Source organism: Sphingobium sp. CR2-8, assembly GCF_035818615.1.
Lineage (GTDB): Bacteria > Pseudomonadota > Alphaproteobacteria > Sphingomonadales > Sphingomonadaceae > Sphingobium.
The window spans coordinates 7,501-63,768 of the sequence record NZ_JAYKZY010000001.1 but is presented as its reverse complement, the minus strand read 5'-3'; the positions used below and the strand labels follow the sequence as shown (position 1 = coordinate 63,768).

Annotated in this window: 54 protein-coding genes, 2 pseudogenes and 1 CRISPR repeat array (2 of these 57 cut by a window edge); of the genes and pseudogenes, 31 read left to right on the top strand and 25 right to left on the bottom strand. The window is 63.6% G+C overall.

The window, feature by feature from the left end; all coding sequences use genetic code 11:
* The 8 genes from U5A82_RS00305 to U5A82_RS00270 form a co-directional block, all read left to right on the top strand.
* On the top strand, positions 1-773 hold the 3' portion of the coding sequence (locus tag U5A82_RS00305) for an ABC transporter permease (protein WP_326287778.1). It extends 55 nt beyond the left edge of the window; 773 of the gene's 828 nt are visible here — the last part of the coding sequence; its start codon lies beyond the left edge, outside the window; the stop codon is at positions 771-773.
* Positions 770-2,578: an ABC transporter ATP-binding protein gene (locus U5A82_RS00300; RefSeq protein WP_326287776.1), complete on the top strand. Its 1,809-nt coding sequence runs from the start codon at positions 770-772 to the stop codon at positions 2,576-2,578. Before U5A82_RS00305 ends, U5A82_RS00300 begins: the two co-directional genes overlap by 4 nt.
* Positions 2,575-2,880 carry a (2Fe-2S)-binding protein gene (locus tag U5A82_RS00295; RefSeq protein WP_326287775.1) on the top strand — a complete coding sequence of 102 codons (306 nt, stop codon included), beginning with the start codon at positions 2,575-2,577 and terminating at the stop codon, positions 2,878-2,880. The genes U5A82_RS00300 and U5A82_RS00295 overlap by 4 nt, the downstream gene beginning before the upstream one ends.
* Positions 2,862-3,161 carry an NAD(P)-binding protein gene (locus U5A82_RS00290; protein WP_326287773.1) on the top strand — a complete coding sequence of 100 codons (300 nt, stop codon included), beginning with the start codon at positions 2,862-2,864 and terminating at the stop codon, positions 3,159-3,161. The genes U5A82_RS00295 and U5A82_RS00290 overlap by 19 nt, the downstream gene beginning before the upstream one ends.
* Positions 3,162-3,176: 15 nt before the next feature.
* Positions 3,177-4,235: an FAD/NAD(P)-dependent oxidoreductase gene (locus tag U5A82_RS00285; RefSeq protein ID WP_326288753.1), complete on the top strand. Its 1,059-nt coding sequence runs from the start codon at positions 3,177-3,179 to the stop codon at positions 4,233-4,235.
* Complete coding sequence (locus tag U5A82_RS00280) at positions 4,232-5,365, top strand: NAD(P)/FAD-dependent oxidoreductase (RefSeq protein ID WP_326287772.1); 1,134 nt, start codon at positions 4,232-4,234, stop codon at positions 5,363-5,365. The genes U5A82_RS00285 and U5A82_RS00280 overlap by 4 nt, the downstream gene beginning before the upstream one ends.
* A gap of 64 nt (positions 5,366-5,429) precedes the next feature.
* Positions 5,430-5,705 (top strand): type II toxin-antitoxin system ParD family antitoxin, encoded by a 276-nt coding sequence (locus U5A82_RS00275; protein ID WP_326287770.1) that lies wholly within the window; start codon positions 5,430-5,432, stop codon positions 5,703-5,705.
* Positions 5,702-6,007, top strand: coding sequence for a type II toxin-antitoxin system RelE/ParE family toxin (locus U5A82_RS00270; RefSeq protein WP_326287768.1), 306 nt, complete (start codon positions 5,702-5,704; stop codon positions 6,005-6,007). Before U5A82_RS00275 ends, U5A82_RS00270 begins: the two co-directional genes overlap by 4 nt.
* Here the strand turns inward: U5A82_RS00270 and U5A82_RS00265 are convergent.
* On the bottom strand, positions 6,004-7,476 hold the full coding sequence (locus U5A82_RS00265; RefSeq protein ID WP_326287767.1) for an aldehyde dehydrogenase family protein: 1,473 nt from the start codon (positions 7,474-7,476) through the stop codon (positions 6,004-6,006). The genes U5A82_RS00270 and U5A82_RS00265 overlap by 4 nt on opposite strands.
* A gap of 209 nt (positions 7,477-7,685) precedes the next feature.
* On the opposite strand from U5A82_RS00265, the gene U5A82_RS00260 reads away from it, so the two are divergent.
* From U5A82_RS00260 to U5A82_RS00235, 6 genes are all read left to right on the top strand, one after another.
* The gene (locus U5A82_RS00260) at positions 7,686-8,543 is read left to right on the top strand and encodes a GNAT family N-acetyltransferase (protein WP_326287765.1); all 858 of its coding nucleotides are present in this window, start codon (positions 7,686-7,688) and stop codon (positions 8,541-8,543) included.
* A complete protein-coding gene (locus tag U5A82_RS00255; RefSeq protein WP_326287764.1) occupies positions 8,540-10,003 on the top strand; it encodes an NAD-dependent succinate-semialdehyde dehydrogenase in 1,464 nt (487 codons plus the stop codon). Before U5A82_RS00260 ends, U5A82_RS00255 begins: the two co-directional genes overlap by 4 nt.
* A 97-nt stretch (positions 10,004-10,100) precedes the next feature.
* Positions 10,101-11,180, top strand: a complete 1,080-nt coding sequence (locus tag U5A82_RS00250) for a tartrate dehydrogenase (RefSeq protein ID WP_326287763.1) — start codon at positions 10,101-10,103, stop codon at positions 11,178-11,180.
* A gap of 410 nt (positions 11,181-11,590) precedes the next feature.
* Entirely contained in the window at positions 11,591-13,003 is a 1,413-nt protein-coding gene (locus U5A82_RS00245; RefSeq protein ID WP_442802141.1) for an aspartate aminotransferase family protein, read from the top strand.
* 19 nt (positions 13,004-13,022) lie between these two features.
* Complete coding sequence (locus U5A82_RS00240) at positions 13,023-13,517, top strand: Lrp/AsnC family transcriptional regulator (protein WP_066855158.1); 495 nt, start codon at positions 13,023-13,025, stop codon at positions 13,515-13,517.
* Between the two features lie 150 nt (positions 13,518-13,667).
* On the top strand, positions 13,668-14,813 hold the full coding sequence (locus U5A82_RS00235; protein ID WP_326287759.1) for a M20 aminoacylase family protein: 1,146 nt from the start codon (positions 13,668-13,670) through the stop codon (positions 14,811-14,813).
* A 126-nt stretch (positions 14,814-14,939) separates the two neighbouring features.
* Here the strand turns inward: U5A82_RS00235 and U5A82_RS00230 are convergent, their stop codons facing one another.
* The 5 genes from U5A82_RS00230 to U5A82_RS00210 are packed head-to-tail and all read right to left on the bottom strand — an operon-like array spanning position 14,940 to position 18,893.
* A complete protein-coding gene (locus U5A82_RS00230; protein WP_326287757.1) occupies positions 14,940-15,863 on the bottom strand; it encodes a copper resistance protein B in 924 nt (307 codons plus the stop codon).
* Positions 15,860-17,602, bottom strand: coding sequence for a copper resistance system multicopper oxidase (locus U5A82_RS00225; protein WP_326287756.1), 1,743 nt, complete (start codon positions 17,600-17,602; stop codon positions 15,860-15,862). Before U5A82_RS00225 ends, U5A82_RS00230 begins: the two co-directional genes overlap by 4 nt.
* 24 nt (positions 17,603-17,626) lie before the next feature.
* Positions 17,627-18,202 (bottom strand): RNA polymerase sigma factor, encoded by a 576-nt coding sequence (locus tag U5A82_RS00220; protein ID WP_326287755.1) that lies wholly within the window; start codon positions 18,200-18,202, stop codon positions 17,627-17,629.
* Entirely contained in the window at positions 18,199-18,636 is a 438-nt protein-coding gene (locus tag U5A82_RS00215; RefSeq protein WP_326287753.1) for a periplasmic heavy metal sensor, read from the bottom strand. The genes U5A82_RS00220 and U5A82_RS00215 overlap by 4 nt, the downstream gene beginning before the upstream one ends.
* Positions 18,633-18,893 (bottom strand): hypothetical protein, encoded by a 261-nt coding sequence (locus tag U5A82_RS00210; RefSeq protein WP_326287751.1) that lies wholly within the window; start codon positions 18,891-18,893, stop codon positions 18,633-18,635. Before U5A82_RS00210 ends, U5A82_RS00215 begins: the two co-directional genes overlap by 4 nt.
* A 141-nt stretch (positions 18,894-19,034) precedes the next feature.
* Here U5A82_RS00210 and copC point away from each other — a divergent pair, with 141 nt between their 5' ends.
* Positions 19,035-19,409: a copper homeostasis periplasmic binding protein CopC gene (gene copC / locus U5A82_RS00205; RefSeq protein ID WP_326287750.1), complete on the top strand. Its 375-nt coding sequence runs from the start codon at positions 19,035-19,037 to the stop codon at positions 19,407-19,409.
* A 6-nt stretch (positions 19,410-19,415) separates the two neighbouring features.
* On the top strand, positions 19,416-20,291 hold the full coding sequence (gene copD / locus U5A82_RS00200; protein WP_326287748.1) for a copper homeostasis membrane protein CopD: 876 nt from the start codon (positions 19,416-19,418) through the stop codon (positions 20,289-20,291).
* Positions 20,292-20,302: 11 nt separating this feature from the next.
* Here copD and U5A82_RS00195 read toward each other — a convergent pair whose 3' ends face one another.
* The 3 genes and pseudogenes from U5A82_RS00195 to U5A82_RS00185 all read right to left on the bottom strand — a co-directional run bounded on the left by U5A82_RS00195 (position 20,303) and on the right by U5A82_RS00185 (position 24,362).
* Entirely contained in the window at positions 20,303-21,028 is a 726-nt protein-coding gene (locus U5A82_RS00195; protein WP_326287747.1) for a cupin domain-containing protein, read from the bottom strand.
* 114 nt (positions 21,029-21,142) lie between these two features.
* Positions 21,143-23,664 (bottom strand): annotated as a pseudogene (locus tag U5A82_RS00190) (ABC transporter permease).
* Positions 23,661-24,362 (bottom strand): ABC transporter ATP-binding protein, encoded by a 702-nt coding sequence (locus U5A82_RS00185; RefSeq protein WP_326287745.1) that lies wholly within the window; start codon positions 24,360-24,362, stop codon positions 23,661-23,663. The pseudogene U5A82_RS00190 and the gene U5A82_RS00185 overlap by 4 nt, the downstream one beginning before the upstream one ends.
* Here U5A82_RS00185 and U5A82_RS00180 point away from each other — a divergent pair.
* From U5A82_RS00180 to U5A82_RS00155, 6 genes are all read left to right on the top strand, one after another.
* The gene (locus tag U5A82_RS00180; protein ID WP_326287743.1) at positions 24,361-25,083 is read left to right on the top strand and encodes an arylesterase; all 723 of its coding nucleotides are present in this window, start codon (positions 24,361-24,363) and stop codon (positions 25,081-25,083) included. The genes U5A82_RS00185 and U5A82_RS00180 overlap by 2 nt on opposite strands.
* Positions 25,080-26,126: an oxidoreductase gene (locus tag U5A82_RS00175; protein ID WP_326287741.1), complete on the top strand. Its 1,047-nt coding sequence runs from the start codon at positions 25,080-25,082 to the stop codon at positions 26,124-26,126. Before U5A82_RS00180 ends, U5A82_RS00175 begins: the two co-directional genes overlap by 4 nt.
* A 16-nt stretch (positions 26,127-26,142) precedes the next feature.
* Positions 26,143-27,537, top strand: a complete 1,395-nt coding sequence (locus U5A82_RS00170; protein ID WP_326287739.1) for a carboxylesterase/lipase family protein — start codon at positions 26,143-26,145, stop codon at positions 27,535-27,537.
* 449 nt (positions 27,538-27,986) lie between these two features.
* Positions 27,987-29,180, top strand: a complete 1,194-nt coding sequence (locus U5A82_RS00165; RefSeq protein ID WP_326287737.1) for an AAA family ATPase — start codon at positions 27,987-27,989, stop codon at positions 29,178-29,180.
* Positions 29,177-30,067 (top strand): ParB/RepB/Spo0J family partition protein, encoded by an 891-nt coding sequence (locus U5A82_RS00160; RefSeq protein WP_326287735.1) that lies wholly within the window; start codon positions 29,177-29,179, stop codon positions 30,065-30,067. The genes U5A82_RS00165 and U5A82_RS00160 overlap by 4 nt, the downstream gene beginning before the upstream one ends.
* 292 nt (positions 30,068-30,359) lie before the next feature.
* Complete coding sequence (locus U5A82_RS00155) at positions 30,360-31,553, top strand: replication initiator protein A (protein ID WP_442802140.1); 1,194 nt, start codon at positions 30,360-30,362, stop codon at positions 31,551-31,553.
* Positions 31,554-31,857: 304 nt separating this feature from the next.
* Here the strand turns inward: U5A82_RS00155 and U5A82_RS21620 are convergent, their stop codons facing one another.
* The 3 genes and pseudogenes from U5A82_RS21620 to U5A82_RS21610 form a co-directional block, all read right to left on the bottom strand.
* Positions 31,858-31,992 (bottom strand): transposase, encoded by a 135-nt coding sequence (locus U5A82_RS21620; protein ID WP_442802139.1) that lies wholly within the window; start codon positions 31,990-31,992, stop codon positions 31,858-31,860.
* A pseudogene (locus U5A82_RS21615) lies at positions 31,986-32,363 on the bottom strand (transposase); the annotation flags it as partial. The gene U5A82_RS21620 and the pseudogene U5A82_RS21615, both read right to left, overlap by 7 nt.
* Entirely contained in the window at positions 32,251-32,634 is a 384-nt protein-coding gene (locus U5A82_RS21610) for an IS5 family transposase (protein ID WP_442802121.1), read from the bottom strand. The pseudogene U5A82_RS21615 and the gene U5A82_RS21610, both read right to left, overlap by 113 nt.
* 100 nt (positions 32,635-32,734) lie before the next feature.
* On the opposite strand from U5A82_RS21610, the gene U5A82_RS00145 reads away from it, so the two are divergent.
* Positions 32,735-33,058: a hypothetical protein gene (locus tag U5A82_RS00145; protein ID WP_326287731.1), complete on the top strand. Its 324-nt coding sequence runs from the start codon at positions 32,735-32,737 to the stop codon at positions 33,056-33,058.
* A 277-nt stretch (positions 33,059-33,335) separates the two neighbouring features.
* On the opposite strand, the gene U5A82_RS00140 is transcribed toward U5A82_RS00145, so the two are convergent.
* The 8 genes from U5A82_RS00140 to ligK all read right to left on the bottom strand — a co-directional run bounded on the left by U5A82_RS00140 (position 33,336) and on the right by ligK (position 43,403).
* Positions 33,336-33,914 (bottom strand): hypothetical protein, encoded by a 579-nt coding sequence (locus U5A82_RS00140; RefSeq protein ID WP_326287729.1) that lies wholly within the window; start codon positions 33,912-33,914, stop codon positions 33,336-33,338.
* A gap of 14 nt (positions 33,915-33,928) precedes the next feature.
* Positions 33,929-34,354 carry a hypothetical protein gene (locus tag U5A82_RS00135; protein WP_326287727.1) on the bottom strand — a complete coding sequence of 142 codons (426 nt, stop codon included), beginning with the start codon at positions 34,352-34,354 and terminating at the stop codon, positions 33,929-33,931.
* A gap of 245 nt (positions 34,355-34,599) precedes the next feature.
* Positions 34,600-35,493: a CRISPR direct-repeat array (repeat unit 36 nt; unit sequence GTTGCCGCTGGACCACGATCTCTGAGTGGTTATGAT).
* A 72-nt stretch (positions 35,494-35,565) separates the two neighbouring features.
* The gene (cas2, locus tag U5A82_RS00130) at positions 35,566-35,904 is read right to left on the bottom strand and encodes a CRISPR-associated endonuclease Cas2 (RefSeq protein ID WP_326287725.1); all 339 of its coding nucleotides are present in this window, start codon (positions 35,902-35,904) and stop codon (positions 35,566-35,568) included.
* Positions 35,901-36,824, bottom strand: a complete 924-nt coding sequence (gene cas1, locus U5A82_RS00125) for a type II CRISPR-associated endonuclease Cas1 (RefSeq protein ID WP_326287724.1) — start codon at positions 36,822-36,824, stop codon at positions 35,901-35,903. Before cas1 ends, cas2 begins: the two co-directional genes overlap by 4 nt.
* Positions 36,825-36,868: 44 nt before the next feature.
* Complete coding sequence (gene cas9, locus U5A82_RS00120) at positions 36,869-40,138, bottom strand: type II CRISPR RNA-guided endonuclease Cas9 (protein WP_326287722.1); 3,270 nt, start codon at positions 40,136-40,138, stop codon at positions 36,869-36,871.
* 433 nt (positions 40,139-40,571) lie between these two features.
* The gene (locus tag U5A82_RS00115; RefSeq protein WP_326287720.1) at positions 40,572-41,450 is read right to left on the bottom strand and encodes an amidohydrolase family protein; all 879 of its coding nucleotides are present in this window, start codon (positions 41,448-41,450) and stop codon (positions 40,572-40,574) included.
* Between the two features lie 129 nt (positions 41,451-41,579).
* Positions 41,580-42,641 carry a 4-oxalomesaconate tautomerase gene (locus tag U5A82_RS00110; RefSeq protein WP_326287718.1) on the bottom strand — a complete coding sequence of 354 codons (1,062 nt, stop codon included), beginning with the start codon at positions 42,639-42,641 and terminating at the stop codon, positions 41,580-41,582.
* Positions 42,642-42,728: 87 nt separating this feature from the next.
* Complete coding sequence (gene ligK, locus U5A82_RS00105) at positions 42,729-43,403, bottom strand: 4-carboxy-4-hydroxy-2-oxoadipate aldolase/oxaloacetate decarboxylase (protein ID WP_326287717.1); 675 nt, start codon at positions 43,401-43,403, stop codon at positions 42,729-42,731.
* 85 nt (positions 43,404-43,488) lie between these two features.
* On the opposite strand from ligK, the gene U5A82_RS00100 reads away from it, so the two are divergent.
* The 6 genes from U5A82_RS00100 to U5A82_RS00075 all read left to right on the top strand — a co-directional run bounded on the left by U5A82_RS00100 (position 43,489) and on the right by U5A82_RS00075 (position 49,138).
* Positions 43,489-44,694, top strand: coding sequence for a LysR substrate-binding domain-containing protein (locus U5A82_RS00100; protein ID WP_473964815.1), 1,206 nt, complete (start codon positions 43,489-43,491; stop codon positions 44,692-44,694).
* An 84-nt stretch (positions 44,695-44,778) separates the two neighbouring features.
* A complete protein-coding gene (locus U5A82_RS00095; protein ID WP_326287715.1) occupies positions 44,779-45,666 on the top strand; it encodes an NAD(P)-dependent oxidoreductase in 888 nt (295 codons plus the stop codon).
* Positions 45,667-45,731: 65 nt separating this feature from the next.
* A complete protein-coding gene (locus tag U5A82_RS00090) occupies positions 45,732-46,757 on the top strand; it encodes an amidohydrolase family protein (RefSeq protein ID WP_326287714.1) in 1,026 nt (341 codons plus the stop codon).
* Positions 46,754-47,206 (top strand): protocatechuate 4,5-dioxygenase subunit alpha, encoded by a 453-nt coding sequence (ligA, locus tag U5A82_RS00085; RefSeq protein WP_326287713.1) that lies wholly within the window; start codon positions 46,754-46,756, stop codon positions 47,204-47,206. Before U5A82_RS00090 ends, ligA begins: the two co-directional genes overlap by 4 nt.
* Before the next feature lies 1 nt (position 47,207).
* Positions 47,208-48,104, top strand: coding sequence for a class III extradiol dioxygenase subunit beta (locus tag U5A82_RS00080; protein ID WP_326287711.1), 897 nt, complete (start codon positions 47,208-47,210; stop codon positions 48,102-48,104).
* Positions 48,105-48,196: 92 nt separating this feature from the next.
* A complete protein-coding gene (locus tag U5A82_RS00075) occupies positions 48,197-49,138 on the top strand; it encodes a Gfo/Idh/MocA family oxidoreductase (protein ID WP_326287709.1) in 942 nt (313 codons plus the stop codon).
* 108 nt (positions 49,139-49,246) lie between these two features.
* Here U5A82_RS00075 and U5A82_RS00070 read toward each other — a convergent pair whose 3' ends face one another.
* From U5A82_RS00070 to U5A82_RS00050, 5 genes are all read right to left on the bottom strand, one after another.
* On the bottom strand, positions 49,247-49,474 hold the full coding sequence (locus U5A82_RS00070) for a hypothetical protein (RefSeq protein ID WP_326287708.1): 228 nt from the start codon (positions 49,472-49,474) through the stop codon (positions 49,247-49,249).
* The gene (locus tag U5A82_RS00065; RefSeq protein WP_326287707.1) at positions 49,471-50,382 is read right to left on the bottom strand and encodes a helix-turn-helix domain-containing protein; all 912 of its coding nucleotides are present in this window, start codon (positions 50,380-50,382) and stop codon (positions 49,471-49,473) included. Before U5A82_RS00065 ends, U5A82_RS00070 begins: the two co-directional genes overlap by 4 nt.
* Positions 50,383-50,754: 372 nt before the next feature.
* Positions 50,755-51,312: a fasciclin domain-containing protein gene (locus U5A82_RS00060; RefSeq protein WP_326287706.1), complete on the bottom strand. Its 558-nt coding sequence runs from the start codon at positions 51,310-51,312 to the stop codon at positions 50,755-50,757.
* A gap of 76 nt (positions 51,313-51,388) precedes the next feature.
* The gene (locus U5A82_RS00055) at positions 51,389-52,108 is read right to left on the bottom strand and encodes an anti-sigma factor (RefSeq protein WP_326287705.1); all 720 of its coding nucleotides are present in this window, start codon (positions 52,106-52,108) and stop codon (positions 51,389-51,391) included.
* Positions 52,101-52,631 carry a sigma-70 family RNA polymerase sigma factor gene (locus tag U5A82_RS00050; RefSeq protein ID WP_326287703.1) on the bottom strand — a complete coding sequence of 177 codons (531 nt, stop codon included), beginning with the start codon at positions 52,629-52,631 and terminating at the stop codon, positions 52,101-52,103. The genes U5A82_RS00055 and U5A82_RS00050 overlap by 8 nt, the downstream gene beginning before the upstream one ends.
* 315 nt (positions 52,632-52,946) lie before the next feature.
* On the opposite strand from U5A82_RS00050, the gene U5A82_RS00045 reads away from it, so the two are divergent.
* Positions 52,947-55,367 (top strand): hypothetical protein, encoded by a 2,421-nt coding sequence (locus U5A82_RS00045; RefSeq protein ID WP_326288749.1) that lies wholly within the window; start codon positions 52,947-52,949, stop codon positions 55,365-55,367.
* 164 nt (positions 55,368-55,531) lie between these two features.
* A protein-coding gene (gene pobA, locus U5A82_RS00040) for a 4-hydroxybenzoate 3-monooxygenase (protein WP_326287702.1) crosses the window boundary here: on the top strand, positions 55,532-56,268 show its 5' portion. The gene runs 433 nt beyond the window's last position; 737 of the gene's 1,170 nt are visible here — the first part of the coding sequence; it begins with the start codon at positions 55,532-55,534; the stop codon falls past the right edge of the window.

Here is a 56,268-nt window from a genome sequence, read left to right as displayed (position 1 = left end):
GGCTGGCGCTGGTCCTCTTCTGGCTGGCTGTCGCGCTGGTCGGACCGATGCTGGCGCCCTATCCGGTGGGCGCGTTCGTGGCCTATGATGTGTTCGACGGGCAGTCGGCGGCGCACTGGCTGGGCAGCGACTATCTCGGCCGCGACGTGCTGAGCCGGTTGCTGTCGGGCGCGCGCTATACGGTGGGGCTGGCGGCGGCGGCGGCGATGCTGGCGAGTGCGACAGGAACCGCGCTGGCGCTGACGGCGGCCGTCGGCGGCGCGAAGGTGGACGAGCCGCTGTCGCGCTTCATGGACATGCTGATTTCCATCCCGTCCAAGATCTTCTCGCTGGTGCTGGTGGCCGCTTTCGGATCGTCGCTGCCGCTGTTGCTGTTGATCGCGGCGATCACCTATGTGCCGGGCAATTATCGCATCGCCCGCGCGCTGGCGGTGAATCTGGCGCAGATGGATTATGTGCAGGTGGCGCGGGCGCGGGGCGAAGGGCGATTGCATATCGCGATCGCCGAAATATTGCCCAACATGATCCACCCGCTGCTGGCCGATTTCGGCCTGCGCTTCGTGTTCATCGTCTTGCTGCTGTCGGGCCTGTCTTTCCTGGGGCTGGGCGTGCAGCCGCCCGACGCGGACCTGGGGTCGCTGGTGCGCGAGAATATTTCAGGGCTGGGCGAAGGCGCACTCGCGATCGTGGCGCCGGCGGTGGCGATCGCGACGCTGACGGTCGGCGTGAACCTGCTGATCGACGCGCTGCCGGGACGGGGGAAAGGCCGATGAGCAAGAGGCCCCATGTCGAAGTGAAGGACCTGGTCGTCACCGCGCGCAATGCGGCGGGGGCGGTCTTTCCGATCGTCAGCGGCATCGGCTTCGCGCTGAAACGCGGCGAGGTGCTGGCGCTGATCGGGGAAAGCGGGTCGGGCAAGACGACGATCGCGTTGACGCTGCTGGGCCATGCCCGGCCGGGCGCGCGCATCGCGGGCGGATCGATCCGCGTGGGCGACGCCGAGATCACGGCGCTGGATCGCACCGAGCTGGCGCAATTGCGCGGCAACCGCATCGCCTATATCGCGCAGAGCGCCGCGTCGGCATTCAACCCGTCACGCACGATCATGGACCAGGTGGTGGAGCCTGCGCTGATCCACGGTTTGATGCGGCGTGGCGACGCCGAGGCGAAGGCGGTGGAACTGTTCCGCGCGCTCGCCCTGCCCTTCCCCGACACGATCGGCGCGCGCTATCCGCATCAATTGTCGGGCGGGCAGTTGCAACGACTGATGGCGGCGATGGCGCTGATCACCGACCCCGAACTGGTGATATTGGACGAACCGACCACCGCGCTGGACGTCACGACGCAGATCGAAGTGCTGCGCGCGTTCAAGGCCGTGGTGCTGGAGCGCGGCGCGACCGCCATCTATGTATCCCATGATCTGGCGGTCGTGGCGCAGATGGCCGACCAGATCGTCGTGCTGAGCCAGGGGCGCATCCAGGAGGCGGGGACCGCCGCGCAGATACTACATGCGCCGGCAGATGATTACACAAGGACGTTGATGGCCGCCGCGCGGCCTGCGATCCGCCCGTCGCCGCCCAAGGCCGACCTGCCCGCCGCGCCGCTGCTGGAAATCCGGGGCATGACGGCGGGTTATGGCAAGATCGGCAAGGATGGCCGCCCGCGCATACCCGTGTTGCGCGACATCAACCTGACGATCGAACGCGGCGCGACTTTGGGCGTGATCGGCGAAAGCGGGTCGGGCAAGTCGACCATCGCGCGGGTCATCGCCGGGCTGTTGCCGCCCGCGAGAGGCCAGGTACTGCTGGACGGCGAGCCTCTGCCGCCCGGATTGCAAGGCCGCAGTCGCGAGCAGTTCCGCCGAGTCCAGCTGGTCTTCCAGAATGCCGACACCGCGCTCAATCCCGCGCACAGCGTGGGGCAGATATTGCAGCGGCCGCTGACTTTCTATCATGGGTTGAAGGGCAATGCCGCCCATTTGCGGGTGTTGGAACTGCTGGACCTCATTCGCCTGCCCGCGACGCTGATCGATCGACCGATCGGTGGCCTGTCGGGCGGGCAGAAGCAGCGCATCAACCTGGCCCGCGCACTGGCGGCCGATCCGCAGATCATATTGTGCGATGAAGTGACGTCGGCGCTGGATACGGTGGTGGGTGCGGCCATTTTGGATCTGATGGCGGAACTGCGCCGCGAACTGGGCATCGCGACGATGTTCATCAGCCATGATATCTCCACAGTGCGCGCCATTTGCGACGACATATTGGTGCTTTATTCAGGGACGATGGTCGAGACGGGACCGCGTACCGCGTTTGCCGCCGCACCGTTCCACCCCTATACCGACCTGCTGATCGGATCGGTGCCGGAGATGCGGGCGGGGTGGCTGGAGGAAAGCCATGCCGGTGCTATGCCGCCACCGATCGGACATGCGGGCGACCATCCCGACCTCTGCCGGTTTCTGCCGCGCTGCGCCGCGCGGATGGACGGCCTGTGCAACGTCACGCCACCGCCGCGCCGTCCGCTGGATAAGGGCAGCCGCATCCTGTGTCATTTGGGAGACGAAAGCTTGGTCGCGTCATGAGCCGCTTTGTACGTTTGGGCGAAACCGACCGCCCGCCTGTGATCCTGCATGTCGATGGTGCGCCCGTCGCCGCGCTGAAGGGCGACACGCTGATGGTCGCCATGCTGAGCGCGGGCGGCCGGTTGCGGCAGAGCGAGTTCGGCCCGGAGAAGCGCGCGGGTTTCTGCCTGATGGGCGCGTGCCAGGATTGCTGGGTATGGACCGAGAGTGGCGATCGCCTGCGCGCCTGCTCCACGCTGGCTGCACCAGGCCAGCGCATTCTCACCAGCCAGCCGGAGGCGTCATGGCCAGCCCACGGATAATCGTCATCGGCGCAGGACCATCGGGGACGCGCGCGGCGCAGGCCTGCGTGCAGGCGGGCATCCGCCCCATCGTCATCGACGAAGGGCGGCGCGATGGCGGGCAGATCTATCGCCGCCAACCCGACAATTTCAAGCGGCCCTATGCGAAGCTTTATGGCACCGAAGCCGGGCGGGCGCGGGCGTTGCATGAGACGTTCGATGGGCTGAAAGGCGCGATCGATTACCGGCCCGAAACGCTGGTCTGGAACATTGCGGGCGGGCAAGTGTGGACAGCGAGTTAGACAGTTCAGGACGCTATCCCGTTCGATGCGCTGTTGCTGTGCACCGGGGCGACCGATCGGCTGATGCCGGTCAAGGGCTGGCAATATGCGGGGGCCTATAGTCTGGGCGGGGCGCAGGTCGCGCTCAAGAGCCAGGCGGTGTCGATCGGACGCAGGGTCGTGTTTCTGGGATCCGGGCCGCTGCTCTACCTGGTCGCCAGCCAATATGCGGAGGCCGGGGCGGACGTGGCGGCGGTGCTGGATACCGTGCCGTTCAGCGCACGGGTCAGGGCTTTGCCCGACCTGCTGGCGATGCCGTCGGTGTTGTGGAACGGCGTGGCGCTGACGCGGACGCTGACGCGCGCGGGCGTGGCGGTGCATCATGGCGTGACGCCGATCGAGATCATGGGCGATGCCGACGCCGGGGTCGGCGGCATCCGGTTTCGCACGGGGTCGGGCAAGGTGGAGACGATTGCCTGCGACGCGGTGGCAATGGGGCATCATTTGCGGCCCGAAACCCAGCTGGCCGATCTGGCGCGCTGCGATTTCGCCTTCGATCCGGGCACGCGGCAATGGTTGCCGCAGCGCGACGGTGATGGGCGATCGAGCGTCGCTGGCATATATCTGGCGGGCGACGGCGCGAAGATATTGGGCGCGCGATCGGCCGAGGCAAGCGGACGGCTGGCGGCCTTGGCGGCTTTGGCTGATTTGGGACTGCCGATCGACAAGGGCGAGATGACGAGCCTGCGGGGCGATGTGGCGACCTATGCCAAATTCGCGCGGGGGCTGGCCACGGCTTTCCCCTGGCCCGCAGCGCAGGCGAGCGCCTTGCCCGACGACGCGATCCTGTGCCGGTGCGAGGGGGTGAGCGCGGGCGACCTGCGCGCGGTGATGCGCGAGACAGGTGCGAAGGAGGCGAACCGCGCCAAGGCATTCAGCCGGGTCGGCATGGGGCGGTGTCAGGGGCGTTATTGCGGGCTGGCCGCCGCCGAGCTGATCGCTGCGGAAAGTGGGGTGCCGGTCGAACAGGTCGGGCGCTTGCGCGGGCAGGCGCCGGTCAAGCCGTTGCCCATCGCGATCGGAGACGACCAATGAGCGCGGCCAGCGACGTCATCATCGTGGGCGGCGGATTGATGGGATCGTCCGCCGCGCTGTTCCTGCGCGGGCATGGGATTTCGGTCACTTTGCTGGAAACCGACCTGATCGGGCGGCAGGCGAGCGGCACCAATTTCGGCAACGTCCGGCGACAGGGTCGCGCGATCCACCAGTTGCCGCTGGCCAACCGCGCCATCGCCATCTGGCGCAAGTCGCGCGAACTGTTGGGCGCGGACGTCGAATATCTTCAGTCGGGGCACATCCGCGTTTGCTATCGCGAACGGCCCGAACTGGTCGGGTCGATGGAGGATTATGCAGCGCAGGCGCGCGAGGAAGGGCTGGACCTGGAATTGCTGAGCGGCAATGCGCTGCGCGACAAATTCCCCTTTTTCGGGGCGGATGTGCTGGCGGGTTCCTATTCCCCGACCGATGGGCATGCCAATCCGCGGCTTGCCGCCCCCGCCTTCGCTCGCGCGGCGCAGCGGATGGGCGCGGTAATCCACGAAAATACGAAGATCGTGGACGCGCAGAAGGTGGGCGAGGATTTCATCGTTACCGCAGCGGACGGGCGGACGTTTCGCGCGCCCACCTTGCTGGTGACGGCGGGGGCATGGGGCAATGCGCTGTCCAGCCAATTCGGCGAACCGGTGCCGATCGTGCCGCGCGGCCCCAATATGAGTGTCACCGAACCGGTGCCCTATGCCATCCTTCCCGCCGTCGGGGTGATGACGCCGATCGAGGAGGAGACGGTCTATTTCCGACAGGTCGCGCGCGGCAATATCGTGCTGGGCGGCAGTACGCGCGGGCCATCCTTTCCCGACCAGTATCGCGCCTATGTCGAGCCGCAAAATACGCTGAGCCAGTTGAAGCAGATCCGCAGGCTCGCGCCTTCGCTGGGCAGGCTCAACATCATCCGGGTCTGGTCGGGGATCGAGGGCTATATGCCCGACAGCCAGCCGGTGATGGGGCCGAGCGCGACGACCAGCGGGCTTTATTATGCCTTCGGCTTTTCGGGGTCGGGATTCCAGATCGGGCCGGGCGTGGGCGAGACGATGGCGGAGATCATCGCGACGGGCACGACGGATATTCCCATGACGCCCTATCGCATCGGGCGGTTTGCGGCGGGCTGACATGTCCGGCTGGTCTGGCATATCCTCATAAATATGATAAAGTATGATCGTGAGGAGAATGGCCATGTCAACGATCGAGCGAATGACGGTGACGATGCCCGCCGAAATGGCGGCGTTCGTCAAAAGCATCGTCGAGACGGGCGACTATGCGTCGACGAGTGAAGTGGTGCGGGAGGCGATCCGTGATCTTAAGGCCAAACGCAGCCAACAGGTCCAGCAATTGGAAGCGCTCCGGAACGATATAGCCAAGGGGCTGGCCGATATCGGTGCCGGTCGACTCGTGCCGTTTGACACCGATGCGATCGTTGCACGCGGGAGGGCGTTATTGGCCGATACTTGATCCGCCTGACCGAAACAGCGGAAGCCGATTTGGCGGACATCTGGTTGCACATCGCCATGGCGTCATCGGAAGAGCGGGCGACCCGCTACATTCGATCGGTGCAAACAGCATTGATGCGGTTGGAAGAATTCCCCTTGTCCGGCCCGCCTCGCGATCATCTGGCAGCGGGGCTGCGCACGCTGCTTCATGGTAGCTATGCTGCCTATTATCTGTTTTCCGGCGAGGACATCGTGGTCGTACGTGTCGTCCACGGCGCACGCGATCTGGATGCCCTGGCCGCCAGTGATGGGTTCGGATCTTAGAATTCGATCAAGGCGACCTTCGTCTTGAGGTTCGCCATATAGGCTTCGCGGCCCAGATCCTTGCCGATGCCCGATTGCTTGTAACCGCCGGTGGGCAGGATGAAGTCGTTGCTGCGGCCATAGCGGTTGACCCAGATGGTGCCGGCTTCGAGCGCACGGGTCGCACGCAGGGCGCGGCTGAGGTCGCCGGTATGAACGCCCGCGGCGAGGCCATAGTCGCTGTCATTGGCGAGCGCATAAGCCTCCTCCTCATCGGCGAAGGTCTGGACGGTCAGGACCGGGCCGAAGATTTCGCCCTGCACGGCTTCGCTTTTCTGGTCGACGTTGGCGAGCAGGGTCGGGGCGAAATAGCTGCCCTCCTGCGGTGCGGTGGCGCGGCCGCCGCCGGTCAGCGCCTGCGCGCCCGATGCGATCGCGCGCGCGACGATGCCGTCGATCCGGTCGAGCTGGCCGTCCGAGATGATCGGCCCCAGCGTCGTGTCCGCCGCCCAGGTCGGTCCTGCCTTATGCGCATCGAAGGCGGTGAGGAGGCGGTCGATTACCTGGTCGGCGACCTTGTCCTGCACCAGCAGGCGTGATCCGGCAACGCAGACCTGCCCGGCATTGAGCGTGATGGCGCGGGCGACCAGGGCCGACGCCTGGTCAAGCCCGGCGTCGGCGAAGATGATCTGCGGGCTTTTGCCGCCCAGTTCCAGCGTGACCGGCTTTGGCCCGGTTTGCGCGCAGGCCGCCATGATCGCGGCGCCGGTGCGGGTGGAGCCGGTGAAGGTAACCTTCGCCACTTCGGGACGACGGACCAACGGGTCGCCGACGCTGCGGCCATCGCCCTGCACGATGTTGAAGATGCCTGCGGGCAGCCCGGCCTGGATCGCCAGTTCGGCCAATCGCACGATGCTGAAGGGCGTTATTTCCGAGGGCTTGAGCACGATGCTGTTCCCCGCCGCGATGGCGGGCGCGATCTTCCATCCCGCCATCACCAGCGGCAGGTTCCAGGGTGCGATCGCCGCGACCACGCCATAGGGTTCGGTGATGGTGAGGCCCAGCTTGTCGGGCGTGGTCGCCGCGACTTCGCCGCCCACCTTGTCCACCCATTCGGCGAAGAAGCGGATGGTTTCGGCGGTATAGCTCAAGTCCCAGACGTTGATTTCCTTGAGCATCCGGGTGGACCCCAGCGCTTCGAGCGGGGCCAGCGTGGCGGCGTCCGCTTCGATCAGGTCGGCCCAGCGGCGCATCACCTTCATCCGGGCGCGCGGGTCGCTCTGCGCCCAGCCGCTGGTCTTGTAGGCCTGCTGCGCGTCTTCGACGGCCTGGGCGAGTTGGTCCGCATCGACGCTGTCGAGGTCCGCCTGGATACGGCCGTCGGACGGCCGCCGCACGACGATCGCCGGTCCCCGTCCGGCGACCCGGCGCCCGCCGATGAAATTATTCGCCTGCGGCAGGCTGATCTGATCGGGGTCGAAACCGTCCACGGCGCGTGTCTCCTTTTTCGGCAGTCGCCCGCCACAATAGGGGCGAGCGACGGCATGTGTTGCAGTTGCGCGGGAAAATCCGCGCGATAATCTTCCAAAATCAGGGTGAAGGCAGCAGCCAATGCTTAGGGCCGCCCGCTAATAGTCGATCATAGACGATTCCCATTGTAAGCAGGCGGGCGCCCCTTCCCCGCCGAGGAGCAAGATGCATGGCGACAGATATAGAGGCGATGGTGGACCTGCGGCGCATGACGCCGGACGATCTGGCCGCCGCCCATATGCTATCGAGCGAGCAGAAATGGCCGCACCGGATCGAGGATTGGGAGATGCTGTTCGGCCTGGGTTTCGGCTATGTCGTCGAGCGCGACGGCGTGGTGGTGGGCACCGCGATGGCGTGGCTATATGGGCAGGATGCCGCGACGCTTGGGATGGTCATCGTGTCGCCCCAGGCGCAGGGCATGGGCCTTGGCCGACGGTTGATGGACGCGGTGCTGGGCGATCTGGGGTCGCGGACGGTATTGCTGAACGCCACCGACGAGGGCGCGCCGCTTTATCGCAAGATGGGGTTTGAACCCATCGGCCCGGTGTTCCAGCATCAGGGCGCGGCCTTTGCCGTGCCGATGGCGGAGCTGATCCCCGACGAACGGGTCCGCCCGCTGGGCGTCAAGGATATGGCGACGCTGCGCGATCTGGCGCGACGGGCTACGGGGATGGATCGCGATGCGTTGCTCGATGCGTTGGTGCCGGGCGCGCAGGGCGTGGTGCTGACCCGGCACAACGAGCCGGTGGGCTTTGCGCTGTTTCGGCGATTTGGGCGCGGCTATGTCGTCGGGCCGACGATTGCGCCCGACACGGGTGGGGCCAAGGCGCTGATATCCCACTGGCTGGGGTCCAATAGCGGCATGTTCTGCCGCCTGGACGTGCCGGAGGAAAGCGGATTGGGCGGCTGGCTGGATGAGTTGGGCCTGCCGTGTGTCGGCCGGGTGATGCGCATGGTGCGCGGGCCTGCACCGGCCAGCGATCCCATGGTCACGACCTTTTCCCTTACCACGCAGGCGCTCGGATGACCCTTAGCCTCAACAATCCCACGCTGTTCATCGAACGCGCCTTCATCGGCGGAACCTGGGTCGGCGCGACTTCGGGTGCGAGCCTGCCGGTCGACAATCCCGCCACCGGCGCGATCATCGGCACCGTGCCCGATTGCGGGGAGGCCGATACGCAGGCCGCCATCGCGGCGGCCGAGGCGGCCTTCCCGGCCTGGAAGGCGCGGACCGCCGCCGATCGCGCCGCCGTCCTGGAACGCTGGCACGCGTTGGTGCTGGACAATGTCGGCGATCTGGGCCGCATCATGACCGCCGAACAGGGCAAGCCGATCGCCGAGGCGGAGGGCGAGATCCGCTATGCCGCCAGCTTCATCAAATGGTTCGCGGAAGAAGCGCGCCGGGTCGATGGCGGTATCATCCCCGCGCCCGAAGCCGATCGCCGCATATTGGTGATGAAGGAGCCGGTCGGCGTGTCGGCGGCGATCACGCCATGGAATTTCCCGGCGGCGATGATCACCCGCAAATGCGCGCCTGCCCTGGCGGCGGGTTGCCCGGTGGTGGTCAAGCCGTCCGAACTGACGCCCTTCACCGCGCTGGCGCTGGCGAAGCTGGCGGAGGAAGCGGGTTTCCCGGCGGGCGTGTTCAATGTGGTCACCGGCATGCCGACCGCGATCGGCGGAGCGCTGACGGCCAGCCCCGTCGTACGCAAATTGTCCTTTACAGGATCGACGCGGGTAGGCGCGTTGTTGATGCGGCAATGCGCCGACACGATCAAGCGGGTCAGTTTTGAACTGGGTGGCAATGCGCCGCTGATCGTGTTCGACGATGCTGATATCGATGTTGCCGTCGCCAGCGCGATGGTCAGCAAATTCCGCAATGCCGGGCAGACCTGCGTCTGCGCGAACCGCATATTGGTGCAGGACGGCGTGTACGAGCAGTTTGCGCAGAAGCTGGCCAAGGCAGTGTCGGACCTGCGGATCGCGCCGGGTGATGTGCCGGGCAGCACGATCGGGCCGCTGATCAACGTCGCGGCGGCCGACAAAGTGAAGGCGCATGTGGACGATGCGTTGGCGCACGGCGCGACCTTGTTTGCGCAGGCGCCGCAGGGGGCGACGGGCGATCGGTTCGCGACACCGGTCGTCCTGACCGGGGCGACGCGGGCCATGCGGCTGGCGGAGGAAGAGACGTTCGGGCCGGTCGCGCCGCTGTTCCGCTTCACCCATGAAGAGGAAGGCATCGAACTCGCCAACGCCACCAGCTACGGTCTGGCCGCCTATTTCTATACCGAGAATCTGCATCGCGCCTTCCGCGTGGCGGAGCGGCTGGAGGCGGGCATGGTGGCGCTGAACAGCGGGGCGATCGCGATGGAATGCGCGCCGTTCGGCGGGGTCAAGATGTCCGGCCTGGGCCGCGAAGGGGCGCATGCGGGGATCGAGGAATATCTGGAAACCAAGGCGTTCCATATTGCGGGGTTGAAGCTTTAAGAACCGCCTTTCCCCCGTTCGGGCTGAGCCTGTCGAAGCCCTCTACTTCTCAAGACAAAAAAGCCCTTCGACAGGCTCAGGGCGAACGGAGTATGTTATGTCCGCAAGCAACCGCACCTACGCCATTTCCGTGATCCCCGGCGACGGGATCGGCAAGGAAGTCATGCCCGAAGGCATTCGCGTGCTGGAGCAGGCGGCGAGCCTTTATGGGTTCAGCATTACCCAGAGTTGGCAGGATTTCGCCTGCTGCGACTATTATGCCAAGCACGGCCAGATGATGCCGGACGACTGGAAGGAACGGATCGGCAAGCCCGACGCCATATTCTTCGGCGCAGTGGGTTGGCCCGATACGGTGCCGGATCATGTGTCGCTGTGGGGATCGCTGCTCCAGTTCCGGCGCGAATATGACCAATATGTCAATCTGCGCCCGGTGCGGCTGATGCCCGGCGTCCCCTGCCCGCTGGTGGGCCGCGAGCCGGGCGACATCGATTTCTGGGTCGTGCGGGAGAATACCGAGGGCGAATATAGCTCCGTCGGCGGCAAGATGTTTCCCGGCACCGATCGCGAAATCGTGATCCAGGAAACGGTGATGACCCGGCATGGCACCGACCGGGTGCTGCGTTACGCCTTCGACCTGGCGGCGACGCGGGACCGCAAACATGTCACGTCGGCGACCAAGTCGAACGGCATAGCGATCACCATGCCGTGGTGGGACGAGCGGGTGGTAGAGATGGCGAAACATTATCCGACCGTCACCCATGACAAATATCATATCGACATTCTAACCGCGCAGTTCGTGCTGAACCCCGACCGGTTCGATGTGGTCGTGGCGTCCAACCTGTTCGGCGATATCTTGTCCGACCTTGGCCCCGCTTGCACCGGCACGATTGGGGTCGCGCCTTCGGGCAATATCAACCCGGACGGCACGCACCCTTCCCTGTTCGAGCCGGTCCATGGGTCCGCGCCCGACATCGCGGGCTTGGGAGTAGCCAATCCGGTAGGGCAGATCTGGTCGGCGGCGATGATGCTGGAGCATCTGGGCGAAGCGGAGGCCGCCGCCGCGATCATGCGGGCAGTGGAGACGGTGCTGGCGGAGCCGGGCCTGCGCACCGGCGACCTGAAGGGCACGGCCAATACCGAGCAGTGCGGCAAGGCGATTGCCGACGCGCTGAGCTGACAGACGATATCGGCGGGACGCTTAACTTCGCACATTTCCCGCCGATTTCGACATTTTGTTGCGCGCGGCTGATCCTATCAAAAAGCTGGTGGTGCCGCTGAGCTGGATGACAGCCAAGCCTCGTGTTCCACGGTGAGGCAGGAGTCCAGCCGGGAGCCTGGAACTGGACCCCGGCCTTCGCCGGGGCACTATCGCCTTGTCTATGAGCATCCATGTTTACATCCCCAATCTGGTCATGAGCAAATTCGTGAGGAACGTTCCCCACGATCAAACGGGATATGGTGGCATGGCAGGCATCCTGTAGGACAGCGGCATAATATGCTGCGGCACTTTGCGATTACGGAGAGCGATGGTGCCTGGTCCCACCATATCGGGCTATCGCCCCGCAGCATGGGGGATAGGCTGACCGCATAACCACCATGGCGAGCGACCCGACGATGCACCAATCCAACCGATCCCTGCTGGACATCGACCGCGATCATCTGATCCATTCGGTCACGTCCTTCCGCGCCCATGAAGCGCGCGGTGCGACCATGTTGCAAAGCGGCAAGGGCATGTGGTTGACGGACATGGACGGCCGCGAACTGCTGGACGCCTTTGCCGGGCTATGGTGCGTCAATGTCGGCTATGGTCAGGACAGCATCGTGGAGGCAGCGGCCGAGCAGATGCGCCGCCTGCCCTATGCGACGGGCTATTTCCATTTCGGCAGCGAACCCGCCGCGCGGCTGGCGCAGCGGCTGGTCGACCTGAGCCCCGAGGGGCTGGACCATGTCTATTTCACGCTGGGCGGGTCGGATGCGGTGGATTCCGCCGTCCGCTATATCACCCATTATTATAATGCGATCGGCAAGCCGGCGAAGAAGCAGTGCATCGCGCTGGAGCGTGGCTATCATGGATCGAGCAGCACCGGCGCGGGGCTGACGGCGCTGACCAATTTCCATCGCAATTTCGACCTGCCGCTGCGCTGGCAGCATCATATCGCATCGCCCTACCCCTATCGCAGCGACCTGGAAGGCGACGACGCCGCGATCATCGCCCGGTCGGTGCAGGAATTGAAGGACAAGGTCGCGGCACTGGGGGCCGACAATGTCGCCGCTTTCTTCTGCGAGCCGATCCAGGGATCGGGCGGGGTTATCGTGCCGCCGGTTGGCTGGCTCAAGGCCATGCGGCAGGCCTGCGACGAACTCGACATCCTTCTGGTCGCAGACGAGGTGATAACGGCGTTCGGCCGCACCGGCCCGATGTTCGCCTGCGAAGCGGAAGATGTGTCGCCTGACCTGATGACCGTCGCCAAGGGCCTCACCGCCGGTTACGTGCCGATGGGCGCGCTGCTGATGTCGGACAAAGTCTATCAGGGTATCGCCGATGGCGCGGCGCCCGATGTCGCGATCGGCCATGGCGCGACCTATTCGGGCCATCCGGTGAGCGCGGCGGTGGGGCTGGAAGTGCTGCGGCTCTATACCGATGGTGGCATATTAGCGAACGGGCAGAAGGTCGCCGCGCGCTTCGACGCGGGGCTGGCGGGGATCGCGGATCATCCGATGGTGGGCGACACGCGCGGGCGGGGCCTGCTGGGCGCGATCGAACTGGTCGCGGACAAGGGCGGCAAGACGCGCTTCGATCCCGCGCTGAAACTGGCCGACCGGCTGTTCGCCAAAGCCTATGACAATGGCGTCATCTTCCGCGCCTTTGCCGACAATATCATCGGGCTGGCCCCGGCGCTCTGCGCGTCGGATGGAGAGATGGACGAGATCTTCGCGCGTATCCGCAAAACGCTAGACGATATGCTGGAAGAAGCGGATATTCGCGCGGCGCTGGGATAAGAAACGGGGAGCAAGGCATATGTTGGGCGGACCCAGACTGGACAGGATCGACCTCAAGATCCTGACGCAGCTTCAGCAATCAGGCCGCATCACCAATGTCGAGCTGGCCGATGCGGTCGGCCTGTCGCCCAGCCCGTGCCTAACCCGCGTCAAGCGACTGGAGAAGGCGGGCTATATCACCGGCTATGGCGCGCATATCAACCTGCACAAGCTGGGCGAATATCTGACGGTCTTTACCGAAGTCACGCTGACGGAGCATCGCGCGGGCGACTTTTCGCGGTTCGAGACCCGCATCCGCAAGCTGGACGAGATCGTCGAATGTCATCTGGTGAGCGGCGGATACGACTATCTGCTGAAATTCGTGACGCGGGGCGTGGCGCATTATCAGTCGATCATCGAAGGGATGCTGGAAAGCGATTACGGGATCGAGAAATATTTCAGCTATGTCGTGATCAAGTCGCCCTTCATCAAACATCATTACCCGATCCAGCATCTGTTCGGTGAGCAGCGGTAGGGTCTATGCCGTGCGCCACATGGTAGCTGGCAGCAACTGCTTGTTCCCCGGCGAAGGCCGGAGTCCAGGTCGGATCGTGGGACTGGACCCCGGTCTTCGCCGGGGAACACTATGATGGCGAGATTCAATTTTCGTGATGGGCTTTTTTGCATGACCGACATTTCCGACCTGATCGAACCGCTGATCGCGTTCCGCCGCGACATTCATGCGCATCCCGAGCTTGGCTTTTGCGAGCATCGCACGGCAGGTCGCATCGCCGAGCAATTGCGCGCGCTGGGGCTGGAGGTGCATGAAGGGATCGGCAGGACCGGTGTGGTCGGCGTGTTGCGCCATGGGACGTCTTCGCGCAGCATCGGCCTGCGCGCGGACATGGATGCGCTGCCGATCCATGAACAGACCAACCTGCCCTATGCCAGCACGACGCCGGGCAGTTTCCATGGCTGTGGCCATGACGGGCATGTCGCCATGCTGCTGGGCGCGGCGCAGCATTTGGCGCGCAGTCGCCATTTCGATGGGACCATCAACTTCTTCTTCCAGCCCGCCGAGGAAGGCCAGGGCGGCGCGCGCGAGATGGTCAATGAAGGGCTGTTCGAACGATTCCCCTGCGACCGCGTGTTCGGGCTGCACAATTGGCCCGACCTGCCTGCCGGGACGATCGCGACGCGGCCCGGCCCGATCATGGGCGCAGCCGACAAGTTCGAGATCCGGCTGGAAGGGCGCGGCGGCCATGCGGCAATCCCGCAGGATACGCCCGACGCGATTTTTGCTGCAGCAGCATTGGTGCAGCAATTGAACGCGATCGTGTCGCGCCGCATTGCGCCCACGGCGTCGGCCGTGCTGTCCATCACGCAGATTCATGGCGGGCATACGCATAATGTGATCCCCGAGCTGGTGACGGTTTCCGGGACGGTGCGGACATTCGATCCGGTGGTCCAGGACCGGATCGAGGCGTCGATACGCGAGATTGCAGCCGGCGTCGCGCTGGCGGGGGAATTGTCCGCGACCGTCGATTATCAACGCTATTATCCCGCGACGATCAACGATGCAGAAGCGGCGCAGGAAGCGCTGGACGCCGCAGCGAGCGTGGGCGAAGCGCGGCTGGCGCCCGACCCGGCCTTCACGTCGGAGGATTTCGCCTTCATGCTGCAAGCGTGCAAGGGTGCCTATATCTGGTTGGGACAAGCCAAGCCCAAGGGGTCGATGCCGCTGCACAACCCGCATTATGATTTCAACGACGATGTGCTGGGGTTGGGCATCAAGTTGCATGTCGCGTTGGCGGAACGGCATTTGGGCTGATGCTGGGGTCCCGTCTTACGCTCAGAACTGGACCCCGGCCTTCGTTGGGGAACAACAGGCCGTAGTTTCCAATGAAGGTAAGTGGGTTTCAGCCCGCACGGCTTTTGCTGGCCCGCCCTGAAGATGTCAGAACCAGAATCGGATGCCCATGACGAGGCTGGTGGCGGACGCGCCCTCCCCCGCCGCACGGGCGTAGCGGGCGGTGTCGCCGATGCTGCGTTCCCAGTTAACCCCAATATAGGGCGCAAATTCGCGGGCGAATTCGTACCGCAGGCGCAGGCCGAGTTCGATGTTCGACAGGCCCGAACCGATGCCCAATTCCGGCACGTCCTGCGCCGCGATGTTCACTTCGGCGGCGGGTTGCAGGACCAGGCGCTGGGTGATGCGCTGGTCGTAGCTGCCCTCTATGCGCAGATGGGCGTCGCCCTTGTCGGACAGGAAAGCCTGGGCTTCGACCTCGAACCAATAGGGGGCGAGGCCTTCGATGCCGATGGTCGCGTAGGTGCGCTGGGGTTGCGGGCGGAAGTCCTGCCGGACGCCCGCGACGATGTTCCACCACGGGTCGATGGCGCGGCTGTAGAGCGCCTGGAGTTCGGCGCTTTCGAGGCGGCCGCCGACGTCCCCCTCCCCTTCCGACTTGATGGCGAGCCGGTTTATGTCGCCGCCGATCCAGCCTTCCCCTTCCCAGGCATAGCCGTCCGTGCCCTTTTGCGTGCGATATTCGAGGCGGTCTATCATCAGTTGCGAGAAGGTCATGCCGCCATTTTCCTTCGTCATGGCGGCGCGGGCGCGAGCCATGATGGCGGGGTCGTAGAGCGCGTCGGCGGCGTGGTCGGTCGGGACCGGGGGGGCGAAGCCCTTGGGGACGCTATCGTCCGGTGCGGGCATGGCATGTCCGGCATGAGGATTGGCCGGTTCGGCCGACACGGGCGCGGCCTCCGGTTGCGGCATTTGGTTCGCGCCATGATCCATCTGGCTGTGGTCCTGCGCAAGGGCGGGCGCGGCGGCGCTGGCGAGCAGCAGCGCGACCGGGGCGATCAGGCGCTTCATGCCGCGTCCTCCGTTGGGCGGACCGTGACGACGCGCATCATCCCTGCATGCATGTGCATCAGCATGTGGCAGTGGAAGGCCCAGTCGCCCAGCGCATCGGCGGTCAGATCGAAGCTGATCTTGCCGCCGGGCAGGACGTTCACCGTATGCTTGCGCGGATTATGGGTAGGATCGTCCCCGGTCAGCAGTTGGAAGAAATGGCCGTGGATATGGATGGGGTGCGGCATCATCGTGTCGTTGATGAGCGTGACGCGCACGCGTTCATTGTGGCGGAAGGCGATCGGTTCCGCGCCGTCCGACAGCTTCACGCCGTCGAAGGACCACATATAGCGTTCCATATTGGCGGTCAGATGAATGTCGAGCGTGCGGGTGGGCGTGCGGATATCCGTGTTCGGTTCGAGCGATCGCAGGTCGGCATAGGTGAGGACGCGATGATCGACATCCTCCAGCCCCGTGGGCCGATCGGCAGTGCGATCGGCGGGCATGGAGGAGAGGGTCGCGACGCCCGGCCCCATCGGCACGTCCGGCGCGACCGAGGGGTCGAGCATCTTCATGGCGTGGCCCGCCATGCTGTCGTTGGCGGGCTGGCTCAAGTCGATGACGCCCCCCTGCCCCATGTCCATGCCGGACATATCCATGCCCATATCCTTCATCGTCAGCAGCGGGCGTTGGCGAAGATCGGGAATCGGCGCGACCATGCCGAGTTGCGGCGCGAGCGTCGCACGCACCTGGCCGGAGCGGTCGATGGCTTCCGCGATCAGGGCGTAGGCTTTGGCGTCTGTCGGCTGGACGACGACGTCATAGGTTTCGGCGATACCGATCTGGAATTCGTCGGTGTCGACCGGCTGGACATGCTGGCCATCGCACTGGACCACGGTCATGGGGAGGCCAGGCAGGCGGACGTTGAAATTGGTCATGGCGGAGGCGTTGACGATGCGCAGACGGACGCGCTCACCCGGCGTGAACAGCCCGGTCCAATTTTCGGGCGTGCCATGGCCGTTGATGAGGAAACTGTAGGTGGAGCCGGTGACGTCGGAGATGTCGGTCGGGTCCATGCGCATCTTGCCCCAGTCGATGCGATCCTTGAGCGGCTGGTCCTTCCCCGCGAGCAGCCCGGCGAGGGTCTGGCGCTGAAAATTATGATAGCCGCCCATCTGCTTGAGGCGTTTCAGCAGCATATGCGGGTGGACCGGCGACCAGTCCGCCAGCACGATCACATGTTCGCGCGTAGCCTGTACCGGATCGACGCCTGCGGGATCGATGACGATCGGGCCGTAATGGCCCATGGCTTCCTGCATGCCCGAATGGCTGTGATACCAATAGGTGCCGGACTGACGGATCGGGAAGTCGTAGGTGAAGGTTTCGCCCGGACGGATGCCGGGGAAGCTGATGCCCGGAACGCCATCCATCTGGAAGGGCACGATCAGGCCGTGCCAGTGGATCGACGTGTCTTCCTTGAGATTGTTGGTGACGGCGAGCTGGACGCGCTGCCCTTCCTTCAGGCGGATGAGCGGCGCGGGGACGGTGCCGTTGATCGTGATCGCATGGGCGGATCGGCCGCCGGTGCCGAAATGGCTTTCGCCAACGGTGAGCGCAATGCGGTCGCCCGACAGGACCCCGGGCGCGGGGTGCAGGCCCGGCGTGCCGCTGCGCGCCCAGGCGGGGAAGGCGCCGACGAGGCTGAGCGCTGCCGCGCCTTTGATGAGGGTGCGGCGGTCGAGGGCGATGGGTGTCGTCATGCCCCTTCATACGCGAGCGGGACTTCAATCCCTCAAAATTTCGGTCAATTTCGCGCGGGCGCGGTAGAGCCGGGTTTCGACCGCCTTTTCGGTGACGCCCAGCACATCGGCCGCCTCCGCCTGGCTCATCCCCTCTATCGTGCGGAGCAGCACCACCTGCTTGAGATTGGTCGGGAGCGCAGCGATAGCGGCGTTGATGCGCGCGACTTCGCGATGCGAATGGGCGACTTCCTCCGGCGTGGCGTCGGGACTGGCGATGGCGAGCGCATCGTCGATGGGCCTAGCGAAGGTGAAGAGGCGGCGAACCGTGCGGCGGCGCGCCCAGTCGCGGCATTTGTTGAGCGCGATCCGGGCGATCCAGACGCGAAACGGACGCACCCCGTCATAGCGCGCGAGCGCGGCGAAGGCGGCCACGAATGTTTCCTGCGTGATGTCGAGCGCTTCGTCGCCGTTACCCACATGTCCGCGGGCAAGGCGATAGACCGCGTCGCGATGCCGCCGCATCAAGGCGCCATAAGCGGGTTGATGCCCGGCGAGCGCGCGAGCCGCCAGTTCCCGATCGTCCGGTTCGGAATCGGGATCGGGGTTGCGGGCCGTCACCGGGCGGGCTGGGTCAGCGCCTTGACGATGGCGGCGTCGAACTGCGCCGCCTGATCGGGGCGCAACACGCCGCGCATCGCGAAGATGTGCTGGAGCGTTTCCTTTTGCAGTTGCCCCATCACATGGTGGGAGCGATCGACCGCCTCCGCCACCTTCGGACCATAGCCATGTTCGCCCTCTATCGCCGTGGCGAGCCGTTCATTGTCGGCGCGCATTTCCGCCTCCAGCGCGGCGCGGCGCGTGGCGAAGGCGCTTTCGAGCGCATGGATGCGCTGTTCCTGCGCGGCGTCGAGCGTCAGCTTTTCATGCAGCAGGGCATGGACCTGGCTTTCGACGCGCGGCGCTGGGGCAAGCCAGGTGCGGGCTACCAGCACGGCTGCCAGCGCGGCGGCGAAGGCGACGAGAGCGACCAGCGCATAACGGCGGACGGTCATTGGCCGAGCAGGCGGGAGGGCGTGTAGTCGGACATGCCGATCGGCGTGGGTGCGGCCTGTGCCGGGGCGGTCGGCACGATGCTGCCCGCCCAGCCGATGCCGATCGCCAGCAGGCCCGCCAGCATCAGGCTGCGCCGCGCAGTCATCTGGTCGCGCCGCCTAGCAAGGCCGCCCATCACAGCGGCGTCCATGTCCGCGAGCCGGGTGTCGGTCGGCATCGCGCGCAGGGCGTCCAGATACTGGTCCAGGTCGGTCATCATCGTCTCCATCGTCCCTGTCGCATACGCGCGGGCGGCGTTTACCCCTCATGCAAGGCTCGGGAAAAATATGCGCACGGGCCGAGGGGTGGGACAAGTCCCTGCGTAATCTCCTCTAGCGACCCTGCTGGAGACATTGCAATGACCCGTATTTTCCTGACCGCCGCCGCCGCTTTCGCGATGATCCTGCCCGCTGCGGCGAGCGCGCACAGCAAGCTCGTTTCGTCCAATCCCGCCGCTGATGCGACCGTCGCCAAGCCGACCAAGGTGACGCTGACCTTTTCCGAAACCTTCCTGGCGCCGATGAGCGGGGCGGAACTGACCATGACGGCCATGCCGGGCATGACCGATCACCCCGCCATGCCGATCAAGGGTTTCAAGACCAGCGTCGAAGGCAAGACGATGACGCTGACCTTTCCCCGCGCGCTGCCGGCCGGCACCTATGACCTGAAATGGCATCTGGTCGGCGCGGACCAGCACAAGATGGAAGGCGGCTACAGCTTCAAGGTCAAGTAAGGGCCGATGATCGAGGGGGCTTTGATCGGTGCGCGCTTTGCGCTGATGGTCGACCTTGCCCTGCTCATGGGCCTGCCGCTGTTCTGGCAGGTGATGGGTATGCCAAGTTCCGGCCCGGCGCGGCGATGGGTGCCGGTGGCGCTGGCGCTGGGAGGCATGGCGCTGTCCGCGTTGTGGCTGCTGGTGAGCGTCGCGGGCATGACCGGGACATCGATCATCGCCCCCGACTGGGCCAGCGCGCAGATAGTGCTGACGATGACGCCGATCGGGACGGTGCTGGCGGTGCGCGGTGGCGCCTTGCTGCTGGCGCTGGTGTCCGCCTGCGCCGGTCGGCAGCGGCTGACGCTGATGGCCGCCGCCGTGGCCGCCGCGACGCTGGCGTGGACAGGCCATGCCGGGGCGACCGAGGATATGGCCGGAACGGTGCATCGCATCGCCGACGTCGCGCATATCTGGGCGGCGGCGGGATGGATCGGGGCGCTGACCGTGCTGTTGCATGCTGCGCTGACGGTGCGTCCGGTTACGGCCGACATGCGCCGGGTGGCCACGATGTTGTCGCGCTTTGCGCTGATGGGCACGCTGATCGTCGCGACTTTGGTGGTCAGCGGCGCGATCAATGGCGTGATGATCGTCGGGCTGGCGCAGCTTCCGGCCTTGATGGGGAGCCGATACGGGCTGTTACTGGGCGCGAAGCTGGCGCTGTTCGGGCTGATGCTGGGGCTGGCGGCGCTCAATCGCTGGCGGCTGACGCCCCGGTTGGAAGGCGGCGAGCCGCAGCATGCGATCGCGCATCTGCGGTTGTCGCTGCTGATCGAAACGAGCGCCGCCATCGCCATCATCGGGCTGGTGGCCTGGCTGGGGACGCTCGATCCGATGGCCTGATCCGCGCTGGATCAGGCCGGTCGGTAGATGCAATAGACTTTCTTCACATCGACCTGGCTGTCCCAGCTGCAACTGGCGCCCTGTTCGACCAGGAAGATGTCGCCCTTATGGAAGGTGCCTTCCGCGCCGTCTTCGTCGACGAAGGTCACGCTGCCGTCGAGCAGATACATGAGTTCATAATGGCGATAGACCATCGGGCGGCGGTGATAGGGCGTCGAATCCCAGGTGCCGACCATATATTCGCCGTCTTCGGATTTGTAATCGCCATGGTTGCGGCATTGCGGCGTCGGGCCGACCAGCAGTTCGGCCAGCGGCGCGCCTGATGGTTCGAGCGGGGCTTGCGTATCGACGGGAATGATCGCCCCGTCGCCCGCCGGGCCACCGGTGCGGCGCATGAAGAGCAGGCGCGTGTCGGCATGGCATGACCAGGCGAAGGCCGCGCCCTCGCGCAGGAGAAGGCTGTCGCCTTCATCGAGCGTGAAGATCTTGCCCGCCTGTTCGATCCGTGCTGCGCCGGACGCGACGATGATGAATTCTTCGGCGGGCATCGCGTGGACTGCGCCCGTCCCTTGCGGCAAGGCGATGAGACCGACGCTGATCTGTCCGGGCGCCAGCGGCAGGTCGGCACGGGCGGTGAGGAAAGGGTCGCCGGACGGCGCGGCGACCATGGCGTCATCCGCCCAGGCGCGCAGATCGATGAAGGAACGGGTGCGGGTTTGCGATGCGGTGCTGGTCATGCCGGCCTTCCTTGGTCTTTGAACAAGGCGGCAGCATAGGTCGCGCGCACGGCACTATGCGCCGAGGGCGCAGGGCGCGACCGTGCGCCCTGCCGTTTGCCGCATCGCGCGCCGCTACAACTGCCGCAGGGCGCGGGCGGGCCGTACCGATATCAGCGGGATCGCACCGGCAAGGCCGATGCCCAAGGTCAGCAGCGCGCCGCCGCCCAGCGTCGCCAAAACCACCAGCCAGCCGGGCGACCAGTGAAATTCGAATATCCGCACGATCACGAACCAGGCCGCCGTCATCCCGAGCGCGAGCGCGACCAGCGCCAGCATGGAGGCGAGCAGACCATATTCGAGCGCCTGACCGGCGAGTATCTGCCAGCGGGTCGCCCCCAGCGTCTTCAATATCACGCTGTCATAGCTGCGCGCCTGGCGCGAGGCGGCGATCGCCCCGACCAGCACGGCGATGCCCGCCAGGATCGCGACCGACGCGGCGGCGACGATGGCGCGCGACATCTGAGTCATGATCGTGCCGACCTGATCGATGACGTCGCCCACCGCGATCACCGATATGCCGGGGAAGGCCGCGAGGAGCGCACGGGTCATGGCGCTGTCGCGGCCTGGGTTCATGGTGATGGTCGCGGTCATGCTGTGCGGGGCGGCGGCCAGCACATTGGGCGAAAAGACGAGGATATAGTTGAAGCCCATCGTGTCCCAGTTGACCTTTCGCAGGGAAGCGATGCGCGCGGTGATTTCACGGCCGAGGATGCTGACGGTCAGCGTGTCGCCGATGCCGACCTGCATGACCTTCGCCGCCTCATCATCCAGCGAGACGAGCGGTGGTCCGGCATAGTCGCGCGCCCACCATTGGCCTGCGGTCAGATCGCTGCCCTCCGGCAGGACGGCGCTGTAGGTGACGCCGCGTTCGCCGCGCAGGAACCAGGCGCCATCGGGCAGTTCCTTGAGATCCGCGACTTTCTGCGCACCATAGGCGACGATCGTGCCGCGCAGGGTGGGGACGATGTTGAGTTTCGCTTCGGGCGCCTGCGCCAGGGCTATGGCGCGGAAGCGATCGACCTGCGTCGATGGAATGTCGAGGACGAACTGGTTGGGCGCTTTTTCAGGCACGACGTTGCGGATTTCGCTGTCGAGGCTGGTCTGGATGCCCGCCAGCGTCACGAATAGGGTGAGGGCCAGGCCCAGCGCGACGATGAGCGCGGCGGTCTGTGCGCCGGGACGGTGGAGATTGGCGAGCGCGAGACGAAGGAGCGGCCGACGAGGGCGCGGCGCGAGCAGGGCCAGACGGCGCACGGCCTTGCCGAGGGCGAGCAACAGCAATAATATGGCGGCGGTCGCGCCCAGAACCGCGGCTGAGAATAATGGTTCGCGCGCAGTGGACAGGGCCAGCGCGACGAGCAATGTCCCTGCCCCGCCCATGGCCGCGACGCTGCGCCGGTCGATGCCGCCCCGGCTTTCCACCGCGCCACGGAAAATCGCGGCGGCCGGTTGTGTGCGCGCACGGCCGAGCGGGGGAAGGTGAAGAGGAAGGCGATGAGCATTCCATAGGCGGCGCTGGTCAGGAGCGGGAGGGGATGAAGGCGGAAGCCGGGGCTGACCGGCAGGACGTCGCCCGCCAGCGCGACGATAAGCGGCGGCAGGAGCGCGCCGACGATCAGGCCCGCGCCGATGCCGAGCAGGGCGACCGCCCCGACCTGCATCCGGTAGATGCGGCCGATATCGGCGGAGGTCGCGCCCAGCACCTTCAACGTCGCGATGCCGCCGCGCTTGCCCGCCAGATAGGACGCCACGCCGTTGCTGACGCCGATACCCGCAATCACGAGAGCAGCCAAGCCGATCAGCGACAGGAACTGCCCCATACGTTCGATGAAACGATTCGCGCCGGGGGCGGCGCGATCGCGGTCCTTGAGACTCCAACCGTCGGCTTCATGCGCCTTTTCCATGTCCTTGCGGACGGTGGCGGGATCGAAACCGGGGTTGAGGCGGATACGATATTTGCTGTTGTAGAGGCTGCCGGGCTGAATGAGGCCGGTGCGGCGGAGGCCATCCAAGGAGACGATGGCAACCGGACCCAGGGTGAAGCCTTCACCGAGGCGATCGGGTTCGTCAGCGATGATGTCGGCTATGGTGAAGCTGGCCGTGCCATAGCGCAGCCGGTTGCCGGGGCGAAGGTCGAGCCGCTCCGCCAGCGCGTCGCCGATGAGGATATGGTCGGGATCGAGCGGTTGATATGTGCCGCCGCGCAGGGTGAGTGCACCATAGAGCGGATAGACGCTGTCGACGCCCTTCAGTTCGGTGAGCACGGCGGGCGGAGATTCTGCTCTCCCCTGCCCTTCGCGCTGCGCCATGGCGCGCAGGCGGATGGTTTCGCTGAGCGTGCCGAGCTGGCGAAAGGCTTCCTTGTCGCCCAGGCGCGCTTCGCGCTGCGTCATGGCGATTTCGATGTCGCCGCCCAGCAGGGTGCGGCCCCGGTCGCTCAATTCCTGCGTGATGGCGGCGGTCAGGCTGCCGATGGCGGCGAGCGTGGCGACGCCCAGAAACAGGCAGAGGAAGAGCAGTCGCAGGCCGCGAAAGCCCAGATGCAGGTCGCGCCGGGCGATGCGCCAGCTGGCCCGCCAGTCGAGCGCATTCATGCGGCGTGGTCGGCGACGATGAGGCCGTCGCGCATTTCCACGATCCTGCCGCAGCGCGCCGCCAGCACCGGATCGTGGGTGATGATGACCAGGGTCGCGCCCGCCGCGCGTTGCCGTTCGAACAACAGGTCCATGATGGTCGCGCCGGTGGTGACGTCGAGATTGCCGGTCGGCTCGTCGGCAAAGAGCAAGGTCGGACGCGGCGCGACGGCACGGGCGATGGCGACGCGCTGCTGCTCGCCGCCCGACAGCTGCGCGGGATAATGGTCGATCCGATGGCCCAGGCCCACCGCGCGCAATTCATCCGCCGCGCGATCGAACGCGTCGGCGTGGCCCGCCAGTTCCAGGGGCACGGCGACATTTTCATGCGCCGTCATGGTGGGCAGCAGGTGGAAGCTTTGCAGGATGATGCCGATGCGACCGCGCCGGGCGCGGGCTAGTCCATCCTCGTCCAACGTGCCATAATCGACGCCGCCTACGCTAACGCTGCCGCCACTGGTGCGTTCCAGGCCCGACAATACCGCCATCAGCGAGCTTTTGCCTGATCCCGACGCACCCAATATGGCGAGGCTTTCGCCGCGCAGGATGGTGAGGTCGACACCCTTGAGGATCGCCACCGGCGCTTCGCGTGTTCCAAGGGAAAGGGTGACATCCTGCGCGCGGATCGCGATAGTGGCGGGATCGATGGGCAAATGCATGAAAAAGGAGCGCTCCTTGGGCCACAAGTGGATGCAATATGGGGCATTGGCGCTGTTTGTCCAACTGGCGGTGGCCTGTTCGGATAAAACAGCTGCCCCAGCCCCGTCGAACGATGCCGTGCAGGTCGAGAATGGCGCGCAGGCAGCTACGCCCGCTGCGGACGAGCGGCTGGTCGTGGCGTTCGGCGACAGCCTCTATGCCGGTTATAATCTGGATCAGGGCAAGGGGCTGGCGCCGGTGCTTCAAGCGGCGCTCAAGGCACGCGGGGTAAAGGCGCGGGTCGTCAATGCCGGGGTGTCGGGCGATACGAGCGCGGCGGGCCTCTCCCGCCTCGCCTTCACGCTGGACGGCCTGCCGCGCAAGCCCGACCTGATCCTGGTGGGTCTTGGCGGCAACGACATGCTGCGAGGTCTGTCGCCTGTCGAGACGCGGGCCAATCTAAGTGCCATTCTGGCGGAATTGCAGAAGCGCGGCATTCCGATCCTGCTGACGGGCATGCTCGCCTCCCCCAATATGGGACCGGACTATGCCGCCGCCTTCAACGGCATCTATCCCGATCTGGCGCGGACATATGATGCGACGCTCTATCCCTTCATGCTGGATGGGGTGATCGGGGATCGCGCATTGCAACTGCCCGATGGCATTCACCCCAATGACAAGGGTGTGGATGTCATCGTCGGCAAACTGGCCCCTGTCGTGGCCGGGGCGCTCAAGCCATGACGGCACGGGTGAAGGTCGGCCTGATCGGCTATGGCATGGCCGGGCGCGTCTTTCATGCGCCGCTGATCCGCTGTGCGCCGACGCTGGAACTGGTGGCGATCGCGACCCGTCGGGCAGATGAGGTCGCGGCGCTCGACCCGGCGATCGGCTGCGTGACGCAGGCCGATCTGCTCGCCGATCCATCGATCGACCTTGTCGTGATTGCGACACCGAGTGCGACACATGCGGCGATTGCCGCAGATGCGCTGAACGCAGGCAAGCATGTGGTCGTCGACAAGCCGTTCGCCCTGACGCTGGCGCAGGCGCGCGATCTGGCGCGGCTGGCGGACACGCGTGGGCGCGCCCTGACGGTGTTTCACAATCGCCGCTATGACAGCGATTTTCTGAGCATCCGTGCGGCCATCGCGGACGGGGCGCTCGGCCGGGTGACTCATTTCGAGTCCCATTTCGATCGCTTTCGTCCAGAAGTGCGCGACCGCTGGCGTGAGGATGGATCGCCGGGGTCTGGCGTCTGGTTCGACCTGGGGCCGCATCTGCTGGATCAGGCGCTGGCCCTGTTCGGGCGACCGATGGCGGTGAGCGCCGATATCGTGGCGCTGCGCCCGGGATCGGCGTCCGACGATTGGGCGCACGTCCTGTTGCGCTATGACGGGCTGCGGGTTGTGCTGCACGCCAGCTTGACTGCGCCGGGCGGCGAAACGGGCGGCAGTCCCCGCTTTGCGGTCCATGGCAGCACGGGATCGCTCGTCAAGCGGCGGCTCGATCCGCAGGAAGCGCAGTTGATCGCGGGGCTGCGGCCCGGCGACGAAGGCTGGGGTGTCGATCCCGATCCAGTAGAACTTCATGACGGCATTGGCGGCATGACGCTGCGCCCGGCGGCGACCGGATGCCAGGAACTTTTCTATGCGCAGCTTGGGCGCGCGCTGACGCATGGCGCGCCATTGCCTATTCTGCTTGAAGAAGCGCTGGCGGTGCAGGACGTGATGGAAGCGGCGATGGTGTCGGCGCGCGAAAACCGGGTGGTGGTGCTGACGCCACCCTAAATCTGGAGGATGACAAATGGCCCTTTCTTTGCGCGCGCTGCTGATCGCCGTCGCCGCTGCAACACCGCTTGCCAGCGCGAAGACCGACCCTGTCCAGCCGGTCGTCACCCTAGCGGAGGGCGCGGTGCGCGGCGTAAACAAGGATGGCGTCGTCGCGTTCAAGGGCATCCCCTTCGCCGCGCCGCCGGTCGGCGCCTTGCGCTGGCGCGCGCCGCAACCCGTGGCGCGCTGGCAGGGCGTGCGCGACGCGAGCCGCTATGGCCATGACTGCATGCAGTTGCCCTTCCCCAGCGACGCCGCGCCGCTCGGCACCCCGCCGGCGGAAGATTGCCTGTTTGTGAATGTCTGGAAACCGGCGGCGCAGACCGGCAAGTTGCCGGTCATGGTGTGGATCTATGGCGGCGGCTTCGTCAATGGCGGATCGTCGCCGCCCACTTATGCCGGTGATGGGCTGGCGCGGCAGGGCATCATGGTCGTCAGTTTCAACTATCGGTTGGGGCGGTTCGGCACCTTCGCCCACCCTGCCCTGACGAAGGCGGATGAGGATAAGGGCCTGCAGGCCAATTATGGCTATATGGACCAGATCGCCGCGCTGCGCTGGGTGCAGCGGCATATCGCGGCCTTCGGCGGTGATCCCGCCAATGTCACTATCGTCGGCGAAAGCGCCGGCGGCATGTCGGTCCACGCGCTGCTGACGTCCCCCATGGCGCAAGGGCTGTTCCAAAAAGCGGTGATTCAATCTGGCGGTCCCATGCCGGTGGGCGACGCCACGATGGCGGCGGCGGAAAAGACCGGGGCCGCCTTCGCCCGGACAAAGGGAATAGCGCCCGATGATCCTTCGGCGCTGGCGAAGTTGCGGGCGTTGTCGGCGGATGCGATCGTTGACGGGCTCAATCTGGCGGCGCTGTTTGCGGCGGGACCGCGCACCCATAGCAGCCCGATCGTGGATGGACGGATCGCCGTCGACAATCTGGCGGCTTATCGGGCTGGGCGTTTCGCCAAGGTGCCGGTGATGATCGGCGCGACTAGTGACGATATCGGCGGACCGACCGGGCCGATGGTGGCGGGTGCGCGATCCATGGCGCAATCTTTCGCGCACCAGGGTGTGCCGACCTATTATTATCGTTTCTCCTATGTCGCGCCCTCGATACGGACCGCCGCGACGAAGGGGGCGGGACATGCCAGTGAAATCCCCTATTTCTTCGATACGGTCCGGGCAAAATATGGCGCGGCGACAACGGCGAGCGATCGCGCCATCGGGCAGCTGGCGAGCGGGTATCTCGTCAATTTCGTCAAGACCGGTAATCCGAACGGTGCCGACCTGTCTGATTGGCCACGGTATGATCCGGCAAAAGCACAGTTGATGGATATCGGCAGCGGCGACACAGCCGCCATCATTGCGGATCGCTGATCCGTGATATCGGCGTGCCTTCTTTCTGTTGCACCGGTGGAGCGAGAGGCAGGACGTGTTATCAAGACCAGCTTGCCGTGTTTTTGGAACCGCCGGAGCGTGTTATCAATCCGCCTGCGTCGTGTGATCGGATTTTCATGCCGATACGCGAATCGTTGATTTTCGGTCATTTGCGCTGAGATTGGGATGGGCCTAATCCCCCTAATCTCATTCTAAAATCTCTAATGCCGCCTTTGCCGGTCAATCCGCGCCTCGATTTGGTGTCCAAGGGCTATCAGCTGGGACCTAGGCTTTCCCTTCCCTTTTATTCGAACGGTTGTATTTCGCTGCAACCTAAATGGCGGATGAGGCGACTCCTTCGCAGGGTTGCGCTCGGTTTGACTTTCAAGCCAAAATAGGCGCATTGAACACGAACCAGTTTATCGCCATGATTCGGCTAGAGGGGCGCTATGTCGTTTACCGTCAATACGCTGCGCAATGTCACCACCGCGTGCCAGCAAATGCGCGACCATATCAAGACGATCGTGTTCCGTCCCGACACGCGCAAGACGCTCGATATCACCTTCGGCCCGACCGTCGCCGCCGAACTGATCGGTCGGACACCCGAAGCGCTGGCCAAGGCCGAAGCGAAGGGACGACTGCCCCAGCCCAAGCAACAGCCCAACGGCCGCCGCTATTATACGCTGCAGGATCTGACCCAGATTCGCGAAGCGCTGGGCATCCACGTCGGCAAGCAGCCGGATGAAGATGCGGTCGTGCTGGCAGTGCAGAATTTCAAGGGTGGTGTGGGCAAAAGCACGATCACCAAACATCTGGCGGATTATCTCGCGCTGCATGGCTATCGCGTGCTGGTGATCGATTGCGATCCACAGGCGTCGACCACGACGATGTTCGATATCCAGCCTGAAACGCTGATCGACGACGACCAGACCTTGGGAACCTTTCTCTCGCCGCGCAGCACTTTCAGCGATTTCGCCCAGACCATTCGCGACACCCCCTGGCCGACGATCAAGATCGTACCGTCCAGCCTTGGCCTTCAGGACGCGGAATGGGACCTGACGTCCACATTGCGCGAGGGCGGCCAGGCCGTGCGCGAAAGCTTGCAGGCGCTGCGGATCGGCATTGCCAGCGTGGCGAAGGATTTCGACGTGATCCTGCTTGATCCGCCGCCAGCGATGGGCTTTCTGGGCCTCAACGTGATGGCGGCCGCGACCGGCCTGCTGATCCCTGTTCCCGCGCGCCAGCTTGATTATCTGTCGACCATCCATTTCATGGACACGATCGCCGACAATATCGAAATCCTCGAGCAGAATGGCACGCCGGTCAATTACGGTTTCATCCGTGTCGTCTGTTCCACCTTCTCGCCCAACAAACCGGGGGAGAATGATATGTGGCGGATCATGCAGGCGACCTATGCCGGACTGCTGCTCGGGCAACCGATCCTGGCGTCGGAGGAAATCAAGAACGCCACCCAGGCTTTCCGGTCCATCTATGAATCCAAGCCGTCGGCGTCGCACCAGACCTATACACGCTGCCGGGACAATCTGGACGCGGTGTTCGGCGAGGTCGAGCAACAGATCCGCCAGCAATGGCCATCGACCAGCCTCACCGGCGCGGACGCCAGCGTGAGTGTCGCGGCATGAGCCGGCGATCGCTGATCAGCGAAGCGCTCGCCTCTGTGCCTGCGGACCCGGTCGTTAGCAGCGATGCGGCTGGCGCGGAGGCGGCCGCCGGGCGGGTCAACTTCACCAACAAGCGGCTGGAGGCTTTTGGCGAAGCGGCGCGGATCGTCAAGCGGCCGACAATCCGGTTGAAGCCAGCGGAATGTTCGATCTGGTCGGGCAACGCGCGCGACTATTCTTTGCTGGACGAACACCGGTTGCGCAGCCTGATCGATTCGATCCTGGCCGAGAGTGGTAATCGCATTCCCGCAGTGGTGCGGCGCACGCCCGGTGGCCCCCTCCCCTATGAACTGGTAACGGGAACGCGGCGACATTGGGCAATTAGTTGGCTTAACGCCAATCATTATCCTGACATCGATCTGATCGCGATTATCGAGGATCTGGACGATGAGGCGGCCTTTCGCCTGGCCGATATCGAAAATCGTGAGCGCGAGGATATTTCCGATTTGGAACGCGGCCTTAATTATAAGGGCGCGGTCGAGCGCTTTTATGGGGGGGTGCAGCTGCGCATGGCCGAGCGGCTGAAAATCTCCAAGTCGCAATTGGCGCGCTATATCGCACTGACCGACATACCGCCCTTCCTCGTCAGCGCCTTTCATTCGCCGATGGATTTGCAGGCGAAATATGGCGAGAAGCTGCTGCCGTTGCTGCGTGACCCGGCGAACCGGACGAAGCTGGAAAATGCGGCTGACCAGATTGCTTCCGAACAAAGCTTTCGCCGATCGGGTGACGAGCCGCCGATTGGGGGCGCGGAGGTGATGAACCGCTTGCTCAAAGCCGTGACCGCAAAAGGCCGGGTTCAGAAAGCGTCAATTGCGGGGGGAACGGCAAGGCGATCGGGGAGGTAGTCAAGGATCAGCAGAAGATCCTTACGCTGTCGTTGACGCCTTCGGGGCTGTCGACCGATGCGATTTTGGAAGCATTGCGACCCGTCATCGAAGCCGCACGTATCCGCACGGCCAAGCTGGGCTGAGCGGGGATCGGAATAATATTGAAAAGCTGAAATTATGATAATAATTCTTATATTTCAGATTGTTATATATGATTTCCCCCGGGGGGACGATTAAAGCGGGATGAAGCAGGGTGAAGCAGGAGGGCGAACTCAAGACGGCGCTGAAGGAGCGCAAGGTCCAGTTCGAGATGTTCTTCACTCTGCCCGATTTCAGCGATATTTCGCTGCGCGACTATCAGGAGACGATGCAGCGTCCTTTCTTCAGCCTGTCGAAGCGCAAACGCATCAAGCCGATAGAATATGTCAGTCCTGACAAATCGGTGACGGTCCATGTCTCTGCCAATCCGACCTACGGCATGGCGACGATCTGGGACGCGGACATCATGATCTATCTGGCGTCCCATCTTAATGAAATGCGCGAGCGAGGCATCAACGATATGTCGCCCGTCGTTCGATTGCAGCCGGGTGATCTGCTCAAGCGCATCTGCTGGGGCACCAGCGGGCGCGCCTATGAACGTCTGGTGAGCGCGCTGGATCGGCTGCAGGCGACGACTATCAAGACGAATATCCGCGCTAGCGCCAAAAGCCGCGAAACGACCTTCTCATGGATCGACAGCTATACCCATCTGGTGGATGAGCGCACGCAACGATCTCTGGGCATGGAGATTACGCTATCCAAATGGTTCTTTGACGGCGTGATGGACAAGCGCAATGTCCTGGCCATCTCGCCGCTCTATTTTGAGATCACCAGCGGATTGGGCAAATGGCTTTACCGTGCGTCTCGTAAACATGCAGGGGGGAACGGGACGGAAGGCTTCGTGATCGGGTTTGAAACGCTGCATCAGAAGAGCGGTAGCGAAAGCAGCTATCCGGTGTTCAAGCGCAAGCTATTGGATCTCGCACGGGCCAACGAGCTGCCGGATATCAGCCTGGAAGTCATCAACGGCGACAGCACGAAACCCAAGATGCGGATGGTGATGCGGCGACATGTTGCGGAGCGTCAGCGATCCGGTCGTGCGCGCCCTCCCCTGCCCCCTACGCAGGATAGGCCGAGCCAAGATGACGGGGATGACATGATCGATCCGCGGCAAGCGATGCAGTTGCTCGCGAAGGCGGCCGGTGGATTGCGTAGTTCCGGCGCAGACAAGAGGAGGCAGCTGCCGAAATCGGCATCGGCCAATCGTGCGATCGACATATTGGACGCGGACATTTACGCCGCGATCCGTCGGGATTTTCCGGGCTGGGATTATGACGATCTGATCAGGCGGTTTGACGCCTTTCTTGGGACAAACCCACTCGAAGTCCCGCGTAACTATTCGAAGCGCTTCTACGGATTCGTCAAGGAACATCATAGCCGTAACAAGTATCGACTGCGTTCTTAACCGCGCATCCGGCGTGTTTTCGGAATCGCATGTTCTACAGGTGCGGTCAGCCAGTGTGAGCTTGATATAGCTTTTGGCAGCCTTAGGGTTGCAGAAGCATATCGCCGGAAATCAGCCATTCTGCGTCCTAGAAATGATCAGCTGCCATCTCTTCTCGGAAGAGTGGATGAAGAATGGCGGGTCATTCAGGAGATTCTGAAAACACGTTGGCGCGTATCTCCATCACGACATGAGTGCCCCCCTGCCCTATTCAGGACCTGGCGAATACCTACGGCGGTAGCGATTGTGATGCGGAGCTACCTCTCTAGGCGGCGTGGACAAATTTGAGCCAGTATCTGGCGGTGGCGAGATGGACCATGCCAAGGAAGCTGTTGGCCAGTTGGTCGTATCGAGTGGCGATGGCACGGTTGATCTTGAGTTGCCCGAACATGCGTTCGATGCGGTTGCGCTGTAGAGCGCCCGGTCATGCTCGATTTTCACGCGGCGGTTTGACCGGCCCGGAATGACGGCCTCGATATTCCGTTTGGCAAGGTTAGCACGGATTGCGTCGGCATCGTAGCCCTTGTCGGCGAGCAAGGCGTCAGGTGCGCGCTCGGGTAGGTCGATCAGGGCGTCATAGGCTTTGCAGTCTGCCGCCTCGCCGACCGTCAGATGGAAGGCGAGCGGTCGCCCGAGGGCATCAGCCAGGCAGTGAAGCTTACTGGTGAACCCGCCCCGCGAGCGGCCAAGAGCGCGTCGATGAGTCCCCCTTTCCGCCCGCTGCCGAGACGTGGGCGCGGACTGTGGTGCTGTCGATGCTATAGTGGCCACTGTCCGCCATGATCTCGGCCAACGTCACGGCGACGGTCTCCCAGACCCCGGCTTCACTCCATCGCCGAAACCGGCGATAAATGGTGTTCCAGCTGCCATATTTGGGTGGCGCGTCGCGCCACGGGGCACCGCAACGCAGCCGCCAGAGTATGCCATTAATGATCGAACGGTTGTGCTCGGGCCGACGGCCTCGACTACGTTTTTCAGGCTCGATGGGCAGCAAGGTCTTTAGAACGCGCCATTCTGCTTCAGTCAGATCGCCTCGGCTCAAATCTGCCTCCAAAAAGCAGCCTTGAATCAACCGTTCTGTTCGGCGTCAACCGTAACTCGTCTGGCTGTTGAGGCCAGATGCAGTTACGATCCATCGCGATATGGCCACGACAGCGAACAACAACGACGATCATTGCGACTGCGAGGTGCATGGGCATCAGCCCATCACGTTCGTCTGCGCCCATATCGTGGGTCGAACATCACCGGACACAGCCGGGTTTGTTTCCTTTCCGCCAGAGGATGAAGACGACCTTCGGGATGCATGGTGTGACGCTTGCGACGCCTATCTGCAAAGCAACGGCAGCGAGTGGATCGAAGATGCTGTGGAGGTGCCTGACGGCATCACGATCATATGTGCCGAGTGTTATCGCCAGCGCGAAGCGGATGCCCGCTTAGCGGGACGAAGGATGATCCGGCACGGCTGAATTTGTCCACGCCGCCTAGAGCATGTCGACCGAGCCTCTTGGGCAGCAAATTGCGATCGCGACCAAACGGACGCGTATCGTTTCCAGTGATATGAGGAAAGCTAGGTTTGCAGCGAAAATGACCGGCGATAATTCCGGTTATATGGCGTCGACAGTCAGTTTCGTAAGGGTTCCGACAGCCTTAGAACTGCGGCGTCGCAGTATGGCGTCTGGAAGGTCGCTGCAGCGTCAAGGGCAAATTGGCATAGGCTGACTAGGCAAAGGGCCGAAATCGCGCTCAGCGACTTTGTGACGAGAGTGTATTTTCGTCCTCGTCCCAAAAATTTGGCGTGCCGACATCCATAGGATCCGATCGCCACGAGGCGGCAGCGGCACCGGGCCCCAGCGGAATGGCATAGGTGCGGTAGCTATTCTGTCCGGATCGTTCCAGTAGCAGGCTTGCCTCAACGGCATTCGTGAGCAATTTGATCGCACCCGCAGACGTGATATCCAGTCTTTCGGATACCATGCGGCTATTAATATAGGGTCGAGACATAGCCATCGCTATGACCTCCTTCAGGCGTCCCGGACGACGGCGGGCTAGGATATGTGCTGTGGCGCGACCAGCATAGGCGCGTAACCGCATCTCCCAATCGAGATGATGGCGCGCGCCGTCTGCAATGGCATGCAGCCATAGAAGTTCCAGTTGCGACCCTTGTGCGATCTTCCACGCAGCGCCGCGCTTCTGAAAGCCAAGGGCCACAAGTCCGCCAAAAGATGCATCCCAACGGCCAGGCCCATATCTTTCGCCGATCAGAAAGCTCGCTACTGCGTCACCGCGGCCGATTGGAGAGAACCGACGCCAGGCTGATGCCATGCGAGCACCATGGATCAGGGGAGGGGAGGGGGGAGGGCGGCGACATCTTGTTGCCACAGGCGGACCCGATGACGGATATCATCGAGCGGCCATCCGGCTGTTCCCCATGAAGCGGTCGCAGTGCCACTATCTTGGACGCCCAGCCAATCCAGCAGGCCAGCATCGTCCGTCTGGATCGTTTCGAGTGTGACGTCCGCACCAACAGCTTGGCGCCAATGGGTAAGATCGAATTCGGCCCCGCCCACGGCACCCCGGCCATCGACGGTAAACATGCTATCATCGATTGTCGTCGCGTCTACCCATGCAAGCGCCTGGCGTTCGCCGATGAAGCATCGTATCTTCCAGGGACGACGAACCACACTCAGGCGTCGTCGTTCTTCCAGGCGCGCCAGCATCGATTGCGCGTCTGCATAGGCGAATAGCAACGTGTTATCGGACATGCTATTATATCCTGAGGGTTATCATCTTTGCAGCCGGAATTATGCAATTCTTATGATATAGAAATACGGTTATTATTTCAATATGATAGGAATTTTTAGTAAACTATGGACGGCATAAAGGAAGTCGTCATATACATTGCGGATTGGCGCTCTACTCCTAATTTCTGGAATAGATGCCCAACAATCGACGCCGTCATGCTGCATGTCTCTAACAACAAAGACGATAGCTCTGTCAGTAATGCCCGGTTGCCGCTGGACCACGATCTCTGAGTGGTTATGATTTCGAGGATTTCCAGCAGACGGGCAGCTAGTTGCCGCTGGACCACGATCTCTGAGTGGTTATGATTCCAGCATCCGGTCGCCCAGCGCTGCATCCTGTTGCCGCTGGACCACGATCTCTGAGTGGTTATGATTATCGTCGATACCACTGCGCCGGCTTCATCGTTGCCGCTGGACCACGATCTCTGAGTGGTTATGATCATGATCGCGATTGCGTTGGTGTTAAAGAAGTTGCCGCTGGACCACGATCTCTGAGTGGTTATGATTTTCTTCATACGGATGAAGGGGTTTAAGAAGTTGCCGCTGGACCACGATCTCTGAGTGGTTATGATGGCGGCGGTCTATGTTGCCTGGCAGAATTGGTTGCCGCTGGACCACGATCTCTGAGTGGTTATGATCTGCGTCTCCATGATCAACAAGTGGGCGCTGTTGCCGCTGGACCACGATCTCTGAGTGGTTATGATTATAATCGAACCAACAACGCCCGCCGCTACGTTGCCGCTGGACCACGATCTCTGAGTGGTTATGATTGATTGAATGTTCGTTATGTGCGAACAATAGTTGCCGCTGGACCACGATCTCTGAGTGGTTATGATTCGAGCACATAGTAGGCGTAGGCTCCGATGGTTGCCGCTGGACCACGATCTCTGAGTGGTTATGATCGACGAGCGCGAAGCCCATATCCTTCATCCGTTGCCGCTGGACCACGATCTCTGAGTGGTTATGATGAAGCCCGCGCATTTGCGACTGGTCGAAGGGTTGCCGCTGGACCACGATCTCTGAGTGGTTATGATCTCTGATGTGACCGGCGCGCGAATTAAAAAGTTGCCGCTGGACCACGATCTCTGAGTGGTTATGATGGATCATCGGTTAGTGCATTGGAATGGAATGCAATAACCGATGATCTGTGGCCCCAAAAATGGCGGATATCGTTAGAATAGGGCGAGCTGATTGGGGTTTTTCCGTTGCCGACCGCGGCGTTGGCCTGAATATCGCACGATATTTTCATATTGCCGGTCCGTGAAACTGAGGATGTGGACGTCGCCGCGATCGGGCAGGTGCGATTCAACTCGCCGCATATAGGTTTCGAACTGTTCCTTGCCGTTGCAGAAGCGAGCATAGACGGAAAACTGGCTTTTCTCAAAACCTTCGTCCAACAGAAATTCGCGGAATTTGGTGGCGGCGCGCGCCTGTTCCTTCGTGGCGACCGGCAGGTCGAACATGACGAAAATCCACATCAGCCGATATCCGCTCAGTTGGGTCGCGCTCATGCGAGCAGGGAATCCAGGCCCGCCAGTTCCAGCGCGGAAGGGGGCGTAGGCAGGACTATGTCGGCGGCGGTGCCGCTCTGGAACGCGCGGGCCAGGCTTTGTGCCGCGCGATTGGCGGCGCCGGCCACGGTCGTGGTGCCGTCCGCGCCTGGCAGGTCGAGCGCGATCAGGCCGGCAAAAGCGCGCTTGGCCTCCGGAGTAACCGTTTCGACACCGCGCGCCATCAGGCGCAGGGTCAGTGCATCGACGAGGGGACGGAAGGGTTCGATCAGGTCGTCCGCCAAGGCCAGCGCATTGGTGCGGTTGGCGTGATGCACCCCGATCGAGGGATGCAGGCCCGACGCCACTACCGCCCGCGCGCATAGCGATCGCAGGACCGTGTAGCCATAATTGAGCAGGGCGTTGGCTCCGTCGGCATCGCGATCACGACGGAATGCCTCTCCCATCAGCAGCGGCCAGTAGCGGCGGGCAGCCTGTGCTTCGACATTGTCGGGGTCGCCGGAGCCGACGCGGCGCGCGAGCAGGTCGAAGGCGGACGCGGATATGCCATTGGCGTCCAAAACCGCCGCCTGCCAGCGTATCTTGGCAATCACGATCCTGCGCCAAAGCTGTTTGGAAAGCGGCCTGCCTGCCTCCCATTGTGCGCGCATCCGCGCATTTTGGGCATGGTGTCCGTTGATCGGCAGACAGATCGCCACCGGCGCATGGTTGCTGCCGCATAGCAGCATCACGGCGCCGCGTTTCGCCAGGGCGACGATGAGGTTGGTCGACCAGGTGACGCCATGGGCATGCACGATCACGGCCGCGACATCGTCCAGCGGCACACGGCCGACCTCGGCATGATCCTGCGATACGATGAGGAAGCCACGGAGCGCGGACAAGTGACGGCCATCGGTCGCTATGTCGACGATCCGATCCATGATGCTACTCCCTTTGTCGTCCTAGCGTGGCTGGAAAGGCCGGATCAGGGTTGTGCCCCTGTCTTGCGGCGGGCCGTGCGCGCCGGAAAGCCGGGGTCGCGGACCCGGCCCAAGGCATCCACGATAACCTGTCGCGCCTGCCATTCCTTCAGCCGGGACGGGGCGGGGAGGGTGTAGCGGAAGCCCGATTCCTTGTCCCGGCTGCGCGCATCGACATGGGCTTCATGCAGCGGGGCGAGCGCAAGCTGGGCAGGTGAAAATTTGACCACGCGCATCAATTCGCGCCCGCTGCCGCGATCGAAGGCGAGCACGTCGTTGCGATGCAGGCTCAAGACCTTTCGCGCGGCGGGGTGGGGGCGACGTTCCTCACCGGTTTGGTGCATGTCGAACATCGATAGGGTGCCCGATTGCGTCTGGCCCTGCGCGTCCTTCCAGCTTGTCACCCATTTGCCGTCGGGCATTTCCCATATGTCGTATCGATAATTGGAATCGCCCTTATAGCCTTTATAGACTTTGCCGGTTCGATCGCGGACCGGGATCAGGTTCAGTCCTTCGATGATGCGCGCGCCACGGATGCCCTGGAATTGCGGATGGGTCTTGGCGAAGGCGCGGATGGCATGAGCGAAGGCCGTCTTGTCGGCCTTCCCATGGGTTGCGACGGCCAGGGCTTTGCGCAGCGCGTCATCGACGATCCAGGCGGGACTGCGGCCCGTGCCGCCGTCGATCAGATGTTCCGGCTTGATCGACCCGATCGCCACGCGATGCACGACCATCGGCACGCCATTGGCGTTGACCTGACCCGTAAAACCATAAGCGGTATCATTGTGGAGCGCGCCCGCAGTCATGTGCGGCGGGGCGGATTGGTGCAATGCCGCCTTGGGCTTCAATCCGTGGTCGGGGCGATGGCTGACCACCGTCCTGTCGAGCGCCGCCTTCAGCGCATCGCGAAAGCCGGGCCAGGGATGTTCCAGATCGGTGAAAAGGCGATCCAGATTATCCTGCTCCGCACGGCCGGCGGCGGCCGCGATCCTCTGGATCAGGGCATGGGTCGTGACGCCCGTGACCGCAGCGTCCAGCGCGTGATGGCGGTGGTCGAGCCGGTTCTTGGGCGCATCGCTATGCTTGTTCACGACCTGATTATGATCGCCGAGGATGGAATTGAGGCCCCATATGCGCCGCAGCATCGACGTCATCTGCCCCGGGATCACATAGACGCGACGTCCTTCGTCGCGGCCGTAGAGGCTGCCCAGATATTTGCCCGCCAGCACCGACAGATATTGCGTGTCCTTGAGCTGGCGTTCGGCAAAGCCGCCCTCCTTGTCGAAGCGGTCCATGGCGTTGGGCAGGAAGCGCCACTGCTTGGCGCTATGCAGGCGCGACACCTGGTCCAATATCGCGTCCCAGCGATCGGGATCATGGCCCCATTTTTCATGGGGGGTCTGGTTCCCCTTCTGCCGGTTGCAGGCGGTATGGACGACGACCTTGTTGGCCGGGCCGTCGTCCAGCGTGCGGGAATAGGGCAGGATATGGTCGATATCGACTTCGCTGCTGTGGAAGAGCTGACGGATGCCGATGGTCTTGCCCAGCGTACCGCAATAGGGGCAATAGCGATCCATGACGCTGGCGGGGCTGAGTTCCTGCCACAGGCGTAGCCGCATGCGGTTGGCGCCATTATCCTCGATTCCGTGATCCCGCAGGATTTTCGATCGCTCTTCGGCCGCGCGCGTGTTGGCGGCGATCCTTTTGTTGGCGGCTTCGCGCTGCTTGTCATTCTGTTTCAACTCGCGCGCGATTTCCACGACGATCTGGTCGGGTCGGCCATGAACGGCGATGATGTCGTTGATCACCGCCTTCACCTGGTTAAGGCCGATATGGACGGTCGGGTTGCTGATCCGGCCGAAACGGATTTCGGGCGGATCGGCCGGATCGTTACTCCCCGGTTTCAGGTCGCGGTCCAGGATTTCGCCATAATAGGGGAGGGTGTCGCGCCCCTCTTCGGGCCGTCGATCCGAATGATGGCCCAGCAGGTCGGCATGGCGCCGCACCGCTTCGTCATAGTCGATCACGTCCCGCTTGAGTTCGGTAAGGATCAGGCGGGAGGCGGTTTCGCCCAGGCGGCCATGGCCTTCGGGCAGATGGACCGCCGCGATCGCCTGCGCGGTGGCTTCGTCCACAAACCATTGGGATTGTAGCCATCCGAGCAGGGCGTCGTGACTTTCCTCCTCCATGACCTGGCGAATGATCTGCCAGCGCGCGTCTTCGGGGAAATCCCCCCACCGCCCGCCAAAGCGGCTCGCATGGCTCATGGCAACATGGATCTCGTCGCCCAGCAACTCCTTGCGCGCTTCGCTTTCCTTGTTGAACCGCGCGTCGTCGGACAGTTTCAGGACGCGCTTGCGCAGGGTTTCGAAACTGATCTTCTTTTTCGATTTCAGGGCCAGGATGACGGTGTCGCATTGGTCGCGGCTGAGCGGGCGTTCTTCGCCGCTCTCGCGAATGCGCAGCTGGTTCACCTCTTCATAAAGGCGACGTTCCTGGAAGAGAGGGTGCGCCTTTGGCAGGCGCTCTTCTTCCAGGAACGTACATTGGCCGACCTTTTGGGCTGCCAGAGGGCGCTGGCGAAAGATGATGCTGCGGATATGGGCGCGGGCGGTTTCGTTCAGCAGTGCAGGATGATGAACCGCCTGCGCCGCCCATATGGAATCGAATTCATATTCATAATGGCGGCGTTGCGGATAGAAATCATAGCCGCTGCCGTCGGCCGCCATCCTGACCCGCTTGGTTGCCAGGCCATGGAGAAACTGGCCCAGCGTGTCCGCCCCAGCCTCCGCCATGGCGCGGTCCAGTTCGATCTCGGCCTGCTTGACGACGCCGGCGTCCTTGTCGCTGGTGCGGCGGTCGGCCTTGCGATTGCTCTTGAAGCCGCGGCGCTGGTTGAGATGAAACAGCGCGCGGCCGATTTCATGGGGGTGCAGTTTGTCAGTCAGCGCGCGGACACGCAGGTCATAGGGGTCGAGACCGACCAGCGCCCGCGCCTGGGCGGCATCCTGCGGCATCAGGCCATGGACGATCAGGGCAGCCAGCAGGGCGGAGCGGCGTTGCAGATAGCGATCGCGCCGCCGCCGCATGGCCCGCGCATTGCGGCGTTCGACGGCAAGCGAGTCCTTCGAAATGGGATGACGGCCATCGCTGAAGATACGGACGCCGATACCCTTTATGCCGTTGGCATTGCCGTGCGCGTCGAGGGTGTAGAGGCACCAGCCCAGGCTGTTGGTGCCCAGATCCAGGCCAAGTCTTGTCTGTATTTTCATCATACCCCCGTCCGATCCATATGTGCATCGTGCCGAAAACGAAGCAATATGCATAGCATCCAGATTGGCTGATTTAATAATCATTAGCTATGGCATTGACATTGATCTGGCTGTCGCTATTGAAGATGGTATCAAGAGTGACGAAGGGCATCCGCAAATCCCGTCTGCTACTTACGATATGGGTGGTGCTGTATGCGGATGCACCACCCATCCAACTGGCCAAACCATATTGCTGAATCAGCAATCTGAATCATAGCTAGTTGCTGTCGGACTGCGATCTCTGAATGGCGCCGGATGCAAAAAAGGCGACGCCGTAGCGTCGCCCTTATCTGGTGCAGACTAGCTGCTTGTTAGCCGCCAGACCACGATCTCTGAAAGGCCATCATAGCCTTTTCGCGATCGTGGTCAACTGTCGCTTTCGCTGTTCGGTGAAGGTCTAGCCGCTCATTTCCTCCGGCCAATAAAGGCGCATGGGATTGTCGATCAGCAGCTTGCGTTGCAGCTCGGTGGTCGGGGCGATGCGGGGGATCATATCGACCAGATGGCCGTCGTCCGGAATGTCGTCCTGCATATTGGGGTGCGGCCAGTCGGTGCCCCACAGGACGCGATCCGGATAGTCGGCGACCAGCGGGGCGACCGCGTCGGCGAAGGCGTTCCACGGATCGCCTGTCGGATCGAGGCGGTCGGGGCAGGTGGCCTTGAACCAGATGTCGTCGCGGCTTTCCAGGAAGGCGCGGAAGGCCTGCATGTCGGCGCCGTCCGGGCCCTGTGTCACGTCAGGGCGGCCCATATGGTCGATCACCAGAGGCACGGGGATCGCGTCCATGAAGGGGCGCAATTCTTCCAGAATGTCGGCTTCGAAATAGATGACGACATGCCAGCCAGCAGGCAGGCGTTTGGCGACGTCGAGGAATTTATCCTTGGGCGCGTCATCGACAAGGCGCTTGAGGAAATTGAAACGGATGCCGCGAATGCCGCCGTCATGCAGGGCGGCGAGGTCGGCGTCGGAGATCGCGGGATCGACCACCGCGACGCCGCGCGCCTTGCCGTCGGATTTGGCGATGGCGTCCAGCGTGGCGCTATTGTCGGTGCCATGGCAGCTCGCCTGCACGATGACGTTGCGGGCGAAGCCCAGATGATCGCGCAGGGCGAAAAGTTTGTCAGGTCCGGCGTCTTCTGGGAGATATTTCGCCTTGGCGCTGAAGGGGAAATCCGCCATCGGGCCGAAGACGTGGCAGTGGGCGTCGATCGCGCCGGGGGGCGGGGTATAGAGCGGCTTGGACGGGGCGCCGTGCCATGAGGTGATGCGGGTCATGTCCTAAACTCCGTTCGCCCTGTTTGAACGAGCCACTTGTCTCGTTCAAATGTCGAAGGGCAATTTTTGCTAGAAGAAAAGTGCGGGGCTTCGACAGGCTCTCCTGAGCTTGTCGAAGGGCCGAACGGGTTATGCAAAAACGATGCCGTCCATCAGTTTGCGGGCGGTGCGGAGCATGGCGGCGCTGATGACGGCGCCGCTGTCGTCCAGGTCCATGACGCAGGTGGTTTCGCCGGTGGGATGTTCGACCGAGAGCGTCTTGCGATTGCCGTCGGGGATGGAGGCGACCTCTAAAGCGGGCGAGCCTTCGATCAGGCAGGCGGTGGCGACGCTGACCGCGCCCAATACGCCGATGGAGGCGTGGGCGCGATGCGGGATGAAGCTGCGCACCGTGACCGTGCCGCCATTGCGGGGCGGGGCGACCAGCATCATCTTGGGCACCGATTTTTCTTTCACGTCGCCCAAATTCATCCGCTCGCCAACGGCGAGACGGATTTTCTCGATGCGCGCTTTCAAGTCGCTGTCCTTGTCGAGCGTGTCGCGGTCTTCATAGCCGGTGACGCCGACATCTTCCGCCTTCATCACCACGCAGGGCATGCCATTGTCGATCAGGGTGACACGCACGCCCTCCACCTCGTCAAAGGCGTTGCCGGTGGGGAGGAGCGCGCCGCAGGAAGAACCGGCGGTGTCGCGGAACTCCAGCGGGATGGGGGCGGCGCTGCCGGGCACGCCGTCGATCTTCGCGTCGCCGTCATAGCGGACCTTGCCATCGGGCGTCTGGACCGTGGCGATGGCGATTTGCCCGGTATTTTCCATGAAGATGGCGACGCGGGTCTCGCCGTCTTGCCCGGCGACGAGGCCGCGTTCGATGGCGAAGGGGCCGATCCCGGCCAGGATATTGCCGCAATTCTGGGCGTCGCTGACGATAGCCTGATCCACGAAGACCTGGAGGAAGAGATAGTTGATATCCACGCCGTCCCGTGTCGATGTCTTCACGACCGCGACCTTGCTGGTCAGCGGATCGGCGCCGCCCATGCCGTCGATCTGGCGCGGGTCGGGGGAGCCCATGACGCGCAGCAGGAAGGCGTCGCGGGCGGCTGTGTCGGTGGGCAGGTCCTCGGCCAGGAAATAGCCACCCTTGGAGGTGCCGCCGCGCATCCACAGGACGGGGGCGGAAGCATGGGCGCTCATTTCCCACCTCCGTTCTGTTCGAGCTTGTCGAGAACGGTGCGCTGGGTTCTCGACAAGCTCGAACCGAACAGGCGAGGGAGGCGTGATTTATACATATTTCAGGCCCATCTCTTCCAGGCGCGGGCGCATATTGTAGATGTCGAGGCCGAGTTCGCCGGCGGCCAGGCGGACGCGCTTGGCTTCTTCGGCGGCTTCACGGGCCTGCGCCTTTTCAAGGACCGATGCTGCGTCGGCGCGGGGCACGATGCAGACGCCGTCATCGTCGGCGATCACGACATCGCCCGGATGGACCAGCGCATTGGCGCAGACCACCGGCACGTTCACCGACCCGATCGTATTCTTGACCGTGCCCTGGGCGTGGACCGCCTTCGACCAGACGGGGAAGTGCATTTGGGTCAGGTCGCGCACGTCGCGCACGCCCGCGTCGATGATGAGCCCGCGGCAGCCGCGTGCCTGCGCCGATGTGGCGAGCAGGTCGCCGAAATAGCCGTCGGTGCAGGGGCTGGTGGGGGCGAGGAGGAGGACGTCGCCTTCCCTGAGTTGCTCGATCGCGACATGGATCATCCAATTGTCGCCGGGCGCGGCGGAGATGGTGACGGCATTGCCGGCGATGCGCGCGCCGGTGTAGATCGGGCGCATGTACGAGGCGAGCAGGCCGGTGCGGCCCTGCGCTTCATGCACGGTGGCGACGCCGCATTGGGCGAGGCCGTCGACGACGGAGAGGTCCGCCCGCTCGATATTCTGGACAACGATGCCGGACATGCTGACCTTCTCCTTTGATGACGGTGCGCGCCCGGACCAAGTTAATGTTCGGGCGGCGCGAGACAGGTTGCTGGCTGGACCCTTCGTGCGCAAAGGGCAAAAAGGAAATCTGGCCAAGCCATTAGTTTTCACTAAATATGGCATCGTGGACTGGACCGATATCAATCTGCGGCATTTGCGCGCGACCGTGGAAATTGCCGAGCGGGGAACGATGAATGCGGCGGCTGCGGCGGTCAGCCTGACGCAACCAGCGATAACCCAGGCGCTGGCGCGGTTCGAAGCGATGCTGGACGCGCCGTTGTTCGACCGGCGGCATGATGGGATGACGGTGACTGACGCGGGCGCGCTGCTGGTACCGCGCTTTCGCGCGGCGTTGGACCATATCGCCAGCCCGCATGTGACGATGGCGCGGTTCCGCGCGCTGATCGCGCTGGCGGATGCGGGCAGCTATCCGGCGGCAAGCCTGCTGACGGGTTTGTCCATTCCCTCGCTGCATCGCGCGGTCAACGACCTGGGATTGTCGCTGCGGCGGCCATTGGTGCGGCGGCAAGGCAAGGTGGTGATGCTGACCGAGGCGGGGGTGCGGATGGCGCGCGCCTTTCGCCTCGCGCGGGTGGAACTGGTCGCGGCGCTGGCGGAACTGGCGGCGCTGAAAGGGTATGAGACGCGCAGCATCGTGATCGGCGCGATGCCCTTGTCGCGGGCGCGGGTGTTGCCCGCTGCCGTTTCGCGCTTCCTGCGGCGGCGGCCGGGGGTGCGGATCACCATATTGGAAGGGTCGCGCACCGAACTGATCGAGCCGCTGCGCAACGGGGCGATCGACATGATGGTGGGGGCGCTGCGCCAGCCGCTACTGGAGGCGGATTTCGAGCAGGCGGCGTTGTTCGATGATCTGCCGGTGGTGATCGCGCGGGCGGGGCATCCGCTGGCGGGGACGCAGCCTGTAATGGCTGATCTGGCGCGCTATCCATGGATCATCGCCGCGTCGGGCGCGCCGTTGCGCGAAAGCTGGGAGGCGTTGTTCAGCGCGCAGGGTATCGCTTTGCCGGTGGTGCCGATCGAGTCGGGATCGGTCATGACGATCCGTCAATTGCTGATCGACAACGACTTCCTGACGCTGCTGTCGCCGGATCAGGTGACGGTGGAGCTGGAGGCGGGATGGCTGTGCCGGATCGATACGCCTGTATCGCCCGCCAGCCGGGCGATCGGTGTGACCACGCGGGCGTCGTGGCGCCCGACCACGGTGCAGGGCGAATTCATGGACGATCTGAAGGCGGTGTCGCGGGGTTGACGGTTGAACGATGTTTAGCGCCAGCTAATGGCCGGGCACCTGATCCGATTTGTCGTTTTGGGCCGGGTTGGGCAGAGTTCCGCCATGACGACCGACATTCTCCTGATCGGATTTGGCGAGGCGGGCAGCACATTCGCGGCAGCCGGCGCGTGGGGGCGTCGGGCGCGGGCGCATGATCGTGATTCCGCGCGGGCCAACATCATGGCGCAGATGGACGTCGCCTGGTGCGACCGGCTGGGCGATGCTGTACGCGGCGTGCCGATGATCCTGTCGCTGGTGACCGCGGACCAGGCGCTGGCGGTAGCGCGCGACGCCGCGACGCGGATCGCGCCGGGAACGGTCTTCTGCGACATGAACAGCGTTGCGCCACAGACCAAGCAGGCCGCGGCCACATTGGTCGAGTCGGCCGGGGGCCATTATGTCGATGTAGCGGTGATGGCGCCGGTCGATCCTGCGCGGCTCAACGTACCGTTGCTGTTGAGCGGTGCGCGGGCCGAGGATGCCGAGGCGCGGTTGCGCGCGCTGGGCTTTGGCAAGACGCGCGTCGTCGGCGTGGACGTGGGGCGGGCCTCCTCGATCAAGATGATCCGGTCGGTGATGGTGAAAGGGATCGAAGCGCTGACCGCCGAATGCATGCTGGCGGCGGAAGCGGCCGACGTGCTGGACGAGGTGCTGGCGTCGCTGGATGCCAGCGAGAAGGCGAAACCGTGGGGCGTGCGGGCGGATTATAATCTCGACCGGATGCTGGTGCATGGCACGCGCCGCGCGGCCGAGATGGAGGAAGTGGTCAAGACGCTGGACGGCCTGGGCACGGGCGCGGCGATGACGCGCGGCACGGTGGCGCGGCAGGCGGCGATCGGCGCGCTGGGCGTGAAGACGCCGCCGGAAGGGCTGGGCGCGAAGATCGGGGTGATTTCTTCCGATGGCATTCCCGCAAAGGCGGTGATGACGGAGTTTTTGGGGCGAGCGTAGCATGCTGTCGCCTGAGACCCCAGCCTTCGCTGGGGTGATGGATAAGGGTTGAGGAAAGAGACGCGATGAGCCTGATTATCGATTGCCATGGTCATTATACCGTCCTGCCCAAAGGGCATGACGCCTGGCGCGAAGAGCAGAAGGCCGCGTTCAAGGCGGGGACGGCGTGTCCGCCCTATCCCGACATCAGCGACGCGGAAATTCGCGAGACGATCGAGGCGAACCAGTTGCGCCTCATCAAGGAGCGCGGCGCGGACCTGACCATCTTTTCCCCGCGCGCGTCCGCGATGGCGCCGCATGTCGGCGACGAGGCGATGGCGAAGGAATGGGCGATCCGCTGCAACGACCTGATCGCGCGGGTGGTGGCGATGTTCCCCGAAACCTTCGTCGGCGTATGCATGTTGCCGCAGTCGCCCAAGGCCGACATGCGCAACAGCATCGCAGAGTTGGAGCGCTGCGTCACCGAACTGGGCTTTATCGGCTGCAACCTCAATCCCGATCCGGGCGGCGGGCATTTCACCCATCCGCCGCTGACCGACAAATATTGGTATCCCTTCTACGAGAAGATGGTGGAGCTGGACGTGCCCGCGATGATCCATGTGTCGGGCAGCTGCAATCCGGCGATGCACGCGACCGGCGGCTATTATATCGCGGCCGACACGATCGCCTTCATGCAATTGCTGGAAGGCGACCTGTTCAAGGATTTCCCGACGCTGCGCTTCATCATCCCGCATGGCGGCGGCGCGGTGCCCTATCATTGGGGGCGCTATCGTGGGCTGGCCGACATGCTCAAGAAGCCCGACCTGTCGACGCATCTGATGAACAATATCTTCTTCGACACCTGCGTCTATCATCAGCCGGGCGTGGACCTGCTGGCGGACGTGATCGAGAATAAGAACATATTGTTCGGGTCGGAAATGGTCGGCGCGGTGCGTGGCATCGACCCGACTACGGGCCATTATTTTGACGACACCAAACGCTATGTCGATGCGCTGGAGATTAGTGACGAGGAGCGCGCCGCGATCTTCGCGGGCAATGCCCGTCGCGTCTTCCCGCGCCTGGATGCCCAATTGAAGGAGAGGGGACTATGATAACAGAAGATCCCAAGCATCAGGATATCCATGAATATCTGGCCGAGATGGAGGATATTCCCGGCACTCGCGTTTTCACCGCCAAGCGCGCGCGGCAGGGCTATCATATGAACCAGTTCGCGATGAGCCTGATGAAGGACGAGAATCGCGCGAAGTTCAAGGCGGACGAACGCGCCTATATGGACGAATGGCCGCTGACCGACGATCAGAAGGAAGCGATGCTGACACGCGATTATAATCGCTGCCTGGACCTGGGCGGCAACGTCTATTTCCTGGCGAAACTGTTTTCGACCGACGGCATCCCCTTTGCCGAGGCGGTCAGCACCATGACCGACATGCCATTCCCAGAATATCGGGAAATGATGATGCGAGGCGGCCGCTCGCCCGAAGGCCAGCGGTCGATCAAGGCCAATGAAGCGGCAGCCGCCGCCAAGAAAGAGGATTGCTGAAATGGCGCGGATTACCGCTGGCGTGGCGTCGAGCCATGTGCCGCTGCTGGGCGTGGCGTCGGACTTCAACAAGGATCGCGACGATTATTTCGGGCCGATCTTCGCGGGATATGACTGGACGCGGGAATGGGAGAAGGCCGAAAAGCCCGATGTCGTGATCCTGGTCTATAACGACCATGCGTCGGCCTTCGACATGAAGATCATCCCGACCTTCGCGATCGGTTGTGGCGAGCGCTACAAGTCGGCTGACGAAGGCTGGGGGCCGCGCGCGGTGCCGGACGTGGAGGGGCATCCCGACCTCGCCTGGCATATTGCGCAGAGCCTGGTGCTGGACGAATTCGACATGACCATCATCAACGAGATGGACGTCGACCATGGGCTGACCGTGCCGCTGTCCATGATGTTCGGCAAGCCGGACGCCTGGCCGTGCAAGGTCGTGCCGCTGGCCGTCAACGTCGTCACCTACCCGCCGCCGTCGGGCAATCGCTGCTGGGCGCTGGGCGAGGCGGTGCGCAAAGCGGTCGAGAGCTTCCCCGAAGATCTGAACGTCCAGATCTGGGGCACGGGCGGCATGAGCCACCAGTTGCAGGGACCGCGCGCGGGGCTGATCAACAAGGAATGGGACAATCGCTTCCTGGACGGACTGGTCGGCGACCGCGACCATCTGCGCCGCATTCCGCACATCGAATATCTGCGCGAAACCGGCAGCGAAGGCATCGAAATGGTGATGTGGCTGGTGATGCGCGGGGCGCTGGGCAAGAATACGCGCGCACTGCACCGCCATTATCATGTGCCCTGCTCCAACACCGCGATCGGTCATATGGTGCTGCGCCCGGATAATGGCGAAGGGCTGGACATGACCGGCAGCGATACGGTGACGAGAATCGCGGCGGAATAATTCATCGGGGAGCGGATGCTGCGTTTTGCCGCGCTCCCCCACCCCAACCCCTCCCCCAAAAGGGGAGGGGCTTTTAGTATGGAGTTGCAATCATGCGTATTGCCCTGGCTGGCGCCGGTGCCTTTGGCGAAAAGCATCTTGATGGCCTGAAGAATATCGACGGCGTGACCGTCACGTCGATCATTGGTCGCGAACTGGAGGCCACGAAGAAGGTGGCGGAGAAATATGGCATCGGCCATGTGACGACCGACCTCGATGAGACGCTGGCGCGCGATGACGTGGACGCGGTGATCCTGTGTACGCCCACGCAGATGCACGCGGCGCAGGCGATCGCCTGCATGGACGCGGGCAAGCATGTCGAGGTGGAAATTCCGTTGGCCGACAGTTGGGCCGATGCGCAGGCGGTGCTGGCCAAGCAGAAGGAAACCGGCCTGACCTGCATGGTCGGCCATACCCGCCGCTTCAACCCGTCGCATCAGTATGTCCATAACCGCATCAAGGCGGGCGAGTTCAACGTCCAGCAGATGGACGTGCAGACCTATTTCTTCCGTCGCAAGAATATCAATGCGAAGGGCGAGCCGCGGTCCTGGACCGACCATCTGCTGTGGCACCATGCCGCGCATACGGTCGACCTGTTCGCCTATCAGGCGGGCAAGATCGTGGAGGCGCATGCGTTGCAGGGGCCGATCCACCCCGATCTTGGCATCGCGATGGATATGTCGATCCAGTTGAAGAGCGAGACGGGTGCGATCTGCACCCTATCGCTGTCGTTCAACAATGACGGGCCGCTCGGCACCTTCTTCCGCTATATCGGCGACACCGACACCTATATCGCGCGTTACGACGATCTGGTGAACGGCAAGGAAGAGGCGATCGACGTATCGAAGGTCGCCGTGTCGATGAACGGCATAGAATTGCAGGACCGCGAGTTCATCAGCGCGATCCGCGAAGGCCGCGATCCCAACAGCAGCGTCGCCAAGGTGTTCGATTGCTATCGCGTACTGGGCGAGCTGGAGCAGCAGCTGGCGGGTTGATCGGGAATCCCTTCGGGGTCGCAGGAAGGGCGTGGCGGAAATTCTGCTGCGCCCTTTTTTCTTGTGTTTGTGGCCGGGGAACAGTTTTATGTCGCCGTGCTGCTCAAGTCAGGCGCTCAACAACGGGTGCGTCATGCGCAGATCGTCGAGCAGGCTTTCGATCAGCGCGACATCCTGGACGCTGCCGGTCGGCATGGCGTTCCAGTTGCAATGCGGGTGCGTGGCGGGGCTGTAGAGCCGCAGCTTGCCGACCACCTTGCGCCAGTGATGTTTGCTTTTGCCATGGTCGCGGACCAGGCGGGCCACGAGCAGGTCGGTGAGCTTGTCCGCTGTCATGCGTGGCTATGTAGAGGCGGACCGGGTGGCGTCAACGCCTCTCGCGCGGCGCGCCAGACGCTGGGCGGCTGGCCGATGTGGCGAGCGAAGAAGCGCGAGAAATAGGCCGGATCTTCAAAGCCGACGGCGTAGGCGATGTCCGTGACCGAGAGCTGGGAATAGAGCAGCAGGCGGCGCGCCTCCAGCAGGGCGCGGTCGTCCAGCATCTGCGCGGGCGAACTACCCGCTACGCTGGCGCAGGCTTGACGTAGGGCGGTAGGACTGGTGCCCAGCGCGCGGGCATGTGTCGCCACCGGTTCGCGTTGGCGAAAGCGTTGTTCGATCCGCTCGCGCAGCCGGGCGACCAGGGCCGCCTGGCGGGCGGTGCCGGGGCGGGGGGTGTCCGTCACGATCGTCGCATGGCGCAACGCAATGACCATCAGCAGCAGCAGCGCGGATTCCACGGCGGCCCGCTGGCCGGGGCCGGACCAGCCCAATTCCTGCGCCATGCGAGCGATGCTGTCTTCCGCCGCCGCACAGTCTGCGGGTGGAAGGGGGACGGCATGGGGATGGGCGAGCAAAGGCGTCAGATCCGAATCGCGGGCGATGAGATGGCGCAGATAGGAATTGGCGATGGTGGTCACATGGCCGCGCGATTCCCGGTGCCAGGTAAAGCCATGGACGATCCCGGCAGGTATCAGCAGCAGGCACGGGGCCTCGAAATGCACCTGCGCCGCTTCCGCCTGCATCGCGCCGCCGCCTTGCGCAATCAGGATGATATGGTTGAGGTCGCGATGGACATGCGGGCGGATCGTCCATTCGCTGGGACGCGATCGATCATCGAGACTTTCCACATGCACAAACCCTTCCGCCACGCAGCGCTGTGGTTCGCCGTAGAGATAGAAGCTGGGGACGGGCGCGATCGACATGGTGGATCGTCCATCTATGGACTTAGCTTCACCGCGTAAACCCTGCTGCAAGTCCGTACATCCGCGACCTTGATGCGTCTGCCTCGATTGTCAGCAAATCCTGCAATTTTGGTCAGTTTTAGCCGGTTGCGCCGGTCCGTTCGTGGTACGGGCAGCCATTCACCCGCGCGCGACAGTGGGCGGAATGGCGGCAGGGCGCTTTGCGGGCGAGGTGGTACACCTACGGTCTGACCGAGTAACATTACCGCCGACACGTCGTGCCGCTCTTAAACTGGGCGATCCGCATGGTATCGACAGGCAAAAAGGAAGCCCGCCGGTCAGTTAAGGGCCGGCGGACTTCCTGCAGTCCAAAAATTCACAGGGTCGATCGGGTCAGGGCATGAGCACCGTATCGACGACATGAATGACGCCATTGGACTGCATCACGTTGGCGATGGTTATCTTCGATGAGCCGCCCTTGGCGTCCGTCAGATACCAGGCGCCGTTCTTCTCCCACGCAGTCAGTTTCTCACCCTGAACGGTGGTCAATATAGCTTTGCCGCCATTGGCCTTCGCTTTCGCGGCGATGTCGCTCGCGCTCAGGCGGCCGGCGACGACATGATAGGTCAGTATCTTGGTCAGCGTCGCCTTGTTTTCCGGCTTCAGCAAAGTGTCGACGGTGCCAGCCGGCAGTTTGGCAAAGGCGGCATTGGTCGGCGCGAATACGGTGAACGGCCCCTTGCCCTTGAGCGTATCGACCAGGCCGGCCGCTTTGACCGCGGCGACCAGGGTGGTGTGATCCTTCGAATTGACGGCGTTATCGATGATATCCTTGGTTGGATACATCGCTGCGCCGCCGACCATCGGGTTCTTGGCCATCGCAGGAGCACCGCCCGCGATCAGCATCGCTCCGGCTATCGACACCGCAAATTTTGTCAGGCTGCTTGTCATGAGGCTTCCTTCCTATCTCTCGCGTCCTTTCATGGGCGCGGTCTAGTTACGGAAACGCACGCGCAATGGACGCAGATCAGATCAAAGAAATTTTGCCGACGGCGACAGGCGCGGAACTGGGGGCGGCATGCGGGGCGTCGGAGGCAGACTCCATCGTGACGGCCAGGGTCGCACCCTCCTGCATGAGCGTGCGCAAGGGCGTATCCACGAAGACCCGGCTGTCGCTGCCGCCCGCTATCAGGCCGAGCGAACGAGGCTTCCCATCGGCCGGAATGACCCAAAGTTCGGGCGTCAGAGGGCTAGTCTCCATGCCGGATGGCCGCAGGACAAGCTGGCCGGTGACCCGATCATAGCGGGCCAGAATGACCGGGCCAGCGGGCGTCCCGGTCATCTGTGCAATAGCCACCGGCGCGCTTTGGGCAAGGGGCGGATCGGATACGGGCGGTGTTGGACGGAACAGCAACATCAGCGCGAGCGACGCGGCTATCGTGCTTGCAGCCACGCTGGTGCCTCGCCACAGGCGCAATCGCCGCATGACGGTGTCGCGTTCCGCAAAGGGTTCGGCAATGCGCGCCTGGATGCCGGTCCATAGCGAATGCGGCGCAGGCACTGGCCTATAGTCATCGTAAAGAGGCGCCAGCCGTTCGTGCCAAGCGTCGATCTGCTCCGGCGCAAAGCCAGGATCAGCCATCAGGCGGCGCAGCGCCGTCGCTCGTTCAGCATGATCGAGCAGGCCCAGCGCGAGTTCGGCGGTCAAGGCGTCGCGCTCTTCGCGGCTCAGCGGCGCGTCAACCATCGCCAAGGCACTCTTTGAGCCGTTGCATGCCCCGCCGGATCCAGCTCTTCATGGTGCCCAGGGGAACCGCCATATGGTCGGCCAGTTGCGCATAGGTCAGTCCGTCGAGAAAGGCCGCGCGGATCGAAAAACGCTGCCTTTCTTCAAGCTGATCCAGGCACATCATCATGCTGGCCCGTGCCTGGTCGCGTTCGATCACCACGTCCGCCGCTGGCGCATCGTCCGCGACGAGGGCAGCGGATTCCTGCGGCAGCGTGGCAGGCCCGCGGACCGAGCGGCGCCAATCGATTGCGGTGTTGCGCGCGATGGCGCAAAGCCAGGTGATCGGACTGGCACGCGTGGCGTCGAACCTGTCGGCACGGCTCCAAATTTTCACGTAGACGTCCTGCAAGATATCCTCCGCAGCTTCCCGGTCGGAAGAGATACGGAGGCAGACGCCGAAAAGTTTCGCGGATGTCATGTCATAGACCTGGCGAAGCGCGACACGATCCTGCTGGGCCACGCGGGCCAATGCGGCGATCAATGTATCGCGTTCGGTATCCGCAGTTCCCACAAGACTTTAGCCTATCACCGGCACCATCCTATGCAATCGAATTTGCACTGTTTCACCGAAGGGATGATGGTCGAAAAGGCAGATGCGCCGGATCGCGGCGTTGATATCCACCCCGAAATGGCCAATCCCCATTTCGGTCACTATCGTGGGACATGCCGCATGGCTCTACACATCTGGCGCTGGTGCGGGGCTGGCGACGCTGTGAAACGACGATCGGTTTGCGCGGTTCCAGCCTGGGTGCGAATGGTCTAAAGGGTCACCGATATGAAGCTGGACAGTCACATGATGCCTTTGCCCACCGGCAGGATGATCCGAACCGCCCGCGTGGGCCTGGGCACGTTGATGCTGTCGCTGCTGATGCCTGCGTCCCTTGGCGCGGCGGAACCTGCCCCCTTCGAACTGTCCGGCCCTGCGCTCGATATACTGGTGATGCGCGGCGAGCAGAGCCTGCCGATCGCGCAGGTGCCCAGTCTTTCCGAAGGCGACCGGCTCTCGATCGAGGCGGACCTGCCCAGCGACCAGGGCGCGCGCTTCATTCTCGTGTCCGCCTTTCTGCGCGGCGCGACCAATCCGCCGCCTAAGGATTGGGTCCAGTTCGCCGAAACATGGAAGAAGAAGGACAAGGACAAGGCGCTGGTGCTGACCGTGCCGAAGGGCGCGCGGCAGATGGTGTTGTTCCTGGTGCCGGACACGGGCGGGGCGGAAGGCGTGCTGTCCGACGCGGTGCGCGGGAAGCCGGGTGAATTCGTACGCGCGACGCAGGATCTGAACCAGGCTTCGCTCGACCGTTCGCGGCTGGACGCCTTCATGTCGGCGATCAAGGCGCAGGAAAATAGTCATCCCGAATTTTTGCGCAGCGTCGCGCCGACGCTGGCGCGCAGCCTGTCGATGAAACTGAATGAAGATTGCCTGTCCAAGGTGGTCGAAATGCAGGCCGCCTGTCTGCTCAACAATCGTGAGACGTTGGTGCTGGCCGACGTCCATAGCAGTTCCATCGCCGAGACATTGACCGGCGCGCCGACCGATCTGGCATTGCAATTGAGCGCCACGCGGGAGGCGGGCTATGGCTATTACAGCGCCTATATCGGGGTGGTGCGCGACATCGCCAAGATATTCGGTGCGTTCAGCAGTCCGCAATTCGACTATCTGCCCACGTTGAGCGTGCGCAAGGCCGATGGCATATCCCTGCTGCTCAACGCGGCGCCCTCTTTCCAAAAGCCCAAGTCGGTCATGGTCGTCGCCATGCCGTCGATCGAGGCGGACAGTCCGCCGCGCCTTCGCCGGGGCGGGGATGCGCCGATCTGCGCGGCGCGCGCGGGCACGGTCTTGCCCGTCGAAGGGGCGCCGCTGATTTTCTCGACCGATTATGCGCGCGACGTGAAATTGGTATTGAAAGCGGCTTCGGGCGAAACCGTCGAACTGCCGGTGGAGGCGCGCGCCGACCGGGGCGGCTATGTGCTGACGGGCGGCGCATTGCCGCCGACCTTCAAGGGTACGGTTGAAGGGCATCTTTATGGCCGCTGGGGATTCGATCGGTTCGACGGGCCGGACTTTACCATGCAGATGCCCGACGCAGGCACATGGACGGTCGATGGCGAAACGTCCGCACTGGTGGTCGGGCGCGACAATGGCCTGGTGTTGAAGGGCGGTGCGCCCGCCTGCGTCGAAAGCGTCACCATGCGGCAGGGGGACGGGGCGCCCCGCCCGGTGGCATGGAAAGTCCAGGGCCGCGACGCATTGGCGCTGACCGTGCCGTTGGCCGACCGCAAGCCAGGCGCGCTCAGCATCGACATCAAATATCAGGGCGTGGCGCAACCGTCCGCTATTGCCCTGCGCAGCTATGCGCAGGCAAGTCGGCTGGACGGGCTGTTGCTGCATGCGGGAGACAAGACGGCGTTGCTGTCGGGGCAACGGCTGGACCAGGTGGAAAGCGTGGAAGTCGGCGGCCTGTCACTGCGCCCTGACGGCCTGACGCGGGACGGCGCGGTAGATCGGCTGCGGCTGGTCGGGCAGGGGGAGGGCGTGGCCGCCGAGGCGGGCAGCGAAGCGACGGCGCGGATCAAGCTGCGCGACGGACGCAGCGTAAGCCTGAGCCTGAGGGTTGCGCCCGCTCGCCCGCAGGTGAGTTTGCTCAGCAAGGATATCAGCCTTGGTGCGCCACCTGCCAATGGCAGGGCGCTGGCGCTCCATGGCGACAATCTCCTTCCGGACAATGGTCGGCTCGTCTTCTCGATACGCGCGGGCGAGGGGACGACGCTCAGCGCAAACGACGCGATCGAGGTCGCGCCCGCCGACGATAGCGCGGCTGTCCGCCTGACTTCTGCCGATGGGCTAAGGCTGGAAAGCCCCAAGGTGATGGTGGCGACACTGGACGCCAAGACGATGGCACCTTCGCTGTTCGGGCCTTTGCGGTTCCGACTGATGCGCGGCGGCGAGGCCAGCGACTGGCGGCCGCTGGTGACACTGGCGCGGTTGCCCCAGATCGAGGGCGTGGCCTGCGAAGGGAAGGATGCTGGCTGCACGATCAAGGGGCGCGACCTCTTCCTGATCGACGCGGTCGGGGCGACGCCGACGCTGGAGCAGGCCGCGCAGGTGGCCAATGGCTATACCGGGTCGGCGCTCAACGCGCCTGCGCCACAGGATGGCAAGCTGTATCTGCGGCTGCGTGATGCGCCCGACAGCGTCGTGACGGTCCCTGCCGCCTGAAAGAAGGCTGGATTATCCATCTTTTCCGGACCCGGGAACGATGATGCATAGCAATCTTCCGACAGGGCCGGTTGAATCGTCCAAGCAAAAGGATGGTCCGACCATGTCCAATGAAGCGCCAGCACAGCATGATCTCTCGCAAATATGCGTGAGAGAGGATCGTCATGAAGACGCAGGTTGCTATCGTCGGGGCCGGCCCCGCTGGGTTGATGCTGGGGCATCTGTTGCGTGCGGAGGGGATCGATGCCGTCGTTGTGGAACGGGCGTCCCCAGACTATGTTCTGGGCCGTATTCGCGCCGGTGTCCTGGAGCGGACCACGACCGACCTGATGGACCAATTGGGCCTGGGCGCACGCATGCATGCGGAAGGGTTGCCGCATGACGGGTTCCACCTGGCCGATGGCGAACGTCTGATCCGGATCGATATCGAAGCGCTGACGGGTCACCGGGTCATGGTCTATGGCCAGACCGAAGTGACCCGCGATCTGATGGACGCCGCCCCGGAACGCGGCCTTCAGGTCATATATGAGGCGTCCGATGTGACCCTGCATGATGTCGATAGCGACGCACCCTATCTTAGCTACAACAAGGATGGGGCGACCCATTGCATCGATGCGGAATTTCTGTGCGGTTGCGACGGATTCCACGGTCCCTCGCGCAAAGCGATCCCTGCCTCGGTCGCTGGTAGCTATGAGAAAGTCTATCCGTTCGGCTGGCTCGGCATCTTGGCCGACGTGCCGCCGTGCAATCACGAGCTGATCTACGCCAATCACGAACGGGGTTTCGCATTGGCTTCGATGCGATCGGCCACCCGCAGCCGCTATTATGTGCAAGTCGCATTGGATGAAAAAGTCGAAGACTGGTCCGATGATCGGCTGTGGGACGAACTGGCGATCCGCCT

Bases quoted from the DNA above. Each gene is read 5' to 3' on its own strand.
- U5A82_RS00300 (WP_326287776.1), top strand. From the start codon at position 770: ATGAGCAAGAGGCCCCATGTCGAAGTGAAGGACCTGGTCGTCACCGCG.
- U5A82_RS00295 (WP_326287775.1), top strand. From the start codon at position 2,575: ATGAGCCGCTTTGTACGTTTGGGCGAAACCGACCGCCCGCCTGTGATC.
- U5A82_RS00290 (WP_326287773.1), top strand. From the start codon at position 2,862: ATGGCCAGCCCACGGATAATCGTCATCGGCGCAGGACCATCGGGGACG.
- U5A82_RS00280 (WP_326287772.1), top strand. From the start codon at position 4,232: ATGAGCGCGGCCAGCGACGTCATCATCGTGGGCGGCGGATTGATGGGA.
- U5A82_RS00275 (WP_326287770.1), top strand. From the start codon at position 5,430: ATGTCAACGATCGAGCGAATGACGGTGACGATGCCCGCCGAAATGGCG.
- U5A82_RS00260 (WP_326287765.1), top strand. From the start codon at position 7,686: ATGGCGACAGATATAGAGGCGATGGTGGACCTGCGGCGCATGACGCCG.
- U5A82_RS00255 (WP_326287764.1), top strand. From the start codon at position 8,540: ATGACCCTTAGCCTCAACAATCCCACGCTGTTCATCGAACGCGCCTTC.
- U5A82_RS00250 (WP_326287763.1), top strand. From the start codon at position 10,101: ATGTCCGCAAGCAACCGCACCTACGCCATTTCCGTGATCCCCGGCGAC.
- U5A82_RS00240 (WP_066855158.1), top strand. From the start codon at position 13,023: ATGTTGGGCGGACCCAGACTGGACAGGATCGACCTCAAGATCCTGACG.
- U5A82_RS00235 (WP_326287759.1), top strand. From the start codon at position 13,668: ATGACCGACATTTCCGACCTGATCGAACCGCTGATCGCGTTCCGCCGC.
- U5A82_RS00230 (WP_326287757.1), bottom strand. From the start codon at position 15,863: ATGAAGCGCCTGATCGCCCCGGTCGCGCTGCTGCTCGCCAGCGCCGCC.
- U5A82_RS00225 (WP_326287756.1), bottom strand. From the start codon at position 17,602: ATGACGACACCCATCGCCCTCGACCGCCGCACCCTCATCAAAGGCGCG.
- U5A82_RS00215 (WP_326287753.1), bottom strand. From the start codon at position 18,636: ATGACCGTCCGCCGTTATGCGCTGGTCGCTCTCGTCGCCTTCGCCGCC.
- U5A82_RS00210 (WP_326287751.1), bottom strand. From the start codon at position 18,893: ATGACCGACCTGGACCAGTATCTGGACGCCCTGCGCGCGATGCCGACC.
- copC (WP_326287750.1), top strand. From the start codon at position 19,035: ATGACCCGTATTTTCCTGACCGCCGCCGCCGCTTTCGCGATGATCCTG.
- copD (WP_326287748.1), top strand. From the start codon at position 19,416: ATGATCGAGGGGGCTTTGATCGGTGCGCGCTTTGCGCTGATGGTCGAC.
- U5A82_RS00195 (WP_326287747.1), bottom strand. From the start codon at position 21,028: ATGACCAGCACCGCATCGCAAACCCGCACCCGTTCCTTCATCGATCTG.
- U5A82_RS00180 (WP_326287743.1), top strand. From the start codon at position 24,361: ATGAAAAAGGAGCGCTCCTTGGGCCACAAGTGGATGCAATATGGGGCA.
- U5A82_RS00185 (WP_326287745.1), bottom strand. From the start codon at position 24,362: ATGCATTTGCCCATCGATCCCGCCACTATCGCGATCCGCGCGCAGGAT.
- U5A82_RS00175 (WP_326287741.1), top strand. From the start codon at position 25,080: ATGACGGCACGGGTGAAGGTCGGCCTGATCGGCTATGGCATGGCCGGG.
- U5A82_RS00170 (WP_326287739.1), top strand. From the start codon at position 26,143: ATGGCCCTTTCTTTGCGCGCGCTGCTGATCGCCGTCGCCGCTGCAACA.
- U5A82_RS00165 (WP_326287737.1), top strand. From the start codon at position 27,987: ATGTCGTTTACCGTCAATACGCTGCGCAATGTCACCACCGCGTGCCAG.
- U5A82_RS00160 (WP_326287735.1), top strand. From the start codon at position 29,177: ATGAGCCGGCGATCGCTGATCAGCGAAGCGCTCGCCTCTGTGCCTGCG.
- U5A82_RS00155 (WP_442802140.1), top strand. From the start codon at position 30,360: ATGTTCTTCACTCTGCCCGATTTCAGCGATATTTCGCTGCGCGACTAT.
- U5A82_RS00145 (WP_326287731.1), top strand. From the start codon at position 32,735: ATGGCCACGACAGCGAACAACAACGACGATCATTGCGACTGCGAGGTG.
- U5A82_RS00140 (WP_326287729.1), bottom strand. From the start codon at position 33,914: ATGGCATCAGCCTGGCGTCGGTTCTCTCCAATCGGCCGCGGTGACGCA.
- U5A82_RS00135 (WP_326287727.1), bottom strand. From the start codon at position 34,354: ATGTCCGATAACACGTTGCTATTCGCCTATGCAGACGCGCAATCGATG.
- cas2 (WP_326287725.1), bottom strand. From the start codon at position 35,904: ATGAGCGCGACCCAACTGAGCGGATATCGGCTGATGTGGATTTTCGTC.
- cas1 (WP_326287724.1), bottom strand. From the start codon at position 36,824: ATGGATCGGATCGTCGACATAGCGACCGATGGCCGTCACTTGTCCGCG.
- cas9 (WP_326287722.1), bottom strand. From the start codon at position 40,138: ATGATGAAAATACAGACAAGACTTGGCCTGGATCTGGGCACCAACAGC.
- U5A82_RS00115 (WP_326287720.1), bottom strand. From the start codon at position 41,450: ATGACCCGCATCACCTCATGGCACGGCGCCCCGTCCAAGCCGCTCTAT.
- U5A82_RS00110 (WP_326287718.1), bottom strand. From the start codon at position 42,641: ATGAGCGCCCATGCTTCCGCCCCCGTCCTGTGGATGCGCGGCGGCACC.
- ligK (WP_326287717.1), bottom strand. From the start codon at position 43,403: ATGTCCGGCATCGTTGTCCAGAATATCGAGCGGGCGGACCTCTCCGTC.
- U5A82_RS00095 (WP_326287715.1), top strand. From the start codon at position 44,779: ATGACGACCGACATTCTCCTGATCGGATTTGGCGAGGCGGGCAGCACA.
- U5A82_RS00090 (WP_326287714.1), top strand. From the start codon at position 45,732: ATGAGCCTGATTATCGATTGCCATGGTCATTATACCGTCCTGCCCAAA.
- ligA (WP_326287713.1), top strand. From the start codon at position 46,754: ATGATAACAGAAGATCCCAAGCATCAGGATATCCATGAATATCTGGCC.
- U5A82_RS00080 (WP_326287711.1), top strand. From the start codon at position 47,208: ATGGCGCGGATTACCGCTGGCGTGGCGTCGAGCCATGTGCCGCTGCTG.
- U5A82_RS00075 (WP_326287709.1), top strand. From the start codon at position 48,197: ATGCGTATTGCCCTGGCTGGCGCCGGTGCCTTTGGCGAAAAGCATCTT.
- U5A82_RS00070 (WP_326287708.1), bottom strand. From the start codon at position 49,474: ATGACAGCGGACAAGCTCACCGACCTGCTCGTGGCCCGCCTGGTCCGC.
- U5A82_RS00065 (WP_326287707.1), bottom strand. From the start codon at position 50,382: ATGTCGATCGCGCCCGTCCCCAGCTTCTATCTCTACGGCGAACCACAG.
- U5A82_RS00060 (WP_326287706.1), bottom strand. From the start codon at position 51,312: ATGACAAGCAGCCTGACAAAATTTGCGGTGTCGATAGCCGGAGCGATG.
- U5A82_RS00055 (WP_326287705.1), bottom strand. From the start codon at position 52,108: ATGGTTGACGCGCCGCTGAGCCGCGAAGAGCGCGACGCCTTGACCGCC.
- U5A82_RS00045 (WP_326288749.1), top strand. From the start codon at position 52,947: ATGCCTTTGCCCACCGGCAGGATGATCCGAACCGCCCGCGTGGGCCTG.